General features: G+C 68.3%; 49 protein-coding genes (1 of these 49 running past the window's edge). 29 read left to right on the top strand and 20 right to left on the bottom strand.

Features of this window, described 5'->3' with window-relative positions; genetic code table 11:
* The 5 genes from radC to KBI44_08945 all read left to right on the top strand — a co-directional run.
* The coding region (gene radC / locus KBI44_08925) for a DNA repair protein RadC (GenBank protein MBP9144592.1) at positions 1 to 666 on the top strand (666 nt) is incomplete at its 5' end.
* 9 nt (positions 667 to 675) lie between these two features.
* Positions 676 to 2,235, top strand: a complete 1,560-nt coding sequence (gene larC / locus KBI44_08930; GenBank protein ID MBP9144593.1) for a nickel pincer cofactor biosynthesis protein LarC — start codon at positions 676 to 678, stop codon at positions 2,233 to 2,235.
* 10 nt (positions 2,236 to 2,245) lie between these two features.
* Positions 2,246 to 3,139 (top strand): Hsp33 family molecular chaperone HslO, encoded by an 894-nt coding sequence (locus KBI44_08935; protein ID MBP9144594.1) that lies wholly within the window; start codon positions 2,246 to 2,248, stop codon positions 3,137 to 3,139.
* A 69-nt stretch (positions 3,140 to 3,208) separates the two neighbouring features.
* Entirely contained in the window at positions 3,209 to 5,365 is a 2,157-nt protein-coding gene (gene metG, locus KBI44_08940) for a methionine--tRNA ligase subunit beta (GenBank protein ID MBP9144595.1), read from the top strand.
* On the top strand, positions 5,362 to 6,153 hold the full coding sequence (locus tag KBI44_08945; GenBank protein ID MBP9144596.1) for a TatD family hydrolase: 792 nt from the start codon (positions 5,362 to 5,364) through the stop codon (positions 6,151 to 6,153). The genes metG and KBI44_08945 overlap by 4 nt, the downstream gene beginning before the upstream one ends.
* Before the next feature lie 349 nt (positions 6,154 to 6,502).
* Here the strand turns inward: KBI44_08945 and KBI44_08950 are convergent, their stop codons facing one another.
* The 10 genes from KBI44_08950 to KBI44_08995 all read right to left on the bottom strand — a co-directional run bounded on the left by KBI44_08950 (position 6,503) and on the right by KBI44_08995 (position 17,870).
* Positions 6,503 to 7,273, bottom strand: coding sequence for a Nif3-like dinuclear metal center hexameric protein (locus tag KBI44_08950; GenBank protein MBP9144597.1), 771 nt, complete (start codon positions 7,271 to 7,273; stop codon positions 6,503 to 6,505).
* Between the two features lie 117 nt (positions 7,274 to 7,390).
* A complete protein-coding gene (gene pnp, locus KBI44_08955; GenBank protein MBP9144598.1) occupies positions 7,391 to 9,646 on the bottom strand; it encodes a polyribonucleotide nucleotidyltransferase in 2,256 nt (751 codons plus the stop codon).
* 139 nt (positions 9,647 to 9,785) lie between these two features.
* A complete protein-coding gene (gene rpsO, locus KBI44_08960) occupies positions 9,786 to 10,046 on the bottom strand; it encodes a 30S ribosomal protein S15 (protein MBP9144599.1) in 261 nt (86 codons plus the stop codon).
* Between the two features lie 62 nt (positions 10,047 to 10,108).
* Positions 10,109 to 11,065, bottom strand: coding sequence for a tRNA pseudouridine(55) synthase TruB (gene truB, locus KBI44_08965; protein ID MBP9144600.1), 957 nt, complete (start codon positions 11,063 to 11,065; stop codon positions 10,109 to 10,111).
* Positions 11,055 to 12,044: a bifunctional oligoribonuclease/PAP phosphatase NrnA gene (locus KBI44_08970; protein MBP9144601.1), complete on the bottom strand. Its 990-nt coding sequence runs from the start codon at positions 12,042 to 12,044 to the stop codon at positions 11,055 to 11,057. Before KBI44_08970 ends, truB begins: the two co-directional genes overlap by 11 nt.
* The gene (gene rbfA / locus KBI44_08975) at positions 12,034 to 12,387 is read right to left on the bottom strand and encodes a 30S ribosome-binding factor RbfA (protein MBP9144602.1); all 354 of its coding nucleotides are present in this window, start codon (positions 12,385 to 12,387) and stop codon (positions 12,034 to 12,036) included. Before rbfA ends, KBI44_08970 begins: the two co-directional genes overlap by 11 nt.
* Complete coding sequence (locus KBI44_08980) at positions 12,384 to 12,677, bottom strand: DUF503 domain-containing protein (protein ID MBP9144603.1); 294 nt, start codon at positions 12,675 to 12,677, stop codon at positions 12,384 to 12,386. Before KBI44_08980 ends, rbfA begins: the two co-directional genes overlap by 4 nt.
* Before the next feature lie 87 nt (positions 12,678 to 12,764).
* Positions 12,765 to 15,821 (bottom strand): translation initiation factor IF-2, encoded by a 3,057-nt coding sequence (gene infB, locus KBI44_08985; GenBank protein MBP9144604.1) that lies wholly within the window; start codon positions 15,819 to 15,821, stop codon positions 12,765 to 12,767.
* A 54-nt stretch (positions 15,822 to 15,875) separates the two neighbouring features.
* On the bottom strand, positions 15,876 to 17,393 hold the full coding sequence (gene nusA / locus KBI44_08990; protein MBP9144605.1) for a transcription termination factor NusA: 1,518 nt from the start codon (positions 17,391 to 17,393) through the stop codon (positions 15,876 to 15,878).
* A gap of 12 nt (positions 17,394 to 17,405) precedes the next feature.
* The gene (locus tag KBI44_08995; GenBank protein ID MBP9144606.1) at positions 17,406 to 17,870 is read right to left on the bottom strand and encodes a ribosome maturation factor RimP; all 465 of its coding nucleotides are present in this window, start codon (positions 17,868 to 17,870) and stop codon (positions 17,406 to 17,408) included.
* A 322-nt stretch (positions 17,871 to 18,192) separates the two neighbouring features.
* Between KBI44_08995 and KBI44_09000 the strand changes: the two genes are divergently transcribed.
* The 3 genes from KBI44_09000 to pyrE all read left to right on the top strand — a co-directional run bounded on the left by KBI44_09000 (position 18,193) and on the right by pyrE (position 21,827).
* Positions 18,193 to 19,752, top strand: a complete 1,560-nt coding sequence (locus tag KBI44_09000; GenBank protein MBP9144607.1) for a Do family serine endopeptidase — start codon at positions 18,193 to 18,195, stop codon at positions 19,750 to 19,752.
* Positions 19,753 to 19,855: 103 nt separating this feature from the next.
* Positions 19,856 to 21,250, top strand: coding sequence for a sigma-54-dependent Fis family transcriptional regulator (locus KBI44_09005; GenBank protein ID MBP9144608.1), 1,395 nt, complete (start codon positions 19,856 to 19,858; stop codon positions 21,248 to 21,250).
* On the top strand, positions 21,240 to 21,827 hold the full coding sequence (gene pyrE, locus KBI44_09010; GenBank protein MBP9144609.1) for an orotate phosphoribosyltransferase: 588 nt from the start codon (positions 21,240 to 21,242) through the stop codon (positions 21,825 to 21,827). The genes KBI44_09005 and pyrE overlap by 11 nt, the downstream gene beginning before the upstream one ends.
* 39 nt (positions 21,828 to 21,866) lie before the next feature.
* Here the strand turns inward: pyrE and KBI44_09015 are convergent, their stop codons facing one another.
* Positions 21,867 to 22,115, bottom strand: a complete 249-nt coding sequence (locus KBI44_09015; GenBank protein MBP9144610.1) for a hypothetical protein — start codon at positions 22,113 to 22,115, stop codon at positions 21,867 to 21,869.
* 149 nt (positions 22,116 to 22,264) lie between these two features.
* Here KBI44_09015 and KBI44_09020 point away from each other — a divergent pair, with 149 nt between their 5' ends.
* From KBI44_09020 to rsmD, 21 genes are all read left to right on the top strand, one after another.
* On the top strand, positions 22,265 to 23,410 hold the full coding sequence (locus KBI44_09020; protein MBP9144611.1) for an acyl-CoA dehydrogenase: 1,146 nt from the start codon (positions 22,265 to 22,267) through the stop codon (positions 23,408 to 23,410).
* Between the two features lie 5 nt (positions 23,411 to 23,415).
* Positions 23,416 to 24,561 (top strand): acyl-CoA dehydrogenase family protein, encoded by a 1,146-nt coding sequence (locus KBI44_09025; GenBank protein MBP9144612.1) that lies wholly within the window; start codon positions 23,416 to 23,418, stop codon positions 24,559 to 24,561.
* Positions 24,558 to 25,517 carry a glycosyltransferase family 2 protein gene (locus tag KBI44_09030; protein MBP9144613.1) on the top strand — a complete coding sequence of 320 codons (960 nt, stop codon included), beginning with the start codon at positions 24,558 to 24,560 and terminating at the stop codon, positions 25,515 to 25,517. The genes KBI44_09025 and KBI44_09030 overlap by 4 nt, the downstream gene beginning before the upstream one ends.
* Before the next feature lie 93 nt (positions 25,518 to 25,610).
* Positions 25,611 to 27,347 carry a methylmalonyl-CoA mutase family protein gene (locus KBI44_09035; GenBank protein MBP9144614.1) on the top strand — a complete coding sequence of 579 codons (1,737 nt, stop codon included), beginning with the start codon at positions 25,611 to 25,613 and terminating at the stop codon, positions 27,345 to 27,347.
* 7 nt (positions 27,348 to 27,354) lie between these two features.
* Positions 27,355 to 27,852, top strand: a complete 498-nt coding sequence (locus KBI44_09040; GenBank protein ID MBP9144615.1) for a DinB family protein — start codon at positions 27,355 to 27,357, stop codon at positions 27,850 to 27,852.
* Positions 27,853 to 27,998: 146 nt separating this feature from the next.
* A complete protein-coding gene (locus tag KBI44_09045) occupies positions 27,999 to 29,777 on the top strand; it encodes a sulfatase-like hydrolase/transferase (protein ID MBP9144616.1) in 1,779 nt (592 codons plus the stop codon).
* Positions 29,778 to 29,816: 39 nt separating this feature from the next.
* A complete protein-coding gene (locus tag KBI44_09050; GenBank protein ID MBP9144617.1) occupies positions 29,817 to 30,218 on the top strand; it encodes a cobalamin B12-binding domain-containing protein in 402 nt (133 codons plus the stop codon).
* Between the two features lie 55 nt (positions 30,219 to 30,273).
* Complete coding sequence (locus KBI44_09055; GenBank protein ID MBP9144618.1) at positions 30,274 to 31,146, top strand: response regulator; 873 nt, start codon at positions 30,274 to 30,276, stop codon at positions 31,144 to 31,146.
* A 78-nt stretch (positions 31,147 to 31,224) separates the two neighbouring features.
* The gene (locus tag KBI44_09060) at positions 31,225 to 33,930 is read left to right on the top strand and encodes a valine--tRNA ligase (GenBank protein MBP9144619.1); all 2,706 of its coding nucleotides are present in this window, start codon (positions 31,225 to 31,227) and stop codon (positions 33,928 to 33,930) included.
* 22 nt (positions 33,931 to 33,952) lie between these two features.
* Entirely contained in the window at positions 33,953 to 34,750 is a 798-nt protein-coding gene (locus KBI44_09065; GenBank protein ID MBP9144620.1) for a biotin--[acetyl-CoA-carboxylase] ligase, read from the top strand.
* Complete coding sequence (locus KBI44_09070) at positions 34,747 to 35,538, top strand: type III pantothenate kinase (GenBank protein MBP9144621.1); 792 nt, start codon at positions 34,747 to 34,749, stop codon at positions 35,536 to 35,538. Before KBI44_09065 ends, KBI44_09070 begins: the two co-directional genes overlap by 4 nt.
* On the top strand, positions 35,519 to 36,256 hold the full coding sequence (locus KBI44_09075) for a hypothetical protein (protein ID MBP9144622.1): 738 nt from the start codon (positions 35,519 to 35,521) through the stop codon (positions 36,254 to 36,256). The genes KBI44_09070 and KBI44_09075 overlap by 20 nt, the downstream gene beginning before the upstream one ends.
* A 17-nt stretch (positions 36,257 to 36,273) precedes the next feature.
* Complete coding sequence (locus KBI44_09080; GenBank protein ID MBP9144623.1) at positions 36,274 to 38,562, top strand: DNA internalization-related competence protein ComEC/Rec2; 2,289 nt, start codon at positions 36,274 to 36,276, stop codon at positions 38,560 to 38,562.
* 13 nt (positions 38,563 to 38,575) lie between these two features.
* Positions 38,576 to 39,556: a tRNA (adenosine(37)-N6)-dimethylallyltransferase MiaA gene (gene miaA / locus KBI44_09085; protein ID MBP9144624.1), complete on the top strand. Its 981-nt coding sequence runs from the start codon at positions 38,576 to 38,578 to the stop codon at positions 39,554 to 39,556.
* 1 nt (position 39,557) lies between these two features.
* Positions 39,558 to 39,770, top strand: coding sequence for an RNA chaperone Hfq (gene hfq, locus KBI44_09090; GenBank protein MBP9144625.1), 213 nt, complete (start codon positions 39,558 to 39,560; stop codon positions 39,768 to 39,770).
* Between the two features lie 16 nt (positions 39,771 to 39,786).
* Positions 39,787 to 41,121: a hypothetical protein gene (locus tag KBI44_09095; protein ID MBP9144626.1), complete on the top strand. Its 1,335-nt coding sequence runs from the start codon at positions 39,787 to 39,789 to the stop codon at positions 41,119 to 41,121.
* Entirely contained in the window at positions 41,118 to 41,672 is a 555-nt protein-coding gene (locus KBI44_09100) for a CDP-alcohol phosphatidyltransferase family protein (protein ID MBP9144627.1), read from the top strand. Before KBI44_09095 ends, KBI44_09100 begins: the two co-directional genes overlap by 4 nt.
* A 15-nt stretch (positions 41,673 to 41,687) precedes the next feature.
* Entirely contained in the window at positions 41,688 to 45,140 is a 3,453-nt protein-coding gene (dnaE, locus tag KBI44_09105; protein ID MBP9144628.1) for a DNA polymerase III subunit alpha, read from the top strand.
* 23 nt (positions 45,141 to 45,163) lie between these two features.
* Positions 45,164 to 46,657 (top strand): CCA tRNA nucleotidyltransferase, encoded by a 1,494-nt coding sequence (locus KBI44_09110; GenBank protein MBP9144629.1) that lies wholly within the window; start codon positions 45,164 to 45,166, stop codon positions 46,655 to 46,657.
* Positions 46,654 to 47,319: a hypothetical protein gene (locus tag KBI44_09115; GenBank protein MBP9144630.1), complete on the top strand. Its 666-nt coding sequence runs from the start codon at positions 46,654 to 46,656 to the stop codon at positions 47,317 to 47,319. Before KBI44_09110 ends, KBI44_09115 begins: the two co-directional genes overlap by 4 nt.
* Positions 47,320 to 47,336: 17 nt before the next feature.
* The gene (gene rsmD, locus KBI44_09120) at positions 47,337 to 47,873 is read left to right on the top strand and encodes a 16S rRNA (guanine(966)-N(2))-methyltransferase RsmD (protein MBP9144631.1); all 537 of its coding nucleotides are present in this window, start codon (positions 47,337 to 47,339) and stop codon (positions 47,871 to 47,873) included.
* Between the two features lie 10 nt (positions 47,874 to 47,883).
* Here the strand turns inward: rsmD and KBI44_09125 are convergent, their stop codons facing one another.
* The 9 genes from KBI44_09125 to nuoF form a co-directional block, all read right to left on the bottom strand.
* Positions 47,884 to 48,504 carry a GspH/FimT family pseudopilin gene (locus tag KBI44_09125; protein ID MBP9144632.1) on the bottom strand — a complete coding sequence of 207 codons (621 nt, stop codon included), beginning with the start codon at positions 48,502 to 48,504 and terminating at the stop codon, positions 47,884 to 47,886.
* Positions 48,505 to 48,605: 101 nt separating this feature from the next.
* Entirely contained in the window at positions 48,606 to 50,054 is a 1,449-nt protein-coding gene (locus KBI44_09130) for an NADH-quinone oxidoreductase subunit N (protein MBP9144633.1), read from the bottom strand.
* A complete protein-coding gene (locus KBI44_09135) occupies positions 50,051 to 51,706 on the bottom strand; it encodes an NADH-quinone oxidoreductase subunit M (GenBank protein ID MBP9144634.1) in 1,656 nt (551 codons plus the stop codon). Before KBI44_09135 ends, KBI44_09130 begins: the two co-directional genes overlap by 4 nt.
* Positions 51,706 to 53,643 carry an NADH-quinone oxidoreductase subunit L gene (gene nuoL, locus KBI44_09140; GenBank protein ID MBP9144635.1) on the bottom strand — a complete coding sequence of 646 codons (1,938 nt, stop codon included), beginning with the start codon at positions 53,641 to 53,643 and terminating at the stop codon, positions 51,706 to 51,708. Before nuoL ends, KBI44_09135 begins: the two co-directional genes overlap by 1 nt.
* Before the next feature lie 4 nt (positions 53,644 to 53,647).
* The gene (nuoK, locus tag KBI44_09145) at positions 53,648 to 53,956 is read right to left on the bottom strand and encodes an NADH-quinone oxidoreductase subunit NuoK (GenBank protein ID MBP9144636.1); all 309 of its coding nucleotides are present in this window, start codon (positions 53,954 to 53,956) and stop codon (positions 53,648 to 53,650) included.
* The gene (locus KBI44_09150; GenBank protein MBP9144637.1) at positions 53,953 to 54,510 is read right to left on the bottom strand and encodes an NADH-quinone oxidoreductase subunit J; all 558 of its coding nucleotides are present in this window, start codon (positions 54,508 to 54,510) and stop codon (positions 53,953 to 53,955) included. Before KBI44_09150 ends, nuoK begins: the two co-directional genes overlap by 4 nt.
* A 2-nt stretch (positions 54,511 to 54,512) precedes the next feature.
* On the bottom strand, positions 54,513 to 55,610 hold the full coding sequence (gene nuoH / locus KBI44_09155; protein ID MBP9144638.1) for an NADH-quinone oxidoreductase subunit NuoH: 1,098 nt from the start codon (positions 55,608 to 55,610) through the stop codon (positions 54,513 to 54,515).
* Between the two features lie 5 nt (positions 55,611 to 55,615).
* On the bottom strand, positions 55,616 to 57,247 hold the full coding sequence (locus KBI44_09160; GenBank protein MBP9144639.1) for a (2Fe-2S)-binding protein: 1,632 nt from the start codon (positions 57,245 to 57,247) through the stop codon (positions 55,616 to 55,618).
* Positions 57,247 to 57,671, bottom strand: partial view of an NADH-quinone oxidoreductase subunit NuoF gene (nuoF, locus tag KBI44_09165; protein MBP9144640.1) — the final stretch only. 874 nt of this gene lie beyond the right edge of the window; the window shows 425 of its 1,299 coding nt (coding positions 875-1,299); the start codon falls outside the window, past its right edge; its stop codon occupies positions 57,247 to 57,249. The genes KBI44_09160 and nuoF overlap by 1 nt, the downstream gene beginning before the upstream one ends.

Below are 57,671 nucleotides of genomic sequence, written 5' to 3' on the forward strand. Positions count from 1 at the left end.
CGTGAGCTGCCGGCGGACGAGCGGCCGCGGGAGCGGCTGCTGGCGCAGGGGGCGCGGGCGTTGGGCGACGCCGAGCTGCTGGCGATCCTGCTGCGCACCGGGCGGCCGGGAGCGTCGGCCCTCGAGGTGGCGCGCGAGATCCTGACGGCGATCGGCGGTCTGCCCGGCCTCGCCGGGACGGGGGCGCAGGGGCTCCTGCGCAAAGGACTCGGCGAGGCCAAGGCGGCAGCACTACTTGCCGCCGCCGAGGTCGGGCGGCGCCTGGCGAGGAACGACGCCGTCGAGCGCGCCGTCCTCGGGGCGCCGGCCGCGGTCGCGAGCTACCTCGCGCTGCGCTACGGGGTGCGTGACCAGGAGGTGATGGGCGCCCTCTACCTCGACACGCGCAATCGCCTCCTCGCCGAGCGCGAGCTCTATCGTGGCACCGTCAACCGCGCGGCGGTCGAGCCGCGGGCGATCCTCAAAGAGGGGTTGCTGCACGGTGCCTGCGGCATGGTCGTCTTCCACACCCATCCCTCCGGCGATCCGAGTCCAAGTCCGGAGGACCTCGCCTTCACCCGGCGTCTCGCCGAAGGCGGCGAGCTCGTCGGTGTGCGGCTGGTCGACCACCTGATCCTGGGCGGCGTCGGGCGCTGGGTTTCCCTGCGTGAGCGCGGCGCATGGTAATTTCGGGCGGTGCGCGGCAAGGACCTCCATCTCGATTGCTTCAGCGGCCTGGCGGGAGACATGTTCCTCGGCGCCTGCCTCGACATGGGGATGCCGTCGAGTGTCGTCGCGGAGGCCGTCGCCAGCCTGAACCTGCACGGCATCTCCATCGAGTCGCGAAAGACCACCCGCGCCGGCTTCGCCGGCACGCGGTTCCGCGTCCTCGACCATGGCAAACCGGTCGAGGGACCCGATCCGGAGGAGCTGGACCCTGAGTCCGCCGTGGAAGGGCGATCGAAGGTACTTTCAGCAGCAAGGCAACAAGAAGCAAAGCTCTCGGTAAATGATGGTGGCAGCCGCAGCGGCGGTGCGGCGGGCGGACACCCTCATCCGCACGATCACCCTCATGCGGAGCCTCATTCGCGTTCGCACGCGCACTCGCGCTCCGACGAAGCGGGCTTCGTGGCAGCCGAGCCTGGCCACGAACGCGACGCGGACCACCCCCTCTACCAGCAAGCTTTTTCTGAGGCCTCGCCTGCTCCTGCGCCCGAGGCTGGATACGGACACCAGCACCACCGTGACCAAGACCAGGACCATGCCCACGGCCGTAACCTGGCGGAGATCCTGGAGCTCATCGATTCGAGCGGGCTCGCGCCGGCGGTGAAGTCGCGCGCCCGCGCGCTCTTTCACCGCTTGGGGGAGGCCGAAGCGAAGGCGCACGGCATGGCGGTCGAGCGCGTGCAGTTTCACGAGGTGGGGGCGGTCGATTCGATCGTCGACCTCGTGGGAGCCGCGGCGGCGGTCGAGTGGCTGGCGCCGCGGCGGATCACCTGCGGCGCGGTGAACCTCGGCGGCGGCACGGTGCGCGGCGCGCACGGCCTCCTGCCGGTGCCGCCGCCGGCGGTCGCCGAGCTCATGCGCGGGCTGCCGGTCTACGGCAGCGACCGTTCGGTGGGCGAGCTCCTGACACCGACCGGAGCGGTGCTGCTCGTCGAGCTGGTGGATGAGTTCGTGGAACTGCCGACGCTGCTCGTCTCCGGCGTGGGGTACGGTCTCGGCCGCAAGGAGACCGCCGGCCGGCCGAACGCCGTGCGGTTGATCTCGGGGAGCTCCTGGCCGGCGACCGCGAGCGACGAAACGAACAGGGAGGTCCTGGTCGTCGAGTGCGAAATCGACGATCTCTCCGGCGAAGGGCTCGGGCATGCCATGACCCGACTGATCGCCGAGGGCGCTCTCGACGTGTACATGACGCCGGTGCAGATGAAGAAGGGCCGGCCAGGAATCCTGTTGACGATGCTCAGCCGGCGTCCGGACCTCGAGCGCCTTTCGGGGATCCTGCTCGCCGAGACCGGCTCCCTCGGTTGTCGATTTCAGGCCACCGGGCGTTTCGAGGCCGAGCGCGAGATCGTCACGCTGACGACCCGCTTCGGTGATGTTCGGGTCAAGCGCTCCCGATTCCTCGGCCGAACGATCTCCAATGCACCGGAGTACGAGGACTGCAGGCGCCTGGCGGAAGTCGCTGGAACCACCTGGCGGGCAGTCCACGAAGCTGCGCTGGTCGAAGCCGCCGCGGCGTCGTTTTCCTTGTGAGGTACTTTTCTTGAAGAAGCTACTGCAGGTCGGCTCGCTCGAGTACGGCGTCGCCGGCGAAGTCAGCTTGCGCTGGGCGGCGGTCGACCTGACTCCAGCGGTGGAAGAGGCGCGCCAGCGCCACGATCTGTCGCCGATCGCCGCGGTGGCGCTCGGTCGCGCGATGGCCGGCGCGACCCTCCTGCTGCGGCTCTCGGTGCGCGCTTCGCGACGGCTCACCTTGACCGTCACCGGCGACGGACCGATCGGCAAGATCGTTGCCGAGGTCGACAGCGAAGGCAACCTCCGCGGGCTGGTGGGGGAGCCGCACGTCGCTTTGCCCGAGCCCGCGGAAGGGCAGGCGGGCGAGCGCAAGGCGGGACTGCGGATCGCCGAGGCGGTGGGCCGGGGGCTCCTGCGCGTCCGCCGCGAGCTCATCGACGGCAGCTCCTACGAGAGCCAGGTGGCGCTCGAGTCGGGCGAGATCGGTCTCGACCTGGCGCACTTCCTGGAGCAGAGCGAGCAGACCCAGTCGGTCGTCCTGGTCGGCGTGTTGGAGGGACCGGAAGGGATCCGCGCCGCGGGCGGGATGATCGTCGAGGTGATGCCCGGCGCGCGTGAAGATGCGGTCGAACAGCTCGAGTTGAATCTGGCGCGGATCGGCGGCGTCAGCCGGACGATCGGGCGCGGCGGCCTCGCCGAGCTCCGCGACGATGTGCTCCATGGCCTCGAGCCGGAGCTCATCGATCGCCGGGAGGTCCGATTCCGCTGCAGTTGCAGCCGCGAGGGGCTGCTCGGCAGTCTCGTCGGGCTGCCTCCCGAGGACTTCGACTCGATCCGCGACGACGAGGGGCGCGTCGAGGCGGAGTGTTCGTACTGCGGCGCGCGCTACCTCTTTCAGCGAGGCGAGCTCGCGACGAGTTAGCGTCTGCCAGGGCTCCGGGGCGGAGAGCGCTGATAGACTGCCTGCCCAGCGAGAGGCAGGAACATCCGAATGCCGCCCTACTACCTCACCACCCCGATCTACTACGTCAACGATCTGCCCCACATCGGGCATATCTTCACCACCGTCGTCGCCGACACCCTGGCGCGCTACCGCCGGATGGCGGGCGACGACGTTCGGTTCCTGACCGGGACCGACGAACACGGCCAGAACATCGAGCGCGCGGCGGCGCGCGAAGGAGTCACCCCGCTGCAGCTTGCCGACAAGGTCGTGGCCCGCTACCACGAGCTCTGGAAGACCTTCGGTATCTCGCACGATGATTTCATCCGCACGAGCGAGCCGCGCCACGAACAGGGCGTCGTCGAGCTCATCCGGCGGATCGAGGCGGCGGGTGATCTCTATCTCGCGAAGCACGAAGGCTGGTACTGCTCGCCCTGCGAGCTCTTCTACACCGAGAAGGAGCTCTCGCCGGGACAGAAGTGCCCGGTGCACGGCGCCGCCGTCGAATGGAAGTCGGAGGAGAACGTCTTCTTCCGGCTGGCGAAGTACCAGCAGCCGCTGCTCGACTGGATCGACGCCAACCCCGAGGCGATCCGCCCCGAAACGCGCCGGAACGAAGTGCGCTCGTTCGTCGAGTCGGGCCTGCGCGACCTCTCGGTCAGCCGCACCGGGCTCGCCTGGGGGATCCCGTTCCCGGGCTATCCCGGCCACACCGTCTACGTCTGGCTGGATGCGCTGGCGAACTACATCACCGCGCTCGGCTTCGGCGCCGAAGGCGCAACGGCCGGGGCTCCCCACGGTCCTGACGGGCTGAATGCGAAAGGCTCGAACAAGGGGGGGGCGATCGAGGCGGCGGTGCAGGAGCGCGCCGTCGGCGAGCGCGGAACGCCCGCAGCCGGCGCCGACGCACGAGCCCCCGAAGCCGAGCCTGCGTCCTCCCTTTACCGGTCCTTTTGGAGCAATTCTCCTGACGAGACCACTGGGCCGACTCGCGTCCATCTGATGGGCAAGGACATCCTGCGCTTTCACGCGGTCTACTGGCCGGCCTTCCTGATGTCTGCCGGGCTGCCGCTCCCGACCCAGGTCTGGGCGCACGGCTGGTGGCTGCGCGACTCGAAGAAGATGTCGAAGTCGGTCGGCAACGTCGTGCGGCCGGACGATCTCGTGGCGCGTTTCGGGCCCGACGCGCTGCGCTATTACCTGCTCCGGGAGATGGTTTTCGGGCAGGACGCCAACTTCTCCGACGAGGCGTTCGTCGACCGCTTCAACAGCGACCTCGCGAACGACCTCGGCAACACCGCGAGCCGCGTCGTGAGGGTGACGCGCGGGGCGTTTGACGGACGGACCCCGCCGCTCTCGTGCGACGAAAATCCGCTCATCCCGGTCGCCCGCCAGGTCGTCGCCGACTATCGCGCGGCGATGGACCAGCTGGCCTTCCAGGACGCCCTGCGGGCGCTCTGGCGGCTGCTCGCCGAAGCGAACCAGTATCTGGTCGTCCGCGAGCCGTGGAAGATGGTCAAGGCCGAGGGCGCGACCGACGCGCTCTCGCGCATCCTCTGGAACGGACTCGAGGCAGTGCGCATCGTCGCTACCGGCCTGCTGCCGTTCATGCCGACCGTGGCGCGCCAGGTGCTCGCGGCGGTCGGCACGGGCACCGTGACGGAGAATCTCGACGCCATGGCCTGGGGCGGCACGCCCACTTCCGCGCCGCTGCCGGAGCTGGCGCCGCTCTTTCCGAGAATCGACAAGGAGAAGTTCATGTCCGAAATCCACTCGTCCGCGCCGGGGACGACACCTCCGGCGGCGGCTGCAGAGACCTCCACTCCTGCTTCGGCAGCTGCAACCGCGGTCGCGCCGGCTGCTGCGGCGGTGGGAGCCGAGGTCTCAATCGACCAATTCTTCGCCACCGAGCTCAAGGTCGGCACGGTCCGGTTCGCCGAGCGGGTGCCGAAGTCCGACAAGCTGATCCGCCTCCTGGTCGACCTCGGCGAAGAGACGCCGCGCCAGCTCGTGGCCGGCATCGGCAAGGCGTACGCGCCGGAAGAGCTGGTGGGCGAACAGGTCGTCGTCGTGGCCAATCTCAAGCCGGCGAAGCTCATGGGCGTCGAATCGCGCGGCATGATCCTCGCAGCGACCGATGCCGACGGCAAGCCGATCCTCGTCCGACCGCACGCCACAGGAGCGGCGAACGGAACGCGCGTGAAGTGAGCTCGCGCCCTTTCCTCATCGACTCGCACTGCCACCTGCAGTATCTCGATCCGGCGGAGCAGGCGGCCGCCATCGGGCGCGCCCGGGCGCGCGGCGTCGAGGGATTCCTGGTGCCGGCGACCGAGCTCGACCAGGCCGAAACGTTGCTCGCGCTCTGCCACTCGCAGGAAAACGTCTGGTGCGCCATCGGCGTGCACCCACACGAGGCGGCGAGCTGGCAATCGGGCGACGAAGCCCGGTTGCGCGATCTTCTCGCCGACCCGAAAGTGGTCGCAGTGGGGGAGTGCGGGCTGGACTTCTTCTACGACCACGCGCCGCGCGAGGTGCAGGAAGATGTCCTGCGAGCGCAATGGCGAGTCGCGGTCGAGCTCGACCTGCCGGCGATCGTCCACAACCGCGACTCGAACGAGCGCATGCTCGCGATCCTCGCCGAGCCGGAGTTCGCTACCCTGAAGGCCGACTTCCATTCGTTCGCCGGCGGCCGCGAGATGGGCGAGACCGTCGTGGCCCACGGTTGCATGCTCGGCATGTCGGGGATGGTCACGTTTCCCAAAGCGGACAACGTCCGCGAGGTCATCCCGGGAACGCCGCACGACCGCTTCCTGGTCGAGACCGACACCCCGTACCTGGCGCCGGTGCCCCATCGCGGCAAGCCCAACGAACCGTCGTTCATCGTCGAGATCGCGACGCGGCTGGGCCTCGAGCTCGGCCTCGACCTCGCGGCGACGGCGGCGCTCACGACGGAGAATTTCTTCCGCTTTTTTGCGAAGGCCGAAGCCTCAGCCTAGTCGTCCGCTCGCTCGGGGTCCTGTCCGGTCCGTCTTGGTACGCCGGGGACACGTATCCGCCTTGGGGCTTTCTGGGTCGGTTCGGGCGCTAACTTGAGGCGGCTACATGTCCCCAGCTGCGGGTTCGGCCAGCCCTGGTAGGAAGGGTGGCGAAGGAACTGCCTTTCAGCGCCGGCTCACCGCGAGGCGAAGGGCGCTCGGGATCCAAAGTGGGCGACCACGCTTCAAATAGGAGCCCGCTTTGGATCCCGAGCGCCCGAGCACGCGACCACGCGGGCTGGCCGGGACACACAAATGGGACACACACCGGCGTGCGTCCCATTTGTGTGTCCCGTTTGTGTGTCCCGGGTCAGACGGGGTTGGGGATGTCGATGAATTCGTGGGTGAGGCCGAAGCGGGCGGCGAGGTGGTCGCCCAGGGCCTGGATGCCGAGACGTTCGCTGGCGTAGTGGCCGACGGCGAGAAAGTGAATGCGGCTCTCCTTCGCCACGTTCATCACCCATTCGGTCGGCTCGCCGGTGATGTAGGCGTCGAGGCCGGCGGCGATCGCCTGATGAAGCTCGCCGGCGGCGCCGCCGCTCACCATGCCCACGGTCGAGATCTCCTCCGGGCCATGAAGGAAGGCGAGCGGCTCCTGGCCGAAGACGGTGCGGCAGCGCGTGACCAGCTCCTCGCGGGAGACCGGCTCGGGATAGCGGCCGCGGAAGCCGATCGGCAGGCCATGGTAGTCGGCGAACGGCTCGACCGAATAGAGCCCGAGCCGCTTCACGGCGAGAATGTTGTTGCCCAGCTCCGGATGGCGGTCGAGCGGCAGATGGTAGGCGAGCAGGTGGATCCCGGCCTCGAGGAGCGTCGCGACGCGGGCGTAGGTGTGCCCCGTGAGCTGGCGCGGCATGCCGTCCCAGAAGAGCCCATGATGGACCAGAACCGCGTCGGCGCCGGCGTCGCGGGCGCGCTCGAAGAGCTCGACGCAGGAGGAGACCCCCGTCGCGATCTTGCGGATCGGGCGGCGCCCCTGGACCTGCAGACCGTTCGGACCGAAGTCCTTGCCTGCGGCGGCCTCCAGCAGCCGATCGAGGTGATCCGACAGTTCGGTGATCGAAAGCTCTCCGTGTGCCATCGTGGCCTCGATTTCCTGGGCTTTCAAACCCTTCCGGACGCTCTCGCCCGGACAGATGAAAAAAGGGCCGGATCGTTGCCGACCCGGCCCAATTCTAGTTCCAGTTCTGCAGTCGCGTCAGCGACGCGGACCGCGCGAATCGCGGCCACCGCCACCGCTGCGGCCGCCGCGCTCCGGACGGCCACCGCGGCCGCCGCGATCTCCGCCCCGACCCGCCGGCGGACCGTCGGCCCGGGGCGGGCGCTCGTCTTCGCTCATTCCCATGCCGGCGTACTGTGCCGGATCGTAGTCCGGAGCTTCGACGATGACCGCCTTGCGGGAGAGACGGACGCGGCCGGTGTCGTCGATGTCGATGACCTTGACCGTGAGCTCGTCGCCCTCCTTGACCACGTCGCTGGTCTCGCGGACCCGGTAGGGAGCGAGCTCGCTGATGTGGACGAGGCCATCCGTGCCGGGCATGATCTCGACGAAGCAGCCGTAGGCTTCGACGCGGCGGACACTGCCGGTGTAGATCTTTCCGATCTCCGGCACCTGGGTCAGGCGCTCGACCATCTGGATCGCGCGCTTGGCGGCTTCGGCGTTGGGCGAGGCGATGATCACGCGGCCGTCGTTCTCGACCTCGACCTGGCAACCGGTCTCCTCGACGATCGAGCGGATCGTCTTGCCACCGGGTCCGATGATGTCGCGGATCTTCTCCTTGTTGATCTGGATCGTGTAGAGCCGCGGCGCGAAGTCGGAGAGGTCGACACGCGGGGTGCCGATGATCGCCTCCATCTTGCCGAGGATGTGCAGCCGGCCGATGCGGGCCTGCTCGAGGGCGGTCTCCATGACCGATTTCGAGACGCCGCCGACCTTGATGTCCATCTGCAGGGCGGTGATGCCCTTGCGGGTGCCGGCGACCTTGAAGTCCATGTCGCCGTAGTGGTCCTCCTGGCCGGCGATGTCGGTCAGGACGGCGAAGTTGTCGCCGCGCTGAACGAGACCCATCGCGACGCCCGCGACCGGCGCGAGCAGCGGCACGCCGGCGTCGAAGAGAGCCAGAGAGCCGCCGCAGACCGTCGCCATCGACGACGAGCCGTTCGACTCCAGGATGTCGGAGACGACGCGGATGGTGTACGGGAAGTCCTCTTCGTTCGGCAGCACCGGCAGCAGGGCCCGGCGGGCGAGGACGCCATGCCCGATCTCGCGCCGGGAGGCACCGCGCAGGAACTTGACCTCACCGACCGAAAAGGGCGGGAAGTTGTAGTGCAGGAGGAACTTCTGCTTGCTCTCGCCCTCGTACTCCTCGATGATCTGGGCGTCGCGCTGGGTGCCGAGCGTGACCGTGGCGAGCGCCTGCGTCTCGCCGCGAGTGAAGAGCGCCGAGCCGTGCGTCCGGGGCAGCACTCCGACCTCGATATCGATGGCGCGGATCTCGTCCAGCTTGCGCGAATCGAAGCGGTTGCGGTCGTTGAGCACCGAGTCGTAGAGCGTCTCTTCCTCGAGCGTCTCGATGACCTTCTTGGCCGCCGAGCGCTTGGTGGGATTGTCCTCGGGGATCGTGCCGAGGTACCCCTTCACGACCGTCGAGACGGCGTCCTTGCGCTCGAACTTGCCCTGGGTGTGGAGGGCGGCCTTGAGCTGCGAGTGGATGGCGCCCCGCACCTCGTTGTAAAGCTCCTGCGGATAGGCCTCCGGGGCGGTCCATGCCGGCTTCGAGAGCCCGCGCTCGCGGAACATCGAAATCTGGGCCTGGATGACCTTCTGCAGCTCGGCGTGGCCCGCCCAGATGCAGTCGAGCAGGGTCTGCTCGGAGAGCTGATTGGCGCCGGCCTCGACCATCATGACCGCCGCCTCCGAGCCGACGACCACCAGGTCGAGGTCGGCCACGTCGCGCTGGCTGTTGGTCGGATTGAAGACCACCTGGCCGTCGATCAGACCAACGCGCACCGCGGCGATGGGGTTGTAGAACGGGATCTCGGAGAGGACGAGCGCCGTCGAGGCGCCGTTGATCGCCAGGATGTCCGGATCGTGCTCGCCGTCGGCGGAGAGTACGAACGAGATGATCTGCGTCTCGGCGGTGTAGCCCGGGGGAAACAGCGGGCGCAGCGGCCGGTCGATCATGCGGGCGGTGATCGTCTCCTTCTCGGTCGAGCGTCCTTCGCGCTTGAAGAATCCGCCGGGGATCCGGCCTGCCGCGTAGGCGTACTCGCGGTAGTCGACGGTCAGCGGCAGGAAGTCGCGCGGCAGGGTGCTCGCCTGCATGCAGGCGGTGGTGAGGACGACGGTGTCGCCGAGGCGGACGACGCAAGCGCCGTGAGCCTGCTTGGCGATGTGGCCGGTTTCCAGAGAGAGACTCTCCGAGCCGACCTGAACGGTTCTCTGCGTTTTCATTGATTTTCCTTGATCTTCATTGAGCTGCATGAACGGCGGGTCGGGAACGGCGGCCCGGTCACCGGATCCCCGTGGGGAAGCCGTGGACCGGGTGCGTTCCCGCCGCCGATCGGAGGGGGTCCGAGGGGTAGGAAGAGAGCTACTTGCGGATTCCCAGGCGCTCGATGACCTGGCGGTAGCGGTCGGCGTCCCGCCGCTTCATGTAGTCGAGCAGGCGGCGGCGCTGGCCGACGAGCTTCAGCAGACCGCGGCGGCTGTGGTGATCCTTGGTGTGGGTCTTGAAGTGCCCGGTGAGCTCGTTGATCCGCTGGGTGAGCAGCGCGATCTGCACGTCGGTCGAGCCGGTGTCGGTCTCGTGAATCCGGAAATCCCGGATGATCTCTGCCTTTTCCTGATGCAAGTCTCTTCTCCTTCTGTGGGGTGGCGATCGCTTGGTATCGCCCGGTTTTGGGGGCCCTTTGTCTATATCCTCGAAAAGCTTACCACGTCGGGGCCGCCCTTGAACACGATACGCGGCTGGAGGACGGCCGTGCCGCCGTTCCCGATGGCCTCGACCACCGAGCCGACGGCAACCAGCTCGCCGACCCGGTCGACCATCCGCACCCACTCGCCGGCCGAACCGCCGAGGGCCGAGAGAATCACCGTCTGGCCATTGACCGCCCGGCGCTCCTGCAGTGCGTCGAGGGTTGCCGTGATGAACGGCAGGGGGATCGCGGCCAGGGGCAGAAAGGCCGATTCGAGGGCAATTCCGCCGGCGTTGCGCCGGTTCGCCTCGGCGAGCGTCAGGGCCTGCCCGACGTCGAACCAGAGCCCGGGCTTGCCGATCCGCGTGCGGCGCAGCTTCGAGAGGTGGGCGCCGGTGCCGACGGCGGTGCCGACGTCGTGGGCGAGGCTCCGCGCATAGGTGCCGGAGCTGCACGTCAGGCGGAAGTCGATCCGGTTCTCGGCCAGATCGGAGAGCCGGACGAACTCATCCACCGTCACCATCTTGCTGGCGACCGGGATCTCCTCACCCCGACGCGCCATCTCGTAAAGTTTCACGCCCTGGATCTTGTGCGCGCTGTAGGCCGGGAGCCGCTGCTCGAAGGTGCCGGCGAAGGTCGCCATCGCGGCGTCGATCGCCTCGCCAGTGAGACCCTCGGTCGGTCGCTCGGCGACCGGACGGCCCGAGGCGTCGTAGGTGTCGGTCTCCAGGCCGAAGGTGATCGTTCCCTCGTAGACTTTGCGCGCCTGGATCAGGAAGCGCGTGAGCCGGGTCGCCTGTCCCATCGTCACGAGCAGCAGCCCGGTGGCGTCGGGATCGAGCGTGCCGCAATGCCCCACCCGCTTCTGCTTGAAGATCCGGCGCACCATCTGCACGACGTCGTGCGAGGTGCAGCCACCCTCCTTGTCGACCAGCAGCAACCCGTCAAGCGTCATGGTCGACCTCCAGAGTCCCGAGAGCGCTCGCGAGCTCAGCGACCAGAGTCGTCTTCAGCCCGGCGAGCTCGCCTTCCACCTTGCAGCCGGCGGCGTTCTTGTGGCCCCCGCCGCCACGGCGCTGGGCGACCGCCTGGACGTCGACAGGTCCGCGGCTGCGCAGCGAGACCTTCCATTGCCCGGGCCCGGTCTCGCGCAGCATCGCGACCGCCTCGACGCCGGCGATCGAACGCGGGCTGTCGACGAGACCTTCGGAATCCCCAGCTACGGCGCCGGCGCGACGGAACATCTCCAGCGTCAGATGCACCGAGGCGACCCGCCCTCCGGCATGGAGCTCGAGAGTGCCGAGCAACTCGCCGAGCAGGCGCACGGCGCCCTCGGGCTGGCTCTCGTTCAGCCACTGCGAGACCTGCTCGGGCCGCGCCCCTTCGCGGACGAGCGTCGCCGCGGCCTCGAAGGCGGCCGGCGTGGCGTTGGAAAAGCGGAAGCCGCCGGTGTCGCTGACCAGCGCCAGCAGCAGGCAGTCGGCGGTCTGCGGATCGACCGCGATGCCGAGCCGGCGGGCGAGGGCGGCGACCATGACGCCGACCGCGGGCGCTTCGGTATCGACCCAGTTCGCCACGCCATAGAGCGCATTCCCGAGGTGGTGATCGATGTTCACCAGCGGCAGCTGTGCGAGCCGCTCCTCGAGGCCGGTCCGGTCGAGCGTCGGGCACTCGAGGACGACGGCACAGTCGAACGCGGCGGGGAAGCCGGCGGGGGGCTCGGCGCCGACGTGGATCCCGGCGCTGTCGGGCAGCGACCGGTAGGTGCCCGGCGTCGGGTGGAAGTTCCAGATCCGCGCCGCCTTGCCGGCGCGGTGGAGAAGCCGCATCAGGCCGATCTCCGAACCGATGGCGTCGCCGTCGGGATTGGCGTGGCTGGTGATGAGGAAGCGCCGATGGCTGCCGAGCAGCAAGGACAGGTTCTCAGGTATCACTCGGTTCCTTGTGCAGCTTGTCGAGGAGCTCGGTCATGTCCTGCAGATATTCGGCGCCGCGATCGAGCTCGAAAGCGAGCTCCGGAGTGACCCGGAGCTTGAGTCGGCGTCCGATCTGACTGCGCAGGAAGCCCTTGGCATGCTCGATGCCTGCCATCGTCTGCTGGCGGGTCTCTTCGTCGCCCAGCACGGAGATCCAGATGCGGGCGTGACCCAGGTCTCTCGCGACCTGCACGCGCGAGATGGTCGCGAGCGCGACCCGAGGATCGCGCACCTCGCGCATCAGGAGGACCGAAAGCTCCTTGCGGAGCGAGTCGGCGACGCGATCGGTTCGTTGGCTCATCCACCTTCCTCCAGAATCTGCGGCTCCCAGCCCAGGACGACCGCCTCACCCTCGTCGTCGGCGAGCCGCAGGACCTCGTCCAGCAACTGCTGTGCGGTGGCCTCGTTCGCCGCCACCAGCGCCACTCCGATCTCGGCCCGCTGCAATCTGTCGTGCAGGCCGGTTTCGGCGGCGGAGATCCGGTGGCGCGCGTGCAGGCGATCGATCAGGCTCCGCACCACCCGGCGCTTCGCCTTGAGATCGTGGACGTGGGGGAGCTCGAGGTCGAGAATTCCGAGGCCGACGTACATGCGATGCGATTCCGCAGTTCGAATCCGGCTTCCTCTCCGGAGGCTTCGCGCGGGGCAGGGGCCCGGCGCGGCCTCCCCGACGAGGGCCTAGTTGAGCGTCGGAGCGATCTCTTCCTTGGCGAAGGCCTCGATGATGTCGCCCGGTTTCATGTCCTGGAAACGATCGAGACCGATGCCGCAGTCGAAGCCGGCGCGGACTTCCGAAGCGTCGTCCTTGAAACGCTTGAGCGAGACGATCTTCCCTTCGACGACCACGCGCCCATCGCGGATCACCCGCACGGGGGCGGCTCGCGGGATGACGCCGTCGAGAACGTGGCAGCCGGCGATGGTCCCCACCTTGGGAACGCGATAGATCTCGCGGACCTCGGCGCGGCCCTTCGAGACTTCCTTGAAGGTCGGTTCGAGCAGCCCGACCATGGCGTTCCGGAGGTCGTCGAGCAGCTCGTAGATCACCGTGTAGAGGCGGATCTCCACCTGCTCCTTCTCGGCGAGCTCGACGGCGTTTCTCTCCGGCCGGATGTTGAACCCGACGATGATCGCCTTCGAGGCCGACGCGAGCAGAACGTCGTTGGTGGTGATCGCTCCGACGCCGCTATGGAGCACCGTGGTCTTCACCTTCGCCGTGCCGATCTTCTCGATCGCGTCCCGCAGCACTTCGAGGGAGCCCTGCACGTCGGCCTTGAGGACCACGGCCAGGTCCTTGACCTCGCCCTTCTCGATCTGGCTGAAGAGCTGCTGCAGCGAGAGCCGGGCGCCGGTGGGGACGAGGTCCTTCTTGCGCGTCTCCTGCTGGCGGAACTCGACGATGCTGCGCGCCTTCTGCTCGTCCGGGACGACCTGGAAGGTGTCGCCGGCCTCGGGAACGTCGGTGAATCCGGTGACCTCGGCGGCAGTCGCCGGGCCGGACTCGTTCGCGCGCTTGCCGCGATCGTCGCTCATCGAACGCACGCGGCCCCAGGTCGAGCCGGCGACGAAGACGTCGCCGACTTTGAGGGTGCCGTTCTGTACCAGGACGGTCGCGATGATGCCGCGGCCGGTCTCCTTGCGCGCTTCGAGCACGATGCCCTGACCGGCACGGTCGGGGTTCGCCTTCAGATCCTGGATGTCGGCGGTGAGCAGGATCATCTCGAGCAGCTCGTTGATGCCGTCACCCTTGATGGCGGAAACCGGCACGACGACGGTCTGGCCGCCCCAGTCCTCGGGTGCCAGGCCGCGGTCGGCGAGCTGCTGCTTGACGCGGTCGGGGTTGGCGTTGGACTTGTCGATCTTGTTGAGGGCCACCACGATCGGTACCCCGGCGGCGCGGGCATGGTCGATCGCTTCGGCGGTCTGCGGCATGACGCCGTCATCGGCGGCGACGACCAAGACGACGATGTCGGTGACGCGCGCTCCGCGCGCCCGCATCATGGTGAACGCCTCGTGACCGGGAGTGTCGAGGAAGACGATCTGCCGGTTGTTCACGTCCACGTGATAGGCGCCGATGTGCTGCGTGATGCCGCCGAATTCACCCTCGGTGATCTTCGAGGATCGGATCTTGTCGAGCAGCGACGTCTTGCCATGGTCGACGTGTCCCATGATCGTGACGACCGGAGCGCGCGATGCGAGCTTCTCGATGGCGCCCGAATCGGCCTCGGCCTTCGTCGGCGCCGTTGAAGACTGCACTTCCTGCTCGAAGGTCATGACCTTGGGCTCCAGACCGAACTCCTTCACCAGCTTGATGCCGAACTCGGGTTCGATGATGAAGTTGATGTTGGCCATGGTGCCGCGCTGCACGAGCAGGGCGATCAGATCCTTCGCCTTGACTTGCAGGCGGTCGGCGAAGTCGCGCAGGGTCATGCCCTCGGAGATGACCATCGGTCCATCCTCGAGGGTGCGACCGCTGCGGATCGTGTTGACTTCCGGGTCCTGGTCGCCGCGCGTTTCCTTGCGGCGCCGGCTGCGGGCCGCCTGCGAACCCGAAGGAACGACCGACTGGTCGACGACGTCCTCGATTTCGACGAGGGAGCCGCGCAGGCTCCGTATATCGGCAGTCTGGATCTCGATCGTGGTCTTGCGACCCTTCTTCGACTTCTTCTTGTCGCTGTCGGGACCGCGCTGGTCGCCGCGCTTCGAGCTGCCCGGCGAAGAGGGCGGCGGCGAGGAGGGCGGACGAGGTCCACCCGGACGACTGGGACCGCCCATCGGCGGGCGGGCGGCGCCACCGCCGGCGTAAGGCGGACGGGATCCGGGAGGGCCGCTCGGACGAGATCCGGGAGGGCCACCGGGACGCGATCCCGGCGGGCCACCGGGCCGGCTTCCGGGAGGGCCACCCGGGCGGCTGCTTCCGGGGGGGCCGCTCGGGCGATAGCCCGGGCGCGGCGGGGGAGGTGTCGGACGATACGGCTCGGTCGCGCGATGGACCAAAACGGCGCCGCGCACCGGGCGCGCCGCCGGACCGGCCGGGGCGCCGGGCGTGTGCGAGGCCAACGTCGCGGCCGTTCCTGCTCCGACCGGCTGCGCGGGTGTCGCGCTCGCCGTCGCCGCCGGCGATGTCGGACTCATCGGAGTCATTGGAGCCATCGAAGGCATCGAAGGCATCGAAGCCGCGGGAGCGGCCGGCGAAGCGGCAGCGGCCGCGGGCCGGGTCTCGCCGGAAGCCGCCGGTGCGGCGTCGGCGCCGATGCCCGGGGTACCCTCCGGGCCCGGCACTGTCGCGACGGGCGACGGCATCTGTGCCGTCGCTTCCGCGGCGGCGAAGGCCGCCAGCATCGGGTCGGCGGCAGCACCCGCTGCGCCCGGCAGGAGTTTGTCTCCCGAGCTCGCGGGCAGCGTCTTGATCTTGGGCTCGACCTTCTGGATCAGCGTGCGGGGTCGCGTCGGGCGCAGGGGCGGCAGGGCCGTCGTGCGACGGGCCGCGGGGGCTGGAGGAGCCGGTACTCCCGGGCGGCGCGCTGCCGCCGCGGCACCCTCCGGCGCCGAGTCGTCCATGATGACTTCGCGCGGCGAGGCCAGCTTCTTTCCGGCAAGGATCGCCTGCAGGATTTCGCTCTCTACTGCCGCTTCCTCACCCTCGACCCGAACTCCGATGGAACGCAGCTTGAACACCAGGTCCTGGTGTGACACGCCCATCATCGTCGCGAGGTCGGTGACCCGAATCTTTCCCATATGTTCCGTCGTTCTCCTGGCTGATCCTGCTTGACCGTCGGGGGCGCGAGAGGACTACTCGCGCTCGCCTTCCGGGGACTGCTCGGTGGCTGCATCCTGGGCTTCGTCTTCGACGACCTTGGCGCGGTCCTCGGACTCCTTGAAGGCACGCGACAGCGCCGCCATGAAGTCCTGGTCGTTCATCGAGGACGACGACTCCGCCGCCATCGGGCGCCCGGCTCCGAAAGGCTCGGCGGTCTCCGCGACCTGGGCCTTCTCTGCCTGCTCCTTGGCCCAGTTCAGGATCGAAACCGCGGTCTTCGGTCCGATGCCCTCCACCTCCTGCAGCATCTCCGGGGTGGCATCCACCAGCGACTGGACGGTGGTGAAGCCGGCGCCCTCCAGCAGGCCTGCCGTCCGCGGTCCGATACCCGGCACCGTGGTGAGGTCCAACGGGGCGTCGAGGTCGGGCGCGGCCGGCGTCTCGCCGAAGGCGTTCTGAAGCATGCGGGCGAGGGCTCCGGCGACCTCGTCCTTGACGTCGGATTCGCTCTTGATGTCGATGCGGCAGCCGATCAGCTCGGCGGCGAGGCGCACGTTCTGGCCGCGCTTGCCGATGGCGAGCGAGAGCTGTTCGTCCTCGACGATGACGTCGAGGTGCGGCAGCGCGCCGACGTGATGCACCGAGACGCGAGTGATCTTGGCGGGCGCGAGCGCGCTCTGGGCGAAGGTGACCAGGTCGTCGCTGTACTCGATGATGTCGATCTTCTCGCCGCGCAGCTCGCGGATGATCGACTGCACGCGGGAACCTTTCATGCCGACGCAGGCGCCGACCGGATCGACGTCCCGTTCGCGGCTGTAGACCGCGACCTTGGCGCGCTCGCCGGGAGCGCGCACGGCGGCCTTGATCATGACGGTGCCGTCGTAGATTTCGGGGACTTCCATCTCGAACAGCTTCACCAGGAGCCGCGGATCGGTGCGCGACAGGATGATCTGTGGTCCCTTCGGCTGCTTGTGGACCTCGACGATGACGCCGCGGATGCGCTCGCCCTGGCTGTAGCGCTCGTGGCGCGCCTGCTCGGAGCGCGGCACCACGGCCTCCGTACGGCCGAGGTCGACGATGATGTCGCCGCGCTCGAAGCGCTTGACGGTGCCGTTGACCACCTCGCCGGTGCGGTCGATGTATTCGTTGTAGACCTTTTCGCGCTCGGCTTCCCGCACCCGCTGATAGAGGACCTGCTTGGCGGATTGCGCGGCGATGCGACCGAGACCCTCGGTGGAGAGGGGGGTGAGAATCTCGTCTCCGGCCTGGGCGCCGGGCTTGTGCTCCTGGGCCTCATCCACCGTCCACTCGGCCGTCGCGTCCTCGACCACTTCGACGACCTTCTTCACCGTCCAGGCGTCGAACTTGCCGGTCTCCGGGTTCCAAGTGGCGCGAACGGGCTCCTTGATCCGGTGCTGCTTCTTGGCTGCCGAGGCCATCGCGTCTTCGAGCGCCTGGACCCAGCGCTCGTAGTCGATTTCCTTCTCGCGCGCGACCTGGCGCAGCACGTCTCCAAGATTGACTTCCGGGGTTGCCTGTGTCTGAGCCATACCGTCCTGTTCCTACTCCTCGATCACCAGCTTCGCGAGCTGGATGTCCTGCAATCTGAGCCGGATATCCGGCTTGCTTTCGATCTCGACCAACTCCACTTCGCCTGCCGTTTCGTCGAACCCGGCGAGCCGACCCACGATCGTGGCACGCTTACCCGTGGCGGGATCCACGAAACGGACACGTGCCCGTCGCCCCACGAAGCGCGCGAAGTCGCGCGGCCCGTAGAGCTCGCGATCCAGCCCGGGGGAGCTCACCTCGAGCGTGTACCTGCCGGGCCCGAAATTGCGCACGTCGAGCAACGCCGAGCTCAGCTTCGAGACCGTCTCGCAATCCTCGAGACGAACCCCTTCCTCGCGGTCGAGAATGAGGCGCAGAGTGCCGGCCTGGAACTCGACCTGCAGAAGCTCGCAGCCCTGAGCTGCAGCGATCTCGGCCAACTCTGCGCCGAGCTCGGGGTCGATCCCTTTTCCGGCCATCCCGTCCAATGCCTGCCGTACAACAAAAAAGGTGGGCTAATCGGCCCACCTCACAACCGTTAGGCAAGCTGTCGAGGGGCATGATAGCGCGGAGCTCGCGGGATGGCAAGTTACGGAGGCGCCGGGGTTTCCGCCGGGGTGCCTGGCGCAGTTGCGGTCCGTCGTGCTCCGGCGGGCGCGTCACTCTGGCGCCTCGGGGAGGGTCGGGAGCGCAGATTCGGGTCGCATCGCCCTGTTGCCGGGGGGCGGGATTCGGGCACGGCGATTGCTTTCACCTCTCGTGGCAGGTCAAACAGGACTCTTCCTCCAAGGAGAACACTTCATGTCGTCTTCCCCGCATCCGAGCCGAAACGTCACGACCTTTGGCTTGCTCTTCGGAGCCGTGATCTTCGGAATGGTGCTCGCCTCCGGCCTCGATCTTTCCGCGACGGGCGCGGCCGCACCGGTACCCGTGGCCGCCGACGCCGCCGCAGCACCCGCCGGGGAGGCCTCCGCACAGCTGCGCGGCGGGCCCTCCTACCTGCCTTCGTTCGCCGATCTGGCTGCCAAGGTGGTGCCGTCGGTGGTGGCGATCGAGGCCCAGACCATCGAGAAGGCCGATGCGCGGAGAATTCCCGGACACGGCGGTTCGCAGGATCCCTTCCAGTTCTTCTTCGGCCCACGCGGTGGCCAGCCGGAGGCGGACCCGAACCGCGAGTACCGCTCCGACTCTGGCGGCAGCGGCTTCGTCGTGAGCGCCGACGGCTACGTCGTCACCAACAATCACGTGATCGAGGGCGCGACCAAGTTGCGGGTGCGGCTCGAGGAGCGCTACTACGACGCGACGGTCAAGGGCACCGACCCGGCGACCGACCTGGCACTGTTGAAGATCGAGGCCGGGCGCCCACTGGCGTTCCTGCCGCTCGGCGACAGCGACCGGATGCGACAGGGTGACTACGTCATGGCAATCGGCAATCCGCTCCTCCTCGATCACACGGTGACCGTCGGCGTGGTGAGCGCCAAAGGGCGGTCGATCGGCCTGACCCGCGACAGCTCGTTCGAGAACTTCATCCAGACCGACGCCGCCATCAATCGGGGAAACTCGGGCGGCCCACTGGTCAACCTGGCCGGCGAAGTGATCGGTATCGCCACGGCGATGAACGGCGGCGCCGAGAACATCGGTTTCGCGGTGCCGGTCAGCACGCTCAAGGCGGTTCTGCCCCAGCTCAAGGAGAAGGGCAAGGTCAGCCGGGGCTATATCGGCGTGAACATCACCAACATCGACTTCGACCGCGCCCAGGCGTTCGGCCTGTCCGAGGCCGGCGGCGCCCTGGTGACCCAGGTCGTGGACGATTCCCCGGCGGCCAAGGCGGGCGTCGAGCACGGTGACGTCGTCCTGTCGGTGGACGGACGCAAGGTGAAGGAGACGCGCGACCTGATCGACTACGTCTCCGCCCAGGGTCCGGGCAAGAAGGTGGAGCTCGAGATCCTGCGCGACGGCAAGACCCTCCGGCGGACGGTGGAGCTCACCGAGCGCCAGGCCGATGCGGCCACGGAGACCGAGACCAAGGAAGACCCGGGCTCGCGCGGCTTCGGCTGGCTCGGGCTCGAGTACCAGGATCTGACTCCGGCCCTTCGTCAGAGCCTGGGGCTGGCCGGGACGGTCGAGGGCGTGATGGTGCGCGAAGTCTCCGCGACGAGCCCTCTTTACGACGAAGGCGTCGCCGAAGGCGATCTCATCCTCGAGGTCAACGGGCAACCGACGCCCAACGTCAAGGAGTTCGAGGCCCTGGTCGGCGGCGTTCCGTCAGGTTCTTTCCTGCGTCTCTACCTGCGCCGGATCAGCCGGCAGGCGCCGGGGGGCCGACCGGTGAACTACTTCGCGATCGTCCGGGTTCCCTGAACCGACCCGGCCGGGGGCCGGACCGCACCAGCAGGCAATCGACATCTCCGACGGGCCGGCTCGATCCTGAGCCGGCCCCGTTTTCGTTTGTTACACTGAAATCATGTGCGCAGCTGCGAAAGCCTCGATTCTCGTGGTGGATGACGAGGCCTCGATCCGCGAGAGCCTGCGGATGGTGCTCGAATTCGAGGGCTATCGCGTCGAGGAGGCCAGGAACGGGCTCGAAGCGCTGCAGAAGGTCCGCGAGCGCCCGCCGCAAGCCATTCTTCTCGACCTCCGGATGCCCGAGATGGACGGCGCCGAGACGCTGCGGGCTCTGCGGGAGCGCGGGTACGACATGCCGGTGCTGGTCGTTTCCGGCCACGCCGACGTCGCCACCGCCGTCGAGATGACCCGCCGCGGCGCCTTCGACTTCTTCGAGAAGCCGCTGCAGAGCGACCGTCTGCTGATCTCGGTCCGCAACGCCGTCGAGGCGCAGCGACTTGCGGACGGCAAGGACGGCGCCGCGGTCGGCGGCGACAGCTCGCGCCTGGTCGGTACGTCGCCCGCCATGCAGCGGCTGCGCGAGACGATCGAGCTGGCGGCGCCGACCGCCGCCACGGTGCTGGTCACCGGGGAAAGCGGCACAGGAAAGGAGCTGGTGGCGCGGTCGATCCACGACTCGAGCTCACGCCGCGGGCAGGCCTTCGTGCAGGTGAACTGCGCGGCGATTCCGGAGGAGTTGATCGAATCGGAGCTCTTCGGACACGAGAAGGGAAGCTTCACCGGCGCGGTCCGCCGGCAGACGGGGAAGTTCGTCGCGGCGGACGGCGGCACGATCTTTCTCGACGAGGTCGGCGACATGTCGGCGCGGACGCAGGCGAAGGTCCTGCGGGTGCTCGAGAGCGGCGACGTCGAGCCGATCGGCGCCGACAAGGTCGTGCGGGTGAACGTCCGGGTCGTCGCAGCGACGAACCGCGTCCTCGAGGAGGACATCCGGTCCGGACGATTCCGCGAGGACCTGTTCTACCGCCTGAACGTCGTCCCCATCCGCACGCCGCCGCTGCGCGAACGGCTGGAGGACGTGCCGCTCCTGGTCGAACACTTCACGCGGCGCTTCTGCGAGGCGAACAACTACCGCCGCAAGCGCATCACCACGGAGGCGATGGAGGTGCTTCAGATGCTGCCCTTCAAAGGCAACGTGCGCGAGCTTCGCAACCTCGTCGAGCGCCTCCTGATCCTGACTCCGGGCGATGTGATCGGACGCGAGGCCGTGACCGCCGCCGCCGGAAGCGCGCGCGTCGAGCTCGGGCAGTCGTTCCGGGGCCTGAAGACGCTGCGCGAGTTCCGCGACCAGGCGGAGAAGCTCTTTCTCGTGCAGAAACTCGGCGACCACCAGTGGAACGTGACTCAGACCGCGCTCGCCATCGATACCCCACGCAGCAATCTCTACAAGAAGATGGAGCAGTATGAGATCCGACGAAGCGAGCCCCCCGTTGCAGCAGGCGATGACGAATAACGGCCTTCTCGGGGCCCTCGAGGCCTGTGGCGCTCTGCGGCGCGGGCACTTCCTGCTCTCCTCGGGCCTGCACTCGCCGGCCTATGTGCAGTGTGCCGTGCTGCTCGAGAGTCCCGCCCGTGCGGCTGCGGCCGGGGAGCAGATCGCCGACCGGCTGCGCACCCTGGTGCCGGATTCGGTGCTGGCGCCGGCGCTGGGCGGGGTGATCATCGGCTACGAAGTGGCCCGGGCCCTGGGGGTGCCGTTCCGATTCGCCGAGCGCGCCGGGGAGCGCCTCGCCCTGCGACGGGGTTTCGAGCTCTCCCCGGGCGAGCGGGTCGTGATCATCGAGGACGTCGTGACCACCGGCAAGTCGACGATCGAGACGGCGGCTCTCGCGGAAAGCGCCGGCGCCGTCGTCGTCGGAATCGGATCGATCATCGACCGGAGCGCCGGAAAACACGGATTCGCCGTGCCGTTCGCGGCGCTGCTGTCCCTGGATCTCCCCACCTACGACCCCGGCGCCTGCCCGCTCTGCCAGGACGGATCCGAGGCGATCAAGCCGGGAAGCCGGCCACAGGCATCCCCGACGAAGTAAGCGGCCGGCGAGGTTCGCCGAAGATCTGGTGCGGAATCGCTAGCGCAGGGCGCTGCGGTAGAGCTTGTCCACGCTCAGCCGGAGGGCCTCGAGGCGGCCGCTCGCGGCGGCCGCCTGGCCGGTGACTTTCAGCGGCCAGAGATTGTCCGTCGAGTCGTAGACCTCGATCTGGTAGGTACTCTTGCCGGCATCCCAGACTCCGGCGCGGTTCGGGCGGATTCCCCAACCCGAGGGCAGGTAGCTGCGGATCTCGACGTCGGTGAACGTCAGTCGGTTCGATTCGGCCATGATCCCGCAATCTTGTCGCAGAAACGCCTGCCGGCCAAGAGCTCGATTCCGGCGGTGGCGAGGGCCCTCGAGCGGCGTTTTGCGACTCTTCCCCCCGAATCCGCTTTCCGCCACTCCCCCCCGCTGGTAGCATCGCGCCGAGGGATGACATGGAAATCGAGCTCAACGAAGAGCAGGTGATGTTGCGCGACACGGTACGCCGCTTCGCGGCCGAGGTCGTGGCGCCGCGGGCGCGCGAGATCGACGCCAGCGGAGAGTTCCCGATCGCCTACTACCATCAGGCCGGAGAGCTCGGGCTCGCCGGCGTCTGCGTGCCGGAGGAGTTCGGCGGTGCCGGAATGGACATGGTCTCCTACTGCGTCGCGATCGAGGAGATCAGCCGGGTCTGCGCGTCGAGCGGCGTGATCCTGTCGGTCAACAACTCGCTGGTCTGCGATCCGCTGATGCGCTACGCGACCGACGAGCAGAAGCGCGAGTTCCTGACACCGCTCGCCGCCGGCAAGAAGCTGGGTTGCTTCGCGCTGACCGAGCCCGAGGCCGGGAGCGACGCCGCCGCCCTCAAGACGACGGCGAAGCGTGACGGCGAGGACTACATCCTCAACGGCAGCAAGGTCTTCATCACCAACGGTACCCACGCCGATACGGCTCTGGTTTTCGCCACCGTCGATCCGGCGCTGAAGCACCGCGGCATCACGGCTTTCATCGTCGAGATGGACAGTCCCGGGTTCAGCCGCGGTCACCACGAATACAAGCTCGGCGTGCAGGCCTCCGGGACGACGCAGCTCTACTTCGACAATCTCCGGGTGCCGGCGCGGCAGCGGCTGGCAGACGAGGGGAAGGGCTTCGGGGTGGCGATGTCGACGCTCGACGGCGGGCGCATCGGCATCGCGGCGCAGGCGGTCGGCATCGCCCAGGGAGCCTTCGAGGCCGCACTCAAGTACGCCAAGGAGCGCGAGCAGTTCGGGCATCCGATCGCCGACTTCCAGGCGATCCAGTTCTATCTCGCCGACATGGCGATGGAGCTCGACGCCGCGCGCCTCCTGGTCTACAAGGCGGCCTGGGCGAAAGAGAACACCAAGCGCTGCACCCTCGAAGCGGCGCAGGCCAAGCTCTTCGCCTCGGAGATGGCGCAACGGGTGACCAACAAGGCGCTGCAGATCCACGGCGGCTACGGCTACACCCGCGACTACGACGTTGAGCGCTTCTTCCGCGATGCCCGCATCACCGAGATTTACGAGGGAACCAGCGAAATCCAGAAGCTGGTCATTGCCGACTCGATCCTCAAGGGGGGCTGACTCCCTTGACGGTCGACTTCTCTTTCTCGGAGGAGCAGGACCTTCTGCGCCAGGAGATCCGCCGGTTCGCCGTCGAACGGATCCTCCCCGGCGTCGGCGAGCGGGACCGTACCCATACCTTCCCGGCGGAGCTGCTGCGCGAGGTGGGGGAGATGGGCCTCCTCGGAATGCTCGTCGAGGACCGCTACGGCGGGACGGGCTTCGACCCGCTCTCCTACTGCCTCGCCGTCGAGGAGATCTCGCGCATCTGCCCGTCGATCGGCGTCACGATGAGCGTCTCGAACTCCGTCTGCTGCTGGCCGATCGCGAAGTTCGGCAGCGAGGAGATCAAGGAGCGGTTCCTGCCGGACCTTGCGAGCGGACGCAAGCTCGGGGGCTTCTGCCTGACCGAAGCCGGTTCGGGAAGCGACGCCGGAGCGATGCTCTCGACCGCCCGGCGGGACGGAAACGACTACGTTCTCGATGGCGCCAAGGTCTGGATCACCAACGCCGGAGTCGCCGGGACCTTCGTCGTCATGGCGAAAACCGAGCCGCAGGCCGGGAAGCGCGGCATCTCGGCATTCGTCGTCGATGCCGCCTCGCCCGGCATCCAGATCGGCCGGCCGGAAGCGAAGCTGGGCCTGCGCGCTTCGGTGACGGCGGCGGTGACCTTCACCGAGTGCCGGGTTCCCGCCCGCCAGCTCCTCGGCGCCGAGGGCAGTGGCTTCAAGATCGCCCTCGCGACGCTCGACCACTCGCGCCTGGGAATCGCGGCGCAGGCGGTGGGCATGCACCAGCGCGCCCTCGAGCTCGCCGTCGCCTACGCGCAAGAGCGGGTGCAGTTCGGCATCGCCATCTCGGGGCACCAGGCGATCCAGTTCCAGCTCGCGCGCATGGCGACCGAGCTCGCCGCGTCGCGCGCGCTCCTCTGGCACGCCGCGGCCTCCGAGAAGAGCTCGGAGGCCGGGCGGCTGGCGGCGGAGGCCAAGGCCTACGCCAGCGAAGCCGCCAACCGGGCCGTCTGGGACGCCCTGCAGATCCACGGTGGCAACGGCTGCAGCGAGGAGTACGAGATCGCCCGGCTCTACCGCGATGTCCGGGTGACGACGATCTACGAAGGCACGAGCGAGATGCAGCGTCTCGTGATCGCCCGGCACCTGCTGGGCACGTGAGCCGAAAGCCGGGTCCGGCAGCGGCTGCCGGAGAGTCTCCGGCGCCGCGCCTTCGTCCGAAGGTTCTGGCGATCGTGCTCAACTACAACGGTCGCGAGATGACGCTCGCCACGGTCGCGAGCCTCCTCGCGCTCGACTACCCCGAGCTCGGCATCCTGGTCGTCGACAACGGCTCGACGGACGGCTCCGACGCCGCCGTCGCGGCGGCCTTCCCGGCCGTGCGGCGGCTGCGCACGGCGGAGAATCTGGGCATCTCCGGGGGGCTGAATCTCGGTTTCCGGGTCGGTCTCGCCGAGGGCTGGGACTTCCTGATGCCGATGAACAACGACATCGAAGTGGCGCCGGACCTCCTGCGCGAGCTCGTCGCCGCAGCCGCCGACGATCCGACGATCGGCTGCGCGGGGCCGAAGTGCTTCTACTTCTTCGGCGACCGCAACCGGATCTGGTCGGCTGGCGGGACCCTCCGGTTCCGCGAGTCGGTGACCCGCGAACGGGGCATGGGGGAGCTCGATCGTGGCCGCTTCGACCGCGACGGCGAGGTCGACTACGTCAACGGGGCCCTGATGCTGATCCGCCGCGAGGCGATGCTCGCCACGGGTCTCTGGGATCCCGTCTACCATGTCTCGGTCGAGGACGCCGACTGGTGCGTGCGCATGAAGCGGGCCGGGTTCCGCTGTTGGTACGCCCACCGGGCGCGCCTCTGGCACATGGTCTCGCCGACCACCGGAGGGTACACGGCAGGGCGGACCTTCCGCACCGGCCGCTCGACGGCGATCTTCGTGCGCAAGTACGCCGGCCTGGCCGGCTGGGCGGGATTCCTCTTCTGGACCGCGGTGGCGATTCCAGCCGCGCTGCTGCGCGAGTTGCCGCGCCGGAACGCCGCCGCTGTCGTGGCGAAGTTCCGCGGCGTGCTCGCGGGGCTTCGCGCCCCGCTGCCGGACCCCCCGGAAGCCTGAGACGGGCGATCCTCCCGCCCGGGCCGGAATTGCCCGGCTGAGCGCCCGGAGCCTTATACTCACTCGTCCGCAGGAACCGAGGAGAACCCGATCATGTCCGTCAAGGAACCCCCACAGGAAGCCTCCCCAGTCGGCTCCGGCGCCGCGGCGACCCCCCTCCGCGAGGAGATCCGCGCGCGCGCCCAGGCAGCCCGTGAGCGCTGGCAGGCGGCTCGCGATCGGGAAACCGGCGCCCGCAAGCCCTGGAAGAAGGACTTCACGACGGTCTCCGGCCAGGCGGTTCCCGAGCTCGTGACGGCCGACCAGTCGGTGAGTGACCCCGTCGAGGGGATCGGGGTGCCGGGAGAGTTCCCGTACGTCCGCGGCATTCATCCGACCGGCTACCGCGGCAAGCTCTGGACGATGCGCCAGTTCGCCGGCTTCGGCTCGGCGGCCGACACCAACCAGCGCTTCAAGTACCTCCTCTCGCAGGGGCAGACGGGGCTGTCGGTCGCCTTTCATCTTCCGACCCTCTACGGCTACGACTCCGACCACAAGATGGCGGCGGGCGAGGTCGGCAAATGCGGTGTCGCGATCGATTCGCTGGCCGACATGGAGGCCCTCTTCGACGGCATCCCGCTCGGCGAGGTCACCACCTCGATGACCATCAACTCGACCGCGCCGATTCTCTTCGCGATGTACCTGGCGGTGGCGGAGAAGCAGGGCGTGGACATCGCCGACCGGGTGTCGGGCACTCTGCAGAACGACATCCTCAAGGAGTACATCGCGCAGAAGGAGTACATCTATCCGCCGCGGCCTTCGATGCGGTTGATCACCGACCAGTTCTCGTTCGCCGCGCGCGAAGTCCCGAAGTGGAACACGATCTCGATCTCTGGCTACCACATCCGCGAGGCCGGATCGACCGCGCTGCAGGAGCTGGCCTTCACCCTGCGCGACGGCATGGAGTACGTCGAATACGGCGTCCGCGCCGGTCTCGACGTCGACGCCTTCGCGCCGCGCCTCTCGTTCTTCTTCAACAGCCACAACGACTTCTTCGAAGAGATCGCGAAGTTCCGCGCGGCACGAAAGGTCTGGGCCACGGTGATGCGCGACCGCTACGGGGCGAAGAATCCGCGCAGCTGGATGTGCCGGTTCCACACCCAGACTGCCGGCTGTTCGCTCACCGCCCAGCAGCCGGTGAACAACGTGGTGCGCACCGCCTTGCAGGCTTTGGCCGCCGTTCTCGGCGGGACGCAGTCGCTCCACACCAACGCGCTCGACGAGACGCTGGCATTGCCGACCGAGGAGAACGCGCGGATCGCGCTGCGTACGCAGCAGATCCTGGCGCACGAGTCGGGGGTCATCAACACGGTCGATCCGCTCGGCGGCAGCTGGTTCGTCGAGGAGATGACGCGCGCCATGGTGGACGGCGCCTTCGATTACTTCCGCCGGATCGACGAGCTCGGCGGCATGGTCGAGGCGATCGAGGCGGGTTTCCCGCAGCGCGAGATCATGGACGCGGCCTTCGCCTACCAGCGCGCGGTGGAGAAGCGGGAGAAACTGGTGGTGGGCATGAACGCCTTCGTGGTGGAGAACGAGACGCCGATGGACACGCTCTACATCTCGGACGAGCTCGCGGAGATTCAGGTCGCTGCACTCGACCAGGTCAAGGCGAAACGCGACGGTGGGGCAGTGGCGCGCACGCTGGACGCCCTGCGATTCGGCGCCCAGGGCGATGCGAACACGATGCCACTGATCCTCGACTGCGTGAAGAGCTACTGCACCGTGGGCGAGATCAGCGACGCCATGCGCGACGTCTTCGGCACCTACGAAGAGCCGGCGGTTTTCTGAGGGCGCGATGAGCTCGCTCCTGCCGACGGTTCGCGGACTGATCGCCTACACCATCTGGGCCGACCGCACGGTGCTCGCGGAGTTGGGCAGCGTGCGTGCCGAAGACCTGACGCGCGAGACCGGGACGAGTTTCGGCTCGGTGCTCGGGACGATGGCCCACATCCTCGGCTCCGAGCAGCTCTGGCTCTCCCGATTCCTGGGAATTCCGCTCGGGCGCGTCCCGAGCATCGACGACTTCCCGACACTCGAAGCGCTCAGGGCAACGTACGAGGACTTCTGGCCGCAGATGGAGTTCTTCCTCGCCTCGCTGGCCGAGGAACAGCTCGACCAGGAGTTCACCTGGACGAACCTGGCGGGCGAGACGCACACAGCACCCTTCCGGCAGGTCCTGCTGCATTTCGTGAATCACGCAACCTACCACCGCGGGCAGGTGGTCAGTCTGCTGCGGCAGTTGGGCTATATCCCGCCGCATACCGATCTTGTCTATTTTCGGGGTGCCTTCTGACGCCGAGACCCGGGCAGCTCAGCGCCCTCCTCGCCAGTCTCGCCTGCCTCGCCAGCCTCGCTTGCCCGGGCCCCAGGGCCGAGACGCGCAGCGCGCGGCTCCTCGATCCCGGCTGGGTTCCCGAAGTCACCTGGCCCGCGGGGGTCGTGCTGCCGGAGTCGGGCCTGCGCCCTGGGGACGACCTTGCGACCGTCGATCCGGCCGGTCCCGCCCATGTAGCCCGGGTGCGGCTCGGCGAGGTCTTCACGCGCGAGGAGCGCCTGGCGCTCGTCGCTCCTCCCGGCTCGGTCTACCGCTACACGATGACGGTACCGGCCGCCGGGCGCCTGCGATTCGGACTGGGGGTCCTCGACAGTGCGGCGAAGGGTGGAGCCGTGCAGATGCAGGTCCGGATCGGAAAGCGCGGGGCCGTCGCCGAACCGATTCTCGACCGCAAAGTCGCCGCCGAAGTCCCCGGACGCTGGCACGACGAGGAGCTCGACCTCGCCGCCTGGGGTGGCCAGGAGGTCACGCTCGAGCTCGCGGCGCTTGCGGGCGCTTCCGAAGGCCTCTTAGGCGCCTGGTCGTCGCCTCTCCTCTCGGTCGGCTCGTCCGCTGGCGGGCAGAACTCCGGCACGGTAGGCGGTGTCGGCGGCGGCTCCGGTGCGAAGCGCCCCAACATCGTCTGGATCAGCCTCGACACGCTGCGTGCCGACCACCTCGGCACCTATGGCTACGAGCGTCCGACCTCGCCCAATCTCGATGCTTTCGCCGCTCGCAGCTTGCGTTTCGACTGGGCGATCAGCCAGGCGCCGTGGACGCGCCCGTCGCACCGTTCGATGCTCACCGGCGTCTACCCGGCGTCGCGCGGCGGGCTCGACTCGCCGATGATCGGCGAGGTGCTCTACCGTGCCGGCTACCAGACCTTCGCCGTCACCGGTGGGGGACAGGTCGACTCGACGCTCGGCTTCGATCGCGGTTTCGAGATCTACCGGGTCGACGACTGGATCCACCAGCCGAGCCGGATCGTCGAGTGGGTCCGGTCGCGCTCCGAGCGGCCCTATTTCCTGTTCCTGCACTGCTACGAAACCCATGAACCCTATACCCACACGCGCTTCGCCGAAGGGATGCCGTCGGGGCGGCTGGCGGGCGAGTTCTCCAAGGAGATCTGGAACCGGCTCCGCAAGCGCTTCTCCGAGGAGGAGATGCGCTACGCCGAAGCGCTCTACGACGGCGACATCGCCTACACCGACGCCCGGATCGGAGAGTTCTTCTCCGGCTTCGAGGGCGCCGGCGAACTCGCGGATTCCATCATCATCGTGACCAGCGATCACGGCGAGCAGTTCTGGGAACACGGCTCCTGGGGGCATGGGCAGAACCTGCACGACCACCAGATCCACGTTCCGCTGCTGGTCTTCCTGCCCGAGTCGGTGAAAGCGGAGCTGGCCCTGAAGAGCCGCGGCAAGGGGAAGGGCCAGCCGGTGACGCAGGGCGCGATCGAGGACCAGGTCGAGCTCATCGACCTCTATCCGACGCTGCTCGAGCTCATCGGGGTCGGGATGGACGGCCCGGTGAACGGGCGTAGCCTCGTCTCCGTGCTGGCGGGGCAGGGTTCCCTCCCCGACCGCGAGGCCTTCGCCGAGCACACCAACATCAAGGAGAACGAGCAAAAGGCGTTGCGCACGCCGCGCTACAAGTTCATGGTCTCGATTCCGCGCAAGTCCTCCGCTGCCACCGGCGAGAGCTACGAGCTCTTCGACCTCAAGCGCGATCCAGGCGAGCAGAAGAACCTGGCGCCGGGCCTCCCTGCGAAGGTGGTCGAGCTGCGCGCCAAGCTCGGCCGGATCATGGACGGAAGCGATACCGCCCGGGACGAAGAGGTTCCGGCCGACATCGACGAGGCCCTGCGGGAGCAGCTCAAGGCGCTGGGATACATCGGCAACTGACGCCCCCTAAATTCCGATTCCCCTGTTAGAATCAAGCGGATGGCCGACATGAGCAGACGAATCCTGATCGCCAAGCCCGGCTTGGACGGGCACGACCGCGGCGCCAAAGTGGTGGCCCGCGCCCTCCGCGACGCCGGTTTCGAAGTGATCTACACCGGCCTGCGCCAGACCCCTGAGCAGATCGCTTCCGCCGCCGTGCAGGAAGATGTCGATGCGGTCGGACTCTCGATTCTCTCCGGAGCGCACAACCGGCTCCTGCCCGAGATCACCCGTCTGCTGCGCGAGGCCGGAGCTCCCGAGATGCTGGTGTTCGCGGGCGGCATCATTCCCGATCGCGATGTCGCGGCGTTGAAGCAGGCAGGAATCGACCAGATCTTTCTTCCGGGGACCAACACCGGCGATATTGTGAAGTATCTCGAACAGCGCCTCGTTCGAGCCTGAACAGAGGGTCTCCCGCAGCATGGGCCAGGCGCCCCGGGAGCGACTCGGAGGAGCAATGACGAAGACGATTCTCCTGGCAGACGACAGTGTCACCATCCAGAAGGTGGTCGAACTGACCTTTATGGACGAGGACTTTCACGTCACTGCGGTGTCGAACGGAGCGGAGGCGATCGCGCGCCTCGGCGAGACCCGGCCGGATGTGGTCATCACGGACGTGCACATGCCGGGTGCCAACGGTTTCGAGGTCTGCAGGCGCTCGAAGGAGCTCTATCCCGCGGTGCCCGTGCTGCTGCTCGTCGGCACGTTCGAGGGCTTCGACGCCGACGAGGCGGTGCGCTGTGGAGCCGATGGCCACCTGAAGAAGCCGTTCGATTCCCAGGAGCTGATGCGTCGCGTGCGTGAGCTGGCCTCGGCGCCCTCCCGTTCCGTGCCGGTTCCTCCGGCGACGCCCGACTTCGCGTCGTTCGCGGTCCCCGCGGAGGCTGCGGTTTCGGCGACGGGGTCGGCATCGGACGCCGCGCCAGAACTGGCCGCCGACGACATCTATGCCCTGCCGACGCCCGCGGAGGATCTCTGGGAGCCGATCGCGGAAGAGATCCCGGTGCAGGACTCGCCCGGCATGTACGCCCCCGCGGAGTCCCTCGCGGACACGGCCACCCGTTTCGTCGCCGTGCAGAGCACGCCGGAGGCGCTCCCACCCGGGGTTTCGTCCTACTTCGAGGCGGCCGAGCCGGCGGGCGCCGCGTTGGCGCCGGTGGCAGCCGCGGGAGCCGCGCTCTCGGACGCCGACATCGATCGAATCGCCCGCAGGATGGTCGAGTTGGTCGGGGACAAGGCGGTGCGGGACGTCGCCTGGGAGGTCGTCCCCGACCTCGCCGAAGTGCTCCTGAAGAGCCGCATTCGCGAACTGGAATCTTCTATCGACTAGTTTTCCGGGCCGGCGCTCTCTCTGCGGAGACGAGCCTTGCCGGCCGGCCCGTTTCCGGCGTCCTCGACCGGTCGCCTCATGAGGACGACTCCGATCAGCGAGATGGACAAACGTTTCGATCCGAAGAGCTACGAAAGCCGCTGGCAGGAGGAGTGGGCGGCCAGGGGCTACTTCACCTGCATCGTTCCGGCGGAGCCTCGCGACGCCGACGCGGCAGAGCCCTACTGCATCATGATTCCGCCGCCGAACATCACCGGCAAGCTCCATATGGGGCATGCGCTGCAGTCGACCCTGCAGGATCTGCTCACGCGCTGGCGGCGCATGCAGGGCCGGAACTCTCTCTGGCTGCCAGGGACGGACCATGCCGGCATCGCCACCCAGTTGATGGTCGAACGCGACCTGGCGAAAGAGGGCAAATCCCGCCACGACCTCGGACGCGAAGCCTTCCTCGAACGGGTCTGGGCCTGGAAGGAGCAGTATCAGGGGAACATCCGCCGTCAGCTCGACCTCCTCGGCGCGTCGTGCGACTGGACCCGCGAGCGCTTCACGCTCGACGAGGGTCTCTCGGTGGCCGTCCGCGAGGCTTTCGTGCGGCTGTTCGAAGAGGGGCGGATCACTCGCGGCGAGTATCTCGTGAACTGGTCCACCGGGCTGGATACCGCGATCTCCGATCTCGAAGTCGAGATGCGGCAGGTCAAGGACAAGCTCTGGAAGATCGCCTATCCGATCGCGGGCAGCAGCGAGCGCGTCGTCGTCGCGACGACCCGCCCCGAGACTCTGCTCGGCGACACCGCCCTCGCGGTGCACCCCGAAGACGACCGCTACCGGCATCTCCTCGGGAAGCGCGCCGTCGTCCCGGTCGCGGGGCGGGAGATTCCGTTCGTCGCCGACGAGTCGGTCGAACGCGACTTCGGCACCGGTGTGGTCAAGGTCACGCCGTACCACGACCTCGCCGACTTCGAGACCGGCCGCCGCCACGGCCTGCCCGGCATCCAGGTCATCGATCGCAAGGGGCGCATGACCGCAGCGGCGGGCGAGGACTTCGCCGGCCTCGAGGTCGACGCGGCACGCGAGCTCCTGCTCGCAAGACTTCGCGAGTCGGGACTGCTCGTGCACGAAGAGGACTACGTCCACAACGTCGGCTTCTGCCAGCGCAGCGGCGTGCGTGTTCAGCCGCTCATGTCGACGCAGTGGTTCTGCGACGTCTCGTCGATGGCTGCCGAGGCGCTCGCGGCGCAGAACGACGGCCGCCTCGAGCTCGTTCCGGCGTCGTGGGGAAAGACCTGGGAGCACTGGCTGGCGAATATCCGGCCGTGGTGCATCTCGCGGCAGCTGTGGTGGGGCCATCAGATTCCGGCCTGGTACGACGAGGCGGGAAACTGCTTCGTCGCCCGCAGCCGCGAAGCGGCCGTGGCCCAGGCTGGCCACGACCGGCTCACCCAGGATGCCGACGTTCTCGACACCTGGTTCTCGTCCGCGCTCTGGCCGTTCTCGACTCTCGGCTGGCCCGAGAAGAGCGCCGACCTCGACTACTACTATCCGACTTCGGTGCTGGTCACCGGGTTCGACATCCTGTTCTTCTGGGTGGCGCGCATGGTGATGATGGGACTTCACTTCACCGGCGCGAGCCCGTTCGCGCGCGTCCACCTGACCGGTCTCGTCCGCGACGCCGAAGGCGTCAAGATGTCGAAGACCAAAGGCAACGTCCTCGACCCCGAGGACCTCGTGCAGGAATACGGCGCCGACGCGGTGCGATTCACGCTCGCGTTGCTCGACAGCCCCGGCCGTGACATTCCGCTCGACCCCGAGCGCATGGCCGGCTACCGCGCCTTCGGCAACAAGATCTGGAACGCCACCCGCTTCGCGCTCTCCAAGGTCGGCGAGGCGCGGATTCCGGAGACGATCGACTTCGCGGAGCTCGCCCTGCCCGAGCGCTGGATCCTCTCGCGGCTCTCCGAGACCGCGCAGGCGGTCAGTCGGCATCTCGAGGAGTTCCGCTTCGACCTCGCCTGTTCCGCTCTCTACTCCTTCTTCTGGAGCGATTTCTGCGACTGGTACATCGAGATGGCGAAGCCGGGCTGCGATCCGGGAAGCGAAAGGCGGCTGGTAAAGGAAGTGCTTCTGCTGACGCTCGATCGGTCGCTGCGACTTCTGCACCCGGCGATGCCCTTCCTGACGGAAGAGCTGTGGCAGAGGTTGCCCGGCCACGAGGCCATCCACCCGCAGACCATCTGTCTGGCGGCCTTCCCTGCGAACGAGCCCGACTGGGTCCTGTCCGCAGAGGACGAAGTTCTGATGAAGCTGTTCCAGGAGACGGTGACGATTCTCCGCAACGAGCGCGCCGACCGCAAGCTGACCCATCGGGTCAAGGCGGATCTGTATCTGCAGCCGGCCGCGGCGGGGGCCGCGACAGGCGCAATCGCAGGCCTGCGCTTTCTGGCCTCGGAGGACGTCCAGCGGCTGCTCTCGACGATCGCCGGAGTGCGGCGGGTGCTCGTCGAGCCGGCGCCGTCGGGCGCGATGAACAAGAGCGTCAGGGAAGGCGTCGAGATCACGTCGGTGTTCGATATCCCCGCGGAGTCGGTCGATCTGGGCAAACTCCGGCTCGCGCTCGCCGTTTGTGAGGACAACATCGCCAAGGTCCGGGCACGGCTCGAGAGCGCGGACTTCGCGTCCAAGGCGCCGGCCGCCGTCGTCGACGGCGCACGCAAGAACCTGGACACCCTGGAGCTCGAACGCGCGCGTCTGCGAGCCGCTCTCGGGCTGGACCGCGACCCGGGCTGACTTGGAAACCGGGCGTCCAGCCGTGACCGTGGAGGAGCTCTGCCAGGAGTGGAAGCGCGGGCTCGGTGGTGCATCCGGCTCGCCGCTCAATGGCCTCTTCCTGTCCCGGGTCGACTCGACACAGCGGCTGGCGCGGACGCTCCTCGACCAGTGCGTGCACGAAGACGAAGGCCCGCTGCCGTTCGTCGTGGCGGCACTCGAGCAATCGGCGGGGCGCGGGCGGCAGGGCAGGGAGTGGCGGAGCCCTCCGGGAAGCGGCCTCTATGCCAGCCTGGTGATCCCGGTCCCGGGAGGCGATCGCCTGCAGGAGCTTCCGATCCGGTCGGCGGCGGCGCTCGCGGAATTCGCGAGCGCGAGGATCCAGGGTGAGTGCCGGATCAAGTGGCCCAACGATCTCGTCGTCGGTCGCCACAAGCTCGGAGGGATCCTCGTCGACGCGGTGACTCCGCCGAGTCCGGCCGAGTCCTGGGCGATCATCGGTTTCGGTCTCAACTACCGGACTCCCGCGAGAGCGTTGGTGCCGGACGCCACCTCAGTGTTCGAAGAGGCCGTTCGCGGTCGCATCGAGGCGCCGCCCTTCGCGCGCTGGGTGGTCGAGGGCGTGAGCGCGGTCTGGGAGGCGGTGACGAGCGCCGAGGGAGACTGGGCGGAGCGCTTCGCGCGCCTTTCCGCTCATCGTGCTGGCGACACGATCCGGTTCAGGCTCGACGGGAAAGAAGTGGAAGGGACTTTCGGCGGCTTCGACGAGCACGGCTTCCTGCGGCTCGAGACCGCTTCTGGAGTGCGCCGGATTCGATCCGGGGAGATCTATTCGTGGTGAGCGTCCGCCAGTCTGCCGGAGTTCTCGTCGTCGTCGATGTCGGCAACACCAATACGGTCTTCGGCGTCTACCGGGGCGACGATCTGGTGGCGAATTTCCGCCTCTCGACCGACACCGAGCGCACCGCGGATGAATATGGCGCCATGCTGCTGCCGCTCTTCGGCCGGGCCGGCATCGATCCGGCCTCCGCTTCGGCGGTGATCGTCTCGTCCGTGGTGCCACCGCTCAACACCACCCTGACTCGGCTCTCCGCGGAGTTCTTCGGCCGCCCGCCGCTCTACGTCGAGCCGGGGATCCGCACCGGCATGCCGATCCGCTACGACAACCCGGCGGAGGTCGGCGCCGACCGCATCGTCAACGCCGTGGCGGCGCGAGAGCTCTATGGGGCGCCCGTCGTCGTGGTCGACTTCGGAACCGCGACGACATTCGACCTCGTGAACGCCGCCGGAGAGTACTCGGGCGGGATCATCGCGCCTGGAATCCTGATCTCGGCCGAAGCACTCTTCGCTCATGCCTCGCGCCTCTACCGCGTCGATGTGCGGCGGCCGACGGAGCTCATCGGCCGCAACACCGCCGGCGCCATGCAGGCCGGAATCTACTTCGGCTACATCGGCCTGGTCGACGGCATTCTCGAGCGCCTCCAGCACGAGATTCCGGGCCTCCGCGAGATCGTCGCCACCGGCGGTCAGGCGGAGCTCATCGCCTCCGGGTCGCGCTTCATCCGCAAGACCGAGCCGCTGCTGACGATGATCGGCCTGAAGCTGATCTATGAACGCAACCGCGCCTGACGATCTTCCCTCGCCCGAGGATCACGCCTATTTCCTGAAGATCGAGCGTACCTTCCTGGGTCTGCGGAAGAAGGCGGCCCTGCTCACTCCGGCTGACTGGCAGGAGGCCCAGGGGTGGCACCGGCAGGGAATCCCGGCGGCACTCATCCAGGACGTGATGGAGAAGCTCTTCGAGCGCCAGGCGGCCCGAAAGGGCCGGACGATCTCGGGCCTGCGCTATTTCCGTGCGGCAGTCGAGGCTGCCTGGGAGGAGCTCTCGGCGCTCAAGGCGGGCGGTCGCGCCGAAGAGGCCGTCGCGCTGCCCGTCGAAGCCCGACTCGCCAACCTGGCTGGGAGCTTGCCCCGGGCGCTGCCATTGCGGCCGCGCTGGGCGGCGGCGCTCGCCGATCTCGCGGCCCGCGGTGGACCGGCGAGCGAGGTCGAAGAGGCCCTGCGCGCGCTCGATGCCGAGCTGCTCCAGGCGCTCGAAGCCAGCCTCCGCCCCGCCGGAAGCAAAGCGCTCGCCGACCAGGTCGAGCAGGCTCTCATCCGGCTGCGCGGGCGTCTGGCGGAGGACGAGATCGCCATCGCCAGCGCGCGGGTCATGGAGCAGTCGCTGCGCCGGCACTTCGAGGTGGCGGTGCTGTCGCTGTTCTCCCCCGAGGCGCAGGCCGAGAGCGCGGCGCCCGGGCCGCCGGACCTGCCGGCACCGCTCGCTGCGAAAGATAGCGGAGGCTGATTCCGTCTTTACGGAATGTGAAATCGGCGCACGCTCCGGCGGCCGTCCCTGCCCTCATCTTCCTCGCTGCGCTTTCTGCCGGGGGGCTGCTCGAATCCTCTCCCGTCGGGGCTCTGGTGGCCGGTGGCGCCCTCTCGGCCGCGCTCCGCGGGCGCGCCGGCGTCCGGCTGGCGGCTCTCTTCCTCGGGCTCCTGGTCGCCCGGCTCCAGCCCGACTCCCGGCTCGAGGCTTTCGATCCGACGCGTCCGGCGGAGGTCTCCGGCTGGGTTGCGGGCGATTGGCGGGAGGAGCCCGGAGGGGCGAGTGCGCCGCTGCGGCTCGACCTCGTTCGCCAGGGGATGCGGCTTTGGATCACGCCCCCTCCAGCCCGTCTGGAGGTCGCGAGCAGCATGGTTCGTCCGCCGGCCGGGAGCCGCGTCCGGGCGCGCGGCCACCTGACGCGGTCGCCGGGCTTCGCGAACGCCCATGGGATCGCCCCCGGGCCTTTTCGCCTGCGGGTCAAGTCGAACCGGCTCCTCGATGTGGAGTGCTCGCCGGCGCTGCCGCAGCGCGCGCTCCACCGGCTGCGCGCCATGGTGGCGCGACCGCTCGCCGAGGGCGCTCGCCGCCACCCGGGACTGGCCTATGCCCGGGGACTGCTGCTGGGCGACCTCGAGAGCGTCGCGGCGAGCGAGCGACTGGCGTTCCGGCGCTCGGGTCTCGCGCATCTGCTCGCGGTCTCCGGGATGAACGTGGCCCTGGTCGCCGGCGTCGCGGCGGCGCTCGCCTCCTTCTGCGGCCGGCGCCTTCGTCTCGGCCTCGTGGCTTCGGCGGTGCTCCTGCACCTCGCCCTGGTCGGGCCGGTGCCCTCGCTGCTGCGCGCGACCCTGATGACCGCTGCGGCCCTGCTCGGACTCATTCTCGAGCGGCGGGCTCTCGCCCTGCAGTCGCTCGCCATCGCCGCCACCGCGATGGCTGCTTTCGATCCGCCGCTGGTGCGGAATCTGGGCTTCGGCCTCTCCTGCTCGGCCACTTTTGGTCTGGTGGTGCTCGCTCCGGCGGTGCTGCGCGGATGGGAGGCCGGAAGGCAGCCGGTGGCGATGGCGCTCGCGGTCTCCTGGTCGGCGCAGGCCGCGACCCTGCCTTGGTCGCTCTCGACTTTTGCGTATCTCACGCCGGCCGCTCCGCTGCTCAACCTCCTCGCCGTGCCGCTTGCCGGTCTGTTGCTGGTCGGGGCCCTCGCCTGGATCGCGCTCGCGCTGCTGTTTCCGGTGGCGAGCGACATTGCCGCCGTGCCCCTCGATTGGCTCGCTGAGCCCTTTCATTGGCTGCCGGCGCTGCCGGCATCGCCCTGGATCTGCCTCCCCGTGACACCTTCGTGGGGGCTCGGGCTGGCGCTGGCGGTGCTCGCCATGCTCGCCGGGAGCAGCCCGCGCTCGGCGCGCCGCGCGCTCCTCGGCGGTCTGCTGCTCGCCGCCCGGCCCCAGAGCCGGGTCGAGTATTCGACCGGGGTCGAATGGGTCGTAGCGGATGTCGGGCAAGGCGACGGCTCGCTGCTGCGTCGCGGACCGACCAACGTCCTCATCGACGGGGGTGGGGGCTCCGGGCGCCGTCCGCACAGTGGCGGCGGGCGGGACTTCGCAGCCCAGATCTGGCTGCCGCTCCTCGCAGCGCGGGGTGTCGGGCGGCTCGACGCCGTGGTCGTCACTCATGGCGACAGCGATCACTGCGGCGGGTTGATCGATGTCGCGAGCTACGTTCCGATCCGCGAGGTCTGGGCCTCGCCCGAGCTCCGCGACCAGGGCTGTGTGCGGGAGATTCTCGAGCTCTCGCGAGCGCACTTCCGGGGACTCGGAGCCGGAGACGCGGTGGCCGTCGGTGAGCTGCGCTTCCATGTCCTCGGTCCGCAGCGGGGAGGTTCCGGCAACGACAACGATCGCTCGCTGGTGCTCGCTGTCGAGGCGGAGGGCCGCCGCCTGCTGTTCACCGGCGATGTCGAACGCCGCGCCGAGCTCGCGCTCGTCTCCCGCGATCCCGAAGCCTTGCGTTGCGACCTTCTGAAGGTCGCCCACCACGGATCCGCGACCTCCTCCAGCGCTGCCTTCCTGGCGGCCGCCCGCCCCCGGCTGGCGCTCCTGTCGTCGGGGGCGGGGAATCGCTTCGGGCATCCTGCGCCTGCAGTCCTGGCGCGCCTCTCGCTCTCGGGAAGCCGGGCGTTGCGTACCGACCTCTGCGGCGGGATCGTCTTGCGCTGGCGCCGCGGCTCGCCGCTCGAGATCTCGCTGCCGGGCTCGCCCCGGGCCGTTCTCGGTCTGCCCAGCGAGTAGACTAGCTGGCGCCGTGCCCCGCGTCTTCGCCATCGTCGGTCCCACCGCTTCGGGCAAGAGCGCGCTGGCGATGGAGCTCGCGGAGGCGACCGGAGGAGAGATCGTCAATGCGGATGCCCTCCAGGTCTATCGCGGCTTCGACATCGGCACGGCGAAGCCGTCGCCGGAAGAACGCCAGCGAGTGCCGCATCATCTCGTCGACATCCTCGACCCCGGCGCGCGTTATTCGGCCGGCGAGTTCGCGCGCCGGGCGCGCGCAGCGCTCGCGGAGATCGCCGCCCGCGGGCGGACCGCGATCCTGGTCGGCGGAAGCGGCCTCTATCTGCGGGCGCTCTGGTCCGGGATCGCGCCGTTGCCGCCGGTCGACGGGGCGGCCCGTGCGGCTCTGCTCGAGCGCCTGGAGCGCGAGGGGCTGGGGGCGCTCCATGCCGAGCTCGCGCGGCTCGACCCGCCCACGGCGGTGCGACTCGGCCCGGGCGACACGCAGCGCATCCTGCGCGCCCTCGAGGTCGCGGTCTCGACCGGGGAGACGCTGACATCGTGGATCGCGAAGCAGCCGTTCGGAACGGCGCCGGTGGCGATGCACAAGGTCGGATTGACGCTTCCGCGCGGCCTTCTGTACGATGCCATCGCGGCCCGGGTGCAGAAGATGCTCGATGCGGGCTGGCTCGAGGAGGTGCGCGCTCTCCTGGTCAACGGAGTCGATCGTTCGGCGCCCGCGTTTCAGGCGATCGGGTACCGGCAGTGGGTCGAGCTCCTGGACGGTGCGCGCGGTTTCGATGAGTCGTTGCAGACAGTGGTCACTTCGACGAGACGTTTCGCCAAGCGTCAGGAAACCTGGTTTCGTCGAGAGGAGGGAATCGTCTGGTGGGACGCCCGCAGGACCCGGGAGTGCTTGCTGTCCATGATGGAGATGCCTGAAGTGGCAGGTGCCGAGCCGGCGAAGACCGGCGGAATCGCGGAGCCAACCGGTGCAACGGGCGGCGGAGGTTAGCATGAACAAGCCGAGCATCAATATCCAAGACGGATTCCTCTTTCAGAGTCTGAAGGACGGCCGGCCGATGAGCATCGAGCTCGTCACCGGCAAGCATCTCGAAGGCAAGATCCGGCGGTTCGATCGCTTCGCTGTCGTCGTCGAGATCGCGGGGCGCGAGGTCATGGTCTACAAGCACGCCATCGCGACCATCGCCCACTCGGGCGAAGGCTGACCGGCCGCAGCCGACAATGCCGTACCGACGCCGACTCGCGGCGGCAGGGCTTCTCGGCCTGGCGGTCGCGGTCGCCTGTTCGCCCCCCAGACCCGCTGCACCGGACCTCGGAGTCGATCCCGTCCTGCGTCCCTTCCTGCTCGACCCGACCGCGGACTGCCGCCCGGCACCGGATGAGCGCGCCGCCGCCGGGTTGCAGGTGGCGCACCGCGAGCTCCTGCGCACGGGCGATGCGGCGGCGGCGCTGCAGAGCGCCCGGCTCCAGGAAGAGCGGGCGGAGGGCGAAGCGTCGACCCTGCAGGCGGCAGGAGTGCTCCGCGCCCAGGCGCTGCTCGTCGCCGGACGGCCGGCGGAAGCGGTCGAGCACCTCTCCTCTCTCACCCCGGCGTCGCCGGACTGCCTGCCGATGCTCGTCGTCCTCGGGCGCGCGCAGGAAGAGCTCGGCGATCTGCCCGAGGCGTTCGTTGCCTATTCGGCGGCCGCCGGGCGATCGGAGACCGCCGCCTCGAGCGCGAGCCGGATCTCGGATCGCGCCCGGGAGATCGTCCAGAATCGCTTCTCTGCGGCTCTCGAGGCTGGCCGCAGGGAGGCCGCGGCCTGGCATCTCTCGCGGCTCGAGCGCTACTGGCCGAACTCGGAAGAGGCGCTCGTCGCCGCCATGAATATGACCGCGGTCCAGGGCGACGCACGCGGCGAACTGGCAGCCGTCAAGGCCCTCCAGGCGTCGCGCCCCGAGGATCCGGCGCTCGCCCTGAGGCGCGGCCAGCTCGAGCTGCTCGTCGGCGATGCGCGCAAGGGACTCGCGCTCATCGAAGGGCTCGCCGCCGCCACCCCTTCCGACCCGCTGCTGCAGACGGAGCTCGCGCGGGCGAAGTTCTCCTGGCGCATGCTGAATTCGCCGGAGCAGGTGCGCGGCCTGCGCGACAAGGCCGCACTCAGCCGCGCCGACTTCGCCGTCCTGCTCTATTGGACCGTGCCGCAGATCCGCACCGCGAGGCCGGGTGCGGCGCAAATCGCCTCGGACATCGTCGATCACCCTTCGCGGGACGAGATCGCCCGGGTGGCGAACCTCGGCCTGATGTCGATCGACGAGTCGCTGCACCGTTTCTCGCCCAATGCCGCCGTGCGTCGTGCGGACGCGGTTTCGGCGCTGTTGCGGCTGCTCGACACCGAGGACCGGACGGGGGCCTGCGGCTTGCCCCCCGCAGGCGGCCGAGACGGGCTCTGCAGGGCGGGAGTCGCCTGCGGGCTGTTCGAGGATCCGACCCTCTGCCTGGCCGGCGCCGGACTGTCCGGAAACGAGGCGATCGAGATGCTCCGCCGTGCCCTCGACCGGCTGGAGGGCTCATGAACCTCACGGTTCCGAACCTGCTCTCGATTCTCCGCATGGGGCTCATTCCGTGGTTCGTGATCTCGGTGCTCGACGGCAATGCCACCCAGGCGCTCTGGATCTTCGCCATCGCCGGAGTCACCGACGCCCTGGACGGCTTCATCGCGCGCTTCTGGCACCAGCAGTCGGCGCTCGGCGCCTATCTCGACCCGCTCGCCGACAAGCTCCTGCTGGTGACCGCCTACGTCATGCTGGCGATTCCCAACTTGCGGACCGGATTCGTGATCCCGGCCTGGGTGACTGCATTGGTGATCACCCGCGACGTGGTCATCGTCGTGGTCGCCCTGGTGTTGCACCTCGCGGTGGGCCTGTCGCGTTTCCCGCCCTCGCCGCTCTCCAAGATCAACACCGCCGCGCAGCTACTGGCGATCATCGGCGTTCTGCTCTCCAGCCGTGGCCCGCTCTTCGAGGCGGCCGCGAGCTTTCTGGTATTTCTGGTGGCTGCCCTGACGATCGGGTCCGGAATCGAGTACATCTACCGGGCGAACCGGATGGCCGCTCATCGCGAGTGACATGACCTCCCTGGCATGACCGACTTCGTCCACCTGCACCTCCACAGCCAGTACAGCCTGCTCGACGGCGCCAATCGTCTGGACGACGTGATTCAGGCGGCGGCCGCCGCCGGCATGAAGGCGATCAGCCTGACCGATCACGGCAATCTGTTCGGCGCGATCGAGTTCTACGACAAGGCGAAGAAGGCCGGGATCAAACCGATCATCGGCATCGAGGCCTACGTTGCGCAGGGCAGCCTCGCCGACCGTAATCCGGCCCGCGGCAGCAGCAATCACCTCGTGCTGCTCGCGCGCAACCAGACCGGCTATCAGAATCTCATCAAGCTGACGACGCGCTCCTATCTCCAGGGCTTCTACTACAAGCCGCGCATCGACCACGAGACGCTGCGTGAGTTCAGCGACGGTCTGATCGGGCTCTCTGCCTGTCTCAAGGGAGAGATCAACGAGCGCATCCTCAGCAATCGCGAGGCCGAAGCCGAGGCCAGGGCCCGCGAGTACGCCGAGATCCTCGGTCCGGAGAACTTCTACCTCGAGCTGCAGGACCACGGAATTCCCGAGCAGCGCGCCGCGAACGAGGTGCTCCGGCGCATGTCGAAGAAGCTCGGCCTGGGGCTGGTGGTCACGAACGACTGCCACTACCTGCACCAGAGTGATTCGGTCGCCCACGACGTCCTGCTCTGCATCGGCACTCAGCGCGCGCGTTCCGACCCCGACCGTCTGAAGTACGCCTCCGACCAGTTCTACCTGAAGTCGGGTGACGAGCTCGCCGCGCTCTTTCCGGATGATGGCGAGGCGATCGAGAACACCGTGGCGATCGCCGAACGGTGCAACGTCGAGATCCCTTCGGGAAAGTTCCACCTGCCGGATTTCCCCTTGCCACCGGGGGAGTCGATCGACAGCTTCTTCGAGCATCGGGCGATGGCTGGCCTGGAGGAGCGCTTCGAGGAGATGACGCGCCGCGGGACGCTCGATTCCAGGTATTCGATGGACCTCTATCGCGAGCGACTCAAGTTCGAGATCTCGGTCATCCAGCGGATGCGTTTCCCCGGCTACTTCATGATCGTCTGGGACTTCATCCGGTTCGCGCGCGAGAGCGGCATCCCGGTTGGCCCCGGGCGCGGCTCGGCGGCGGGCTCGCTGGTCTCCTTCGCCTTGCGCATCACCGACATCGATCCGATGCGCTACGACCTTCTCTTCGAGCGCTTCCTGAACCCCGATCGGGTCAGCATGCCCGACATCGACATCGACTTCTGCATGCGCCGCCGCGGCGAGGTGATCCAGTACGTCAACGAGAAGTACGGCCGCGATCGGGTCGCCCAGATCATCACTTTCGGGACCCTCGCCGCGAAGGGCGTGCTGCGCGACGTCGGGCGGGTGCTCGGATTGCCGTTCGCGAAGATGGACCGGGTGGCGAAGCTCCTGCCGGACATGACCAAGTCGCTGGCGGAGGCCGCGCGCTCGGTCGACAGCCTGGCCTCGGAGGTCGCCAAGGACCCGGAGATCAAGGAGGTCGTCGACATCGGCAGCCGCCTCGAGGGACTGACCCGGCACGCCTCGGTCCATGCCGCCGGCGTGGTCATCACGCCAGTGCCCCTCGACGACCTGGTGCCGCTCTACAAGACGAGCCGCGACGAAATCACGACGCAGTGGGACATGAAGGCGGTCGAGCGTCTCGGCGTCCTCAAGATGGACTTTCTCGGCCTGAAGACCGTAACAGTCGTCGACGACACGCTGCGCACACTCAAGATGCAAGGCATCGACCTCGACCTCGACGCGGTGCCGCTCGACGACTCCGAGGTCTTCCGCCTGTTCTGCGACGGACGCACCAACGGCATTTTCCAGTTCGAGTCCAGCGGCATGCGCGACATGCTGCGTCGCGCCCAGCCTTCGCGGTTCGAGGAGTTGGCGGCCTTCAACGCCCTCTATCGTCCGGGAGCGCTCTCGGTCGGGATGGTGGAGGAGTTCATCCAGCGCAAGCTGGGCAAGAAGAAGGTGCAGTACATCCTGCCCGAGACCAAACCGATTCTCGAAGAGACCTTCGGAGTCATCGCCTACCAGGAGCAGGTGATGCAGGTCGCCGTCGCCATCGGTGGCTTCACCATGGCCGAAGCGGACGTGCTGCGCAAGGCGATGGGCAAGAAGGATCCGGTCGCGATGGCGAAGCAGAAGGAGAAGTTCGTCTCCGGGGGGGAGAAGCGCGGCTTCGCGAAGAAGAAGGCGGAAGAGCTCTGGGAGTACATCGAACCCTTCGCCGGCTACGGCTTCAACAAGAGCCACAGCGTCGCCTACGCGATGCTGGCCTACAAGACCGCCTACCTGAAGGCGCACTATCCGGTGGCGTTCATGGCGGCGATGCTCTCCTGCGAAATGGGCTCGACCGAGGAGATCGTCAAGTACATCAACGAGAGCCGGGAGATGGGGATTCCGATTTTGCCGCCCGACGTCAACGAGAGCGAGTGGACCTTTTCGGTCGTGGGCTCCGCGATCCGATTCGGCCTCGGTGCCATCAAGGGCGTTGGTGAGAGCGCCGGCGAGGCCATTCTGGCCGCGCGCCGGGCGCAGGGGAGCTTCAGGAACCTCGCCCACCTGCTGCTCGAGGTCGATGCCCAGGCCGCCAACCAGAAGGTCTTCGACGCCCTCGTGAAGTCGGGCGCCTGCGATTCTCTGGGTGGGCACCGTGCGGGGCTCGCCGCGGCGATCGCCGGACTGGCCGAGCAGGCCGCACGCCGCCGGCGCGAGATCGAAGCCGGGCAGAGCAATCTGTTCGGTTCGGGAAGCGCGAGCACGCTGCCCAGCGAGCCGCCTTCGACAGTGCCCGCCTGGTCGGAGAGCGAGCGCCTGCGGCTGGAGAAGGAATCGCTCGGTTTCTACCTCTCCGGAAATCCGCTCGTCGAGTTCGAGAGTCACCTCAAGCGTCTGGTCAGCCACACCACGGATCAGCTGCGCGGCGGCTTCCAGGGCACCGCCACGGTCGGCGGGCTGGTAACCCGGATTTCGCGCGCCAAGATCAAGAGCGGCCAGAATGCCGGACGGGTGATGGGGAGATTCGTCCTCGAAGACCTCCACGGTTCGCTGCCGGTCACCGTTTTCGCCGACCAGTTGCAGCGCTTCGACGCGCTCCTGGTGGAGGATGCCGCAGTCATCCTCAAGGGCCAGGTGCGCGAGCGCGGCGCCGAGAACGAGATGACCCTGGAGGAGATGACGCTGCTCGCCAAGGCGGTGGAGAAGCTGGTCTCCGGAGTCCGCGTGGCCCTCGACCGGGAGTTGCCGCAGACCGAGATGCTCCGCCTGCGCGACATTCTCGCCGACCATCCGGGCGATGTCGCGGTGGAGTTCGAAGTCCGGCTTGGCGACGAGCTGGTGCGGATCGCGCCGCAGGAGAGGTTTCGTGTCGCCGCGACGCCGGCTCTGTTCGCGGCGATCGAGGGCGTCCTCGGGGCAGGCAGGGCCCAACGCCTGGGACTCTGAGCGGCGGTAGAATCGCCGTCAATATGCGGCCTCCTCCCGAAGTGCCGCCTGCAGCCGCGTTGCAACTTCCGACGCTTGGCGCGGCGACGGACTCGGCCGCCGACGAATTCGGCGGCGATGCAGATGCCGGCCGCGAGATCCTCGCCCGGTTTCGCCGCCTTCCGGGAGACCGGCTGGAGCTGTTGCGGAGCGCCGCCGAGGTTGCCACCGCCTGCGGTTGCGGGCTCTACTGGGTCGGCGGCGGCGTGCGCGATCTCTGGCTCGGGAGGAGTGAGCTCGATGTCGACCTGGTCGTGGACGGCGATCTCGCGCCGTTCGCCGAGCGCCTCGCCGAGCGGCTCGGGAGCGCGCTGCTCTCCCACCCGCAGTTCCTCACGGCCGAGCTCCAGGCGCCCGGCGGGGTGCGCGTCGACCTGGCGCGCGCCAGGTCGGAGAGCTACGCCGCTCCCGCGACCCTGCCGCGGGTCGAGCCGGACTCGCTGGCGCGCGACCTGCTGCGCCGCGACTTCGCGGTGAACTGCCTCGCGCTGGCGCTCGCACCCGACTTCGGAGAGCGCCTGATCGATACCTGTCAGGGGCTCGAGGATCTGTCGCAGAGGCGCCTGCGGACGTTGCACCCCGCGTCGTTCATGGACGACCCGACCCGGCTCCTGCGCGGCGTCGAATTCGAGGCCCGACTCGGCTTCGCGTTCTCCCCGGAGACCCGGCGCGAAGCCGAACGCGCCGTCGCTCACGGCGCTTTCGCCCTGCTTTCACCGGCCCGACGGACCGACGCGCTCCGGCGGGCCCTCGGCCGGCCGGAAAGCGCCTCCGTCGTGCTGCATCGCCTGCGGGACGCGGGCTGGCTCCCGGCGATCGTGAGCGAGGTTCGCAGCGCCGGCCCTGCGGCGCGGTTCGCCGCTCCGGAGCGCTTCGACGCTGCGAGGCGCGCGCGCTCCGCGACAGGGCCTCCGTCCGGCGGGGGCGACCGGCTCGAGGAAGTCGGAACCTTCTCGCTGGCACTTCTCTGTCTGGGTCTCGACCTCGAGGGCGCGCAGCGTCAGCGGCTCGTCCGCCGACTGACCTTGTCGGCGAGGGAACAGGCACTTCTCGCACTCGGCCCGGAGAGAGTGGGAGCGGCGCTCGCCGCGCTGTCAGCGACCGGCGCCTCCCCCCGGCCGAGCGCCGTGCATCGCGCCCTGGGAGGCCTCACCGGCGAGGAGCTCGCGGTCGTGGCGGCGCACAGCCCCGAGACGAGGGAATGGGTCCGGCGGGAGTACGCCGAGCTGCGGAGGGTCCGCCTGGCGATCGGCGGACGGGAACTGATGGCCGCCGGGGTCGCCGCCGGATCGGCGCTTGGCCGGGTCCTCGAGCTCACCCTGGAGGCCAGGCTGGACGGGCGGCTCGGCGCCGAAGGGGAGCTCGGCTTCGCGCTCCGCGCCTTGGGCGAAGAGGCCGCGCCCGGCACCGGAGCATCCGATGGAGGTGGCCTCGGCGACAGCAGCGGGGGCGACGACGCCGGTGAGGCGGTTTCGTGACGAGGCGCCGGCGCTTCGAGCGGTGGGTGCTCGCGGCCAGCCTCCTGGCGGTCGTGTCTGCGGAAGAGCTCCCGGCGATCGATCCGGCGGTCGAGCTCCTGCGCCGCGACTGCTCGAACCGCCTCGGGCGCAACGAGGTGACGCTGTTCGCGAACGGAACGATCCGCTGGCGGGAGTGGCAGGAAGGGAAGATGACGATGCGGCTGGCCGAGGTGGGGCGCGACGAGGTCGCCGCCTACCAACGGCGGCTCGAGGGCTTCGACCTGTCGCAGGTCCGCGAGAGCCCAGGGGGCGTCGCGGGGGAGTGGGTGGAGCGCTGCGAGATCGCGCTCGACCTGCCGGGAGTCGAACCGCGGCAGTTCCGTTTCGGCCGGCTGGACACGCACCCCCTGGCGCTTGCCGACCTGTTGCGCCTCGCGGAAGAGCTGGCGCAGCGGGCGCTCTCGGCACCGGTGGCGGGCGGATTGCCGGCCGACTACCTGCCGCGTTTCGGGGACCTGCTCCTGCGAGTCGACGAAATCGAGTTCGAGGTCGTCGGGCGGACTGCCGACGGTCAGGGGATCGAGGTTCGCGGCAAGGTTCAGCCGCTCAGCATGTACCTCACGCTCGACGAGCTGCGCACCCAGTTCGTGCGCATCCTGCGTCGCGGGCCGGACAAGTGAGCGCGAAGTCGCCGGGCATCCGCATCTCGAGCGGCGAGCTGAAGGGTCGCCGGCTCGAAGTGCCGGCGGGGATCCGCCCGACCGAGCAGAAGGTGAAGGAGGCCCTGTTCTCGATCTGGGGCGAACGGCTCGCCGAGGCGGCAGTGCTCGATCTATTCGCCGGCAGCGGGGCGGTCGCCATCGAGGCGATCAGCCGCGGCGCCCTCGAAGTCACGGTGGTCGAGGCGAATCGCCCGGTTCTGGAGGCCCTGAAGCGGAACGCGTCGATTCTGCCGGCGGGGAGCTTCCACCTGCTGCCGCGACCGGTGGAGAGGGCCTTGACCGAGCTCGACGGCCGCGCCGCCCGCTTCGACCTCATCTTCGCCGATCCGCCCTATTCGTGGGTTCCGGACGCCGGCTTTCTCGCCGGCTGCGGTGCGCTGCTGCGTGAGGGGGGAGCGCTCACCGTGGAGCACAGCTCACGGGTCGAGCTACCGGGCGAGGCCGGAGCTCTCGTGCGGACCGACTCGCGGCGCTACGGGGAGTCGGCCCTGACCTTCTACGGCAAAGTCTAGGCGACTGCGGCTACTTCCACTCCCACTTGTGGACGATGCTGCCGACGATCTCGCCGTTCACGAAGAAGGCGTCCTCGGCGTCGAAGTACTTGCGCAGCACGATCCGTCCGGTGGCGGGCATCTGAATGCGGACTTCGAGGAAGTTGTCGTTGCTGTCCTTCAGCCGAAACGAGCCGACGCGGTCGGCGGAACCGTCCGGATTGAAGACCGGCCCGAGGCGCACGGACGGAGCGTCGTCCCAGCCGTCGATCGCGTTTGCGCCGTTCACTCCGGCGTCGCCCGGCCCCCGGAACTCGACCTTCTTCGGCACGGGTATCCGCGCGGCGAGGATGCGATCGGGAGCGCTCAAGACCTGGTCGCGGTCGAGGTCGACGAAGGCAAAGAAGCTGTTCGAGGTGGCGTCGTAGTTCACCTGAGCAGGGGCGTTCATCTTGATCGCCTCCTGGCGGGCCGCCTGCATCAGTGACGTCAGCTCGCGGGTCGTGCCGGTGAGCTTGAATCGGTTCATCATCTTCAGGAATGCCGGCGCGGAGATCAGGACGAGGATCCCGATCACGGCGACCACGACGAGCGATTCGATCAGCGTGAAACCTGCCTGGCGCGTGCAAGTGCGACGTCGGGCTGCTCTCATGGCACTCTCCCGCGGCGCAGTATAGCTCCCTCGGCGGCGAAGGGCTGTGAATCGTCCCACCGTCCCCCGAGTCGGCCCGGGGAAGGGCTGGCGCTGGCGTCTTAGAGCGTTCCCAGGGCTCGTTCGATCCAGGCCAGGAACGGACCGGGGAAGGCGCCCAGGGCGAGGGTGCCGGCGGCTGCGAGAACCGCCGCCATCTGGCCGCCGAAATCGAGCTTCAGGCTGCCGGGGCTCGCGACCTCGTCGCGCATGTAGAGCATGTAGATGACGCGCAGGTAGAAGACCACACCGATGAGGCTCGCGAGAATGCCGACGATCGCCAGCGCCAGGTTCCCGTTCTGGATGGCGTGGGCGAAGATCAGGTACTTCGCGACGAAGCCGGCCGTCGGCGGAATCCCGCCGAGGGAGAGCATGCAGACCGCCATGCAGGCCGCAGCCACCGGGAACCGGAAGGCCCAGCCCGAGAGATTGGCGATTGCATGCTGTTCGCCGGGCTTGGCGTAGAGCATCGAAACCAGGACGAAGGCGCCGCCGTTCATCAGGGTGTAGGAGACGAGGTAGACCAGCATCGGCCGCCAGCTCGCGGCGCCGGGCGAAGCCAGCGGAATCAGGAGATAGCCCATGTGGGCGATTCCGGAGTAGGCCAGCATCCGCTTGATGTCGCGCTGCGCGAGGGCGAAGAGATTCCCCACCAGCATCGAGGCGATGGCGAGGACGCTCACCAGCTTCACCCAGTCGCCGGCCGTGGGCGACGACGTCGCCAGGATGACGAGGCGGGCGAGCACGACCGCGGAGGCGGCCTTCGGAGCCACCGACAGGAAGGCGACGAACGGCGAGGGCGCGCCCTGGTAGACGTCGGGTGCCCAGGCATGGAAGGGCACCAAGCCGAGCTTGAACCCGAAGCCGCAGACGAGCAGCAGGAAGCCGAGGAAGACCAGCGCGGGGGATCCGGCTCCCGCCGAGAGCGCCGCGGAGATTCCGGCGAGCGTCGTCGAGCCGGTCTCGCCGTAGACGAGTGCGGCGCCGTAGAGCACGAAGGAGCTGACGAGCGCGCCCATGAGGAAGTACTTGATCGCGGCCTCGGAAGAGACCGCTTCCCGGCGATGGAAAGCCGCGAGTCCGTAGAGCGCCACCGAGAGGAGCTCCAGGGCCACGAAGATCATCACGAGCTCGACGCTGCGCACCAGGAGCAAGAGGCCCGTGGCGCACCAGAGCAGGAGCGCCGGATATTCGCCGAACAGGAGGCGCTCGCGCTTGAGATAGCCCTGGGCCGAGAGCAGGCCGATGGCCGTCGCCAGGAGGATGGTCTGCGAGAAAGCGCCGGTGAGCGCGGTCGACTCGATCAGGTCGTGGAAATAGAGACCGGCCGGCTGTTGCGCGAGGAGGGCCGCAGCCGCCGCGACGCCGGCCAGGGCCAGGCCGTTGAAGGCCGGTCGCAGCCGGGGAGTGAAGGCCTCGAGCAGCAGAATCAGGGAGCCGACCCCGGTCAGCACGATCTCGGGGAGGATCGACAGCCAGTCGCCCTGCGGCAACGCGAAGATCGTGTTCATCGCGCGCTCCCGGATCCCGCCGGCGGTGTGCCCGCGGCGAAGGTCGCGGCCGGCGCGCCCGTTGCGCGCGTTGCGGACATTGCGGTCGCCGCCGCCGGCAGGGACAGCGTCACCGCTCCCGGAGGACCGGCCGCCATCTGAGCGCGGTAGGTTGCGAGCACGGTGCTCAACGCCGGGCGGCTCGGTTCGAGGAAGCGGCCCGGAGCGACGCCGATCCAGAGCATCAGGATGCAGAGCGGCAACAGGGTCAGGACCTCGCGCGTGTCGAGATCCTTGAGCGACCGGTTCTCGTCCCTGGTGATCGGTCCCCAGATCGTCTCCTGGAGCATCTTCAGGAGGTAGACCGCCGCGAGCACGACTCCGAAGGTGGCGATGCCTGTCGCCCAGAGAAGTCCGCCTTGCCAGGCGCCGATGAGGATCATGAACTCGCCGACGAATCCGTTGAGCGCCGGCAGGCCGACCGAAGCCAGGGTGGCGAAGACGAGCATGACGGCGAACCAGGGGATGGTTTTCGCGAGACCGCCGAACTCCTCGAACTTCTTGGTGTGGCGGCGGTCATAGAGCATCCCGACGAGCAGGAAGAGGGCGCCGGTCGAGAGACCGTGGTTGACCATCTGGAGCAGGGCGCCCTGCCATGCGATCTCGTTGAAAGCGAAGAGGCCGAGCATGACGAAGCCCAGGTGGGCGATCGAGGAGTAGGCGACCAGCTTCTTCATGTCGATCTGCGCCCAGGCGACCAGCGCGCCGTAGACGATGCCGACCAGCGCGAGGCCGACGACCCAGGGTGCGAGCTGGGTCGCGGCCTGGGGAAAGAACGGGATCGCGAAGCGCAGGAAGCCGTAGGTGCCGAGCTTGAGCAGGACGCCGGCCAGGATCACCGAGCCGCCCGTGGGGGCCTCGACATGGGCGTCGGGCAGCCAGGTATGGAACGGAAACATCGGCACCTTGATTGCAAACGCCAGGGCGAAGGCGCCGAACAGCCAGAGCTGCTGGTCGAGAGGGAACTGCAGCTGCAGCAGGTCTTCGTAACGGAAGCTCCAGACGCCCGTCAGCTTGCCGTAGCTCCAGGCCATCCAGAGGATCCCCAGCAGCATGAGCAGGCTTCCCGCCATGGTGAAGATGAAGAACTTGACCGCGGCATAGACCCGGCGGTCGCCGCCCCAGATTCCGATGATCAGGTACATCGGGATCAGCATCACTTCCCAGAAGACGTAGAACACCAGCAGGTCGAGCGCGACGAGCGCCCCCAGCATGCCGGTAGTGAGGAGGAGCATCGACGCAGCGAAACCGGCCCAGTGCCTGGTGATTCCTTTCCAGGAGCCGAGAATGACCAGCGGCAGCAGCAGGCCGGTCAGCAGGACGAGGGGCAGCGAGATGCCGTCCACACCTACCTCGTAGAGCACCTTGAGCGAGCCGAAATCGAGCCACCGGAGGGTGGCGTCGCGCGCCACCATCGTGCCGCCGCCCCAGTGGGTGACGGCGAACAGGGCGATGAGCGCGAACTCGACGAGGGCGACGAAAAGGGCATAGAGCTTGACCGTTCGCTCCCCGGCGCGACCGAGGAAGAGCAGCGGCAGCGCTGCGAGACTCGGGAAGAACACGAACCGGGTGATCGTGTCGCCGAGGAGCAGGTCGAGAAACTCGAGCGTCATCAGAAGATCATCCACCAGAAGAGGGCGAGCACTCCGGCAAAGAAATAGAGGGCGTACTGGCGGACGTTGCCCGTGGTGGAGAAGCGTCCGAGGTCACCCGCCAGCTCCGTGACGAAGGCCAGCACGTGCAGGCCGCCGTCGATGAACACGGAATCGATGACTTTCCAGCAGAACCGCGCCGTCGCCCGGAGCGGGCGAACCACGAGGCGGTCGTAGATCTCGTCGACGAAATACTTGTTCTCGAGGAGGCGGTAGAGGCGCGGAATGCGTCGCGCCAGCGCTTCGTCGGAGGCCGTGCCGCGGCCGCCTCCCCATAGCCTCCAGGCGAGCCCCAACCCCGCGGCTGCGGCGGCGATCGACGCGGCGACGAGAATCGCCTCCAGCCCCAGGCCGTGATGTCCGCCATGGGCCTCGTGCCCAGGGATGGCGACGATGACCGGAGCCAGGAATCCTCCGAGCCAGTCGAGGTGGGTGAACGGGATCTTGCCGGCGTAGCCGGCGAGGGCCGCTCCGGCCGCGAGGATGACGAGCGGAGCCACCATGACGGCGGGCGATTCGTGGAGGTGATGCTCCTGCTCGTGCGTGCCGCGGAACTTGCCGAGGAAGGTCAGGCAGAGCAGTCGCAGCATGTAGCAGGCGGTCAGGGCCGCGGTCGCGAGCCCGACGATCCAGAGCACCGGCGACTTCTCGAAAGCGCCGCCGAGGATGGCGTCCTTGCTGAAGAAGCCGGCGAGGAGCGGAACTCCGGAGATCGCGAGCGTTCCGACGAGGAAGGTGCGATAGGTCCAGGGCAGCTGCTTCCTGAGGCCGCCCATCTTGCGCATGTCCTGCTCGCCGCCCATGGCGTGGATCACCGAGCCGGAGCCGAGGAAGAGCAGCGCCTTGAAGAAGGCGTGCGTGGCGAGGTGGAAGATCGCCGCGACGTAGGCGCCGACGCCGGCGGCCAGGAACATGTATCCGAGCTGCGACACGGTCGAATAGGCGAGGACCTTCTTGATGTCGTTCTGCGCGATGCCGATCGTGGCGGCGAAGATCGCGGTCGCCGCACCGACGATCGCTACGAAAAGCATGATCGACGGCGCGAGCTGATAGATGAGGTTGGTGCGGACGACCATGTAGACGCCGGCCGTGACCATCGTCGCCGCATGGATGAGGGCCGATACCGGCGTCGGGCCGGCCATCGCATCCGGCAACCAGACGTAGAGCGGAATCTGCGCGCTCTTGCCCATGGCGCCGATGAACAGGAAGAGGGCGATGAAGCTGGCGAGCGAGAGGCCGAGCGCGAAAGGCGCCTCGAGGGCGGAGACGTCGGCCAGGATCGCGGTGTTGACGCCCTTGAAATTGAGCGTTCCGAACTGGCTGAAGATCGCGAACAGGCCGACCAGGAAGGCGAAGTCGCCGATCCGGTTGACGATGAAAGCCTTGCGTCCGGCCTGGGGCGGGAAGTCCTGGTCGAAATAGAAGCCGATCAGCAGGTAGGAGCAGAGACCGACGCCCTCCCAGCCGACGAACATCACCAGGTAGTTGTCGCCGAGAATCAGGAGCAACATGGCGCCCATGAACAGGTTCAGATAGGAGAAGTAGCGCCGGTAGCCCTCTTCGTGGGCCATGTAGCCGACCGAGTAGACGTGGATGAGGAAACCCACGAAGGTGACCACGAAGAGCATCACGGCCGAGAGCGGATCGAGCAGGAAGGCGATGTCGATCTTCAGGGAACCGGCGGTCCAGGGATAGAGGAGCTGCTCGTAGGGCGCGTGGCCGGGCCGGCCGAGGAACTCGGCGAGGCAGGCGAGCGCGACGAGCAGCGACAGGCCGGGGGCGCCGACGCCGATCGCGGTCGCGAGCGACTTGTGGCGATTCCTGACGAGGAGGCCGTTCACGGCCGCACCGAGGAAGGGCAGCGCCGGGATCAGCCAGAGATAGTCGAGAGCTCTCATCGTCTCACCATCGGAGTCGATTCAGGCGATTGACGTCGATCGTATGCCGGAGCCGATAGATGCTGATGAACAGGCCCAGGCCCACGGCGGCCTCGGCGGCGGCGACGGCGAGCGCGAAGAAGACGAACATCTGCCCGGCGCTGTCGCCATGGATGCGCGAGTAGGCGACGAGCGTCAGGTTGGCTGCATTCAACATGAGCTCGATCGAGAGGAAGATCGCGATGCCGCTGCGACGAGTGAGGGCGCCGAAGGTCCCGATGCAGAAGAGCACCGCGGCCAGCACCAGGAACCAGGCAATGGGAATCGTCGTCATCGCGGCTCTCCCTGCTGCTCCGGCGCGGACTCGTCAGAAGAGCCCTGCGGAGCCGCGGGTTCCGCCTTCTGGGCGACCCAGCTCGCGGCGACGACCGCCACCAGCAGCAGCAGTCCGATCATCTCGAAGGGCAGGATGTAGATGCTGAAGAGCTCGCGCGCGATCTTCACCAGCGAGGTGGTCTCGGAGTCGAGGGGCGCAACAGTCGCGCCGGAGTAGGCCACCCAGAAGAGGCGGACCAGGGCTCCGGCGAAGACCACCGCGCAGATCCCCGCCGCGACGAGCATGCCGCTCACCCGGGTCACCGCCGCACGCTCGCGCTGCACGTTGAGCAGCATGATGACGAAGAGGAAGAGCACCAGGATCGCGCCGGTGTAGAGCAGGATCTGGAGCGCCGCGAGGAAGGGCGATCCGAGCATGATGAAGAGCCCGGCCGTGGCGACGAGCGTCACGACGAGGCTCATGGTGGAGAAGACCGGATTGCGGTGCAGGACGACCACGATCGCCGAGCTGACCGCAGCGACTGCCAGGATTACGAAGACGGCGAGCAGCATCGTCAGATCTTTCCGGCGACGGCGAGCGCGGCCACGACGACGAAGTTGAGGAGCGCGAGAGGCAGGAGCACCTTCCAGCCCAGGTGCATGAGTTGATCGTAGCGGAAACGCGGGAAGGTCCAGCGCACCCAGATGAAGAAGAAGAGCGCCATGTAGGTCTTCACCAGCAGGACGGAGAAGCCGAAGATCGCCGTGCCCAGTCCCGGGCCGAGGAGCGGGCCGAGAACGGGAAGCGTCGCGATCCAGGCGCCGGCCGCGGCGGCGTCGACGCCGGGCACGGACCAGCCGCCGAAGTAGAGCGTGGCTCCGAGGGCCGACAGGATCGCCATCGACTGGTACTCGCCCATGTAGAAGAGCGCCATGCGGAGGCCGCCGTATTCGGTGTGGTAGCCGGCGACGAGCTCGGACTCCGCTTCCGGCAGGTCGAACGGGAGTCGGTTGGTCTCGGCGAAGGCCGCCACCAGGAAGACCAGGAAACCCAACGGCTGCAGGAAGATGTTCCAGGCCGGCAGGAAGCCGAAGAGCGTGCCGGCGATCTGGTGATCGACGACGCGCGAGAGGTTCAACGAGCCGGCCGGAATGAGCGCGGCCAGCACCGCCACCGTCAGCGCGAGCTCATAGCTCACCATCTGGGCCGAGGCGCGGATGCCGCCCATCATCGACCATTTGCTGTTCGAGCTGTAACCGGCGAGAACGAGGCCGTAGACCCCGAGGCTGGACAGGGCCAGGAAGAGGAGCATCCCGGCGTCGGAGTCGATCACCACCAGCGGGAAGGAGTGGCCCGCGACGGTGACCTCGGGACCGAAAGGAATCACCAGGTAGGTGAGGAGCGAGGCGACGAAACCGACGGTGGGGGCGAGGATGAAGAGCGTCTTGTCGGCGCCCGCCGGGTTGATGTCCTCCTTGAAGATGAACTTGAGGACGTCGGCGATCGCCTGGAAGAGCCCGAGCGGGCCGAGCCGGTTCGGGCCGAGGCGATCCTGCATGAATGCGGGCGCCCGGCGCTCGAGCCAGAGCATGATCGGCGTCACGTTGATCAACGCGAAGAGCCACAGGCCGGTCATGGCCAGGGCGGCGACGACAGTCGGAGTGAAGACCACGGTCGTTACGCTCCCGCCCCTGCGGGCGCATTCTCGGGGGCTCCCGGCAGGCGGGTGCCTTGCGCTGCAATGTCGCGGAAGCGCAGGCCCGAGAAGGCCGGAACCTCTTCCGCCATCAGGTCGAACACCGTTGCGGGTGTGACCGTCGACCACTTCGGGTCGAACCGCGACAGGAGATCCGCGAGTGCCTCGACGCCCGGCCGCACCTGCGGCGGTGCGGGGAAGGCCTGCTCGAAGCGCTGCACGCGCCATTCGGAGTTGACGAAGGTTCCGGCGCGCTCGGCGTGGGTGGCGACCGGAAGGACGACGTCCGCGACCCGGGCGAGTGGCGAATCGGCCCAACCCATGACCGCCAGGAACTTCGCCTCGCGCAGGCGCTCGACGACTTTGGGATCGTGGGCGGCGCGCCCGAAGTCGCTGTCGGCGACGAAGATCGCTCCGCACTTGGCCGCGCCACCCGCGAGCAGCAGGTCCTCGCTGCCGACCGCGCCGCTCGCGGGCACCAGCCCGGCCAACTCGGCGCCGCGGCGGTTCGGTGCCGCGTCATGCCCGGTGATGCCGCCCTGCAGATTCGGGATCTGTCGTGCCGGACCGCTGTCGACCCAGATCGAACGATGCGGCGACTCGACGAAAGCAGCGATCTTGGCGAACAGGAAAGCCTCTTCGGTCGACAGGAAGCCCGAGCCCAGGAAGGCGATGGCGCCTTCGCTCCTGCGCGAGCGCAGGTTGTGCGCGACGTTGTCGAGCGCTTCCTTCCAGCCGGTCGCAGCGAGAGCGCCGTTGCGGCGAATCTGCGGGAAAGCGAGCCGTGGGATCTCGCGGTAGCGCTCGTGCGTGGAACGTCCGTAGTCGCACATCCAGAAGTCGTTGACATCCGGATTCTGGCGCGGCTTGTAGCGCTTGATCGACCCGTGCTTGTGCTCGAGAGTGATGTTGCAGCCGACGTCGCAGCCGGTGCAGATCGACGGGTTCTTGTCGAGGTACCAGACGCGCTCGGCGAACCGGAAGCGGGTCGACGTCAGGGCGCCGACCGGGCAGATGTCGACGACGCAGGTCGAGAGCGGGTTGTCGAGCGGCTTGCCGGGGAAGGTGCCGATCTCCGCATGCGAACCGCGCTCGAAGAAGCCGAGCTCGCTGGTCCCGGAGATCTCCTCGGTGAAGCGCACGCACCTGGTGCACTGGATGCACCGGTTCATGTTCAGCATCACCGTCGGCCCGAGCGGGATGCGCTCCTTCTCGGGATAGGTCCGCTTCTCTTCGAACCGGAACCGCGAAAAGGCCTGCCCGTGCTTGTAGGAGTAGTCCTGGAGCCCGCATTCGCCGGCCTGATCGCAGATCGGGCAGTCGAGCGGATGATTGATGAGCAGGAACTCCATGATCGCGCGCTGCGCCTCTTCTGCGTTGGGGGAGGCGGTGCGGACGACCATGCCGTCCTTCATCACCTGGGTCGAGCAGGCCGCCTGGAGCTTGCCCATGCCTTCGATCTCGACCATGCACATGCGGCACTGGCCGACGATCGACAGTCGCGGGTGATAGCAGTAGTGCGGTATCTGGACTCCGACCTTCAGTCCGGCTTCGATCAGGTTGGTCCCGGCCGGCACCTCGACCGTGCGTCCGTCGATGGTCAAGGTAGGCATCAGGCTGCGGCTCCCTGGTCGAAGTAGCGCGGCAAAGTCGCCGGATATCGCCCGGCGCGCAGGTTCTCCCGGATCTCGTCGCTCCATTTGTCCACCAGCGAGCGCACGGGACCCTGGGCGGCGTCGCCCAGAGCGCAGAGCGAGATTCCGCCGACGTTCGGCACGACGCGCGCGAGGAGATCGAGATCGGATTCGGCGCCTTGGCCGCTGGCGATCCTCTGCAGGAGGATCTTCATCCAGTTCGTTCCTTCGCGGCAGGGAGTGCACTGGCCGCAGGACTCGTGGGCGAAGAACTTGGCCAGCCGCAGCGTCGCGGTGACCATGCAGGTCGTATCGTCCATCACGATCACCGCGGCCGAGCCGAGCATGCTGCCGGCTTTCGCCAGGGTGTCGAAGTCCATCCGGATCTCGCGATCGGAGGCCT

This window comes from Thermoanaerobaculia bacterium, from assembly GCA_018057705.1.
Lineage (GTDB): Bacteria > Acidobacteriota > Thermoanaerobaculia > Multivoradales > JAGPDF01 > JAGPDF01.

Bases quoted from the DNA above. Each gene is read 5' to 3' on its own strand.
- metG (MBP9144595.1), top strand. From the start codon at position 3,209: ATGCCGCCCTACTACCTCACCACCCCGATCTACTACGTCAACGATCTG.
- KBI44_08950 (MBP9144597.1), bottom strand. From the start codon at position 7,273: ATGGCACACGGAGAGCTTTCGATCACCGAACTGTCGGATCACCTCGAT.
- pnp (MBP9144598.1), bottom strand. From the start codon at position 9,646: ATGAAAACGCAGAGAACCGTTCAGGTCGGCTCGGAGAGTCTCTCTCTG.
- truB (MBP9144600.1), bottom strand. From the start codon at position 11,065: ATGACGCTTGACGGGTTGCTGCTGGTCGACAAGGAGGGTGGCTGCACC.
- rbfA (MBP9144602.1), bottom strand. From the start codon at position 12,387: ATGAGCCAACGAACCGATCGCGTCGCCGACTCGCTCCGCAAGGAGCTT.
- KBI44_08980 (MBP9144603.1), bottom strand. From the start codon at position 12,677: ATGTACGTCGGCCTCGGAATTCTCGACCTCGAGCTCCCCCACGTCCAC.
- infB (MBP9144604.1), bottom strand. From the start codon at position 15,821: ATGGGAAAGATTCGGGTCACCGACCTCGCGACGATGATGGGCGTGTCA.
- nusA (MBP9144605.1), bottom strand. From the start codon at position 17,393: ATGGCTCAGACACAGGCAACCCCGGAAGTCAATCTTGGAGACGTGCTG.
- KBI44_08995 (MBP9144606.1), bottom strand. From the start codon at position 17,870: ATGGCCGGAAAAGGGATCGACCCCGAGCTCGGCGCAGAGTTGGCCGAG.
- KBI44_09000 (MBP9144607.1), top strand. From the start codon at position 18,193: ATGTCGTCTTCCCCGCATCCGAGCCGAAACGTCACGACCTTTGGCTTG.
- KBI44_09005 (MBP9144608.1), top strand. From the start codon at position 19,856: ATGTGCGCAGCTGCGAAAGCCTCGATTCTCGTGGTGGATGACGAGGCC.
- pyrE (MBP9144609.1), top strand. From the start codon at position 21,240: ATGACGAATAACGGCCTTCTCGGGGCCCTCGAGGCCTGTGGCGCTCTG.
- KBI44_09015 (MBP9144610.1), bottom strand. From the start codon at position 22,115: ATGGCCGAATCGAACCGACTGACGTTCACCGACGTCGAGATCCGCAGC.
- KBI44_09020 (MBP9144611.1), top strand. From the start codon at position 22,265: ATGGAAATCGAGCTCAACGAAGAGCAGGTGATGTTGCGCGACACGGTA.
- KBI44_09035 (MBP9144614.1), top strand. From the start codon at position 25,611: ATGTCCGTCAAGGAACCCCCACAGGAAGCCTCCCCAGTCGGCTCCGGC.
- KBI44_09040 (MBP9144615.1), top strand. From the start codon at position 27,355: ATGAGCTCGCTCCTGCCGACGGTTCGCGGACTGATCGCCTACACCATC.
- KBI44_09050 (MBP9144617.1), top strand. From the start codon at position 29,817: ATGGCCGACATGAGCAGACGAATCCTGATCGCCAAGCCCGGCTTGGAC.
- KBI44_09055 (MBP9144618.1), top strand. From the start codon at position 30,274: ATGACGAAGACGATTCTCCTGGCAGACGACAGTGTCACCATCCAGAAG.
- KBI44_09060 (MBP9144619.1), top strand. From the start codon at position 31,225: ATGAGGACGACTCCGATCAGCGAGATGGACAAACGTTTCGATCCGAAG.
- KBI44_09075 (MBP9144622.1), top strand. From the start codon at position 35,519: ATGAACGCAACCGCGCCTGACGATCTTCCCTCGCCCGAGGATCACGCC.
- hfq (MBP9144625.1), top strand. From the start codon at position 39,558: ATGAACAAGCCGAGCATCAATATCCAAGACGGATTCCTCTTTCAGAGT.
- KBI44_09095 (MBP9144626.1), top strand. From the start codon at position 39,787: ATGCCGTACCGACGCCGACTCGCGGCGGCAGGGCTTCTCGGCCTGGCG.
- KBI44_09100 (MBP9144627.1), top strand. From the start codon at position 41,118: ATGAACCTCACGGTTCCGAACCTGCTCTCGATTCTCCGCATGGGGCTC.
- dnaE (MBP9144628.1), top strand. From the start codon at position 41,688: ATGACCGACTTCGTCCACCTGCACCTCCACAGCCAGTACAGCCTGCTC.
- KBI44_09110 (MBP9144629.1), top strand. From the start codon at position 45,164: ATGCGGCCTCCTCCCGAAGTGCCGCCTGCAGCCGCGTTGCAACTTCCG.
- KBI44_09125 (MBP9144632.1), bottom strand. From the start codon at position 48,504: ATGAGAGCAGCCCGACGTCGCACTTGCACGCGCCAGGCAGGTTTCACG.
- KBI44_09130 (MBP9144633.1), bottom strand. From the start codon at position 50,054: ATGAACACGATCTTCGCGTTGCCGCAGGGCGACTGGCTGTCGATCCTC.
- KBI44_09135 (MBP9144634.1), bottom strand. From the start codon at position 51,706: ATGACGCTCGAGTTTCTCGACCTGCTCCTCGGCGACACGATCACCCGG.
- nuoL (MBP9144635.1), bottom strand. From the start codon at position 53,643: ATGAGAGCTCTCGACTATCTCTGGCTGATCCCGGCGCTGCCCTTCCTC.
- nuoK (MBP9144636.1), bottom strand. From the start codon at position 53,956: ATGACGACGATTCCCATTGCCTGGTTCCTGGTGCTGGCCGCGGTGCTC.
- KBI44_09150 (MBP9144637.1), bottom strand. From the start codon at position 54,510: ATGCTGCTCGCCGTCTTCGTAATCCTGGCAGTCGCTGCGGTCAGCTCG.
- KBI44_09160 (MBP9144639.1), bottom strand. From the start codon at position 57,247: ATGCCTACCTTGACCATCGACGGACGCACGGTCGAGGTGCCGGCCGGG.